This window comes from Trichlorobacter sp. (genome assembly GCF_030247655.1).
In the GTDB taxonomy this organism is placed as follows: Bacteria; Desulfobacterota; Desulfuromonadia; order Geobacterales; family Pseudopelobacteraceae; genus Trichlorobacter.
Genome location: NZ_JAOTRZ010000002.1, coordinates 1 through 52,720, shown reverse-complemented (window position 1 = coordinate 52,720; position 52,720 = coordinate 1). Strand labels below are relative to the sequence as shown.

At 53.4% G+C, this 52,720-nt stretch carries 50 protein-coding genes; 22 read left to right on the top strand and 28 right to left on the bottom strand.

Annotated features, from left to right (window positions below; all coding sequences use genetic code 11):
• The 3 genes from OEL57_RS00255 to OEL57_RS00245 all read left to right on the top strand — a co-directional run.
• Positions 1-812, top strand: an 812-nt coding sequence (locus tag OEL57_RS00255; protein WP_300735712.1) for a PP2C family protein-serine/threonine phosphatase, incomplete at its 5' end; no start/stop codon positions are given.
• A 95-nt stretch (positions 813-907) separates the two neighbouring features.
• Positions 908-1,792, top strand: a complete 885-nt coding sequence (locus tag OEL57_RS00250; RefSeq protein WP_300735711.1) for a DUF362 domain-containing protein — start codon at positions 908-910, stop codon at positions 1,790-1,792.
• Positions 1,793-3,328 (top strand): 4Fe-4S dicluster domain-containing protein, encoded by a 1,536-nt coding sequence (locus OEL57_RS00245; protein WP_300735710.1) that lies wholly within the window; start codon positions 1,793-1,795, stop codon positions 3,326-3,328. It begins immediately after the preceding gene.
• On the opposite strand, the gene OEL57_RS00240 is transcribed toward OEL57_RS00245, so the two are convergent.
• Together OEL57_RS00240 and OEL57_RS00235 are read right to left on the bottom strand one after the other, a co-directional pair.
• The gene (locus OEL57_RS00240) at positions 3,308-4,216 is read right to left on the bottom strand and encodes a tRNA dihydrouridine synthase (protein WP_300735709.1); all 909 of its coding nucleotides are present in this window, start codon (positions 4,214-4,216) and stop codon (positions 3,308-3,310) included. The genes OEL57_RS00245 and OEL57_RS00240 overlap by 21 nt on opposite strands.
• Before the next feature lie 227 nt (positions 4,217-4,443).
• Entirely contained in the window at positions 4,444-4,935 is a 492-nt protein-coding gene (locus OEL57_RS00235; RefSeq protein WP_300735708.1) for an FKBP-type peptidyl-prolyl cis-trans isomerase, read from the bottom strand.
• A 156-nt stretch (positions 4,936-5,091) separates the two neighbouring features.
• On the opposite strand from OEL57_RS00235, the gene ovoA reads away from it, so the two are divergent.
• Together ovoA and OEL57_RS00225 are read left to right on the top strand one after the other, a co-directional pair.
• Positions 5,092-7,200, top strand: a complete 2,109-nt coding sequence (ovoA, locus tag OEL57_RS00230; RefSeq protein ID WP_300735707.1) for a 5-histidylcysteine sulfoxide synthase — start codon at positions 5,092-5,094, stop codon at positions 7,198-7,200.
• Positions 7,200-8,357 (top strand): MalY/PatB family protein, encoded by a 1,158-nt coding sequence (locus tag OEL57_RS00225; protein WP_300735706.1) that lies wholly within the window; start codon positions 7,200-7,202, stop codon positions 8,355-8,357. Before ovoA ends, OEL57_RS00225 begins: the two co-directional genes overlap by 1 nt.
• Here the strand turns inward: OEL57_RS00225 and OEL57_RS00220 are convergent.
• The 6 genes from OEL57_RS00220 to OEL57_RS00195 all read right to left on the bottom strand — a co-directional run bounded on the left by OEL57_RS00220 (position 8,329) and on the right by OEL57_RS00195 (position 19,600).
• Entirely contained in the window at positions 8,329-10,485 is a 2,157-nt protein-coding gene (locus tag OEL57_RS00220) for a PAS domain-containing sensor histidine kinase (RefSeq protein WP_300735705.1), read from the bottom strand. The genes OEL57_RS00225 and OEL57_RS00220 overlap by 29 nt on opposite strands.
• Positions 10,482-13,454, bottom strand: a complete 2,973-nt coding sequence (locus OEL57_RS00215) for a chemotaxis protein CheB (protein ID WP_300735704.1) — start codon at positions 13,452-13,454, stop codon at positions 10,482-10,484. The genes OEL57_RS00220 and OEL57_RS00215 overlap by 4 nt, the downstream gene beginning before the upstream one ends.
• A 39-nt stretch (positions 13,455-13,493) precedes the next feature.
• Entirely contained in the window at positions 13,494-15,950 is a 2,457-nt protein-coding gene (locus OEL57_RS00210) for a bifunctional diguanylate cyclase/phosphodiesterase (RefSeq protein ID WP_300735703.1), read from the bottom strand.
• A 632-nt stretch (positions 15,951-16,582) separates the two neighbouring features.
• A complete protein-coding gene (locus OEL57_RS00205; RefSeq protein WP_300735702.1) occupies positions 16,583-17,275 on the bottom strand; it encodes a hypothetical protein in 693 nt (230 codons plus the stop codon).
• 26 nt (positions 17,276-17,301) lie between these two features.
• Positions 17,302-18,375: a type IV pilus twitching motility protein PilT gene (locus tag OEL57_RS00200; RefSeq protein WP_300735701.1), complete on the bottom strand. Its 1,074-nt coding sequence runs from the start codon at positions 18,373-18,375 to the stop codon at positions 17,302-17,304.
• 13 nt (positions 18,376-18,388) lie between these two features.
• Positions 18,389-19,600, bottom strand: coding sequence for a DUF4388 domain-containing protein (locus tag OEL57_RS00195; protein WP_300735700.1), 1,212 nt, complete (start codon positions 19,598-19,600; stop codon positions 18,389-18,391).
• Between the two features lie 102 nt (positions 19,601-19,702).
• On the opposite strand from OEL57_RS00195, the gene OEL57_RS00190 reads away from it, so the two are divergent.
• The 3 genes from OEL57_RS00190 (at position 19,703) to OEL57_RS00180 (ending at position 21,336) form a co-directional block, all read left to right on the top strand.
• On the top strand, positions 19,703-20,029 hold the full coding sequence (locus OEL57_RS00190) for a DUF2288 domain-containing protein (protein ID WP_307726375.1): 327 nt from the start codon (positions 19,703-19,705) through the stop codon (positions 20,027-20,029).
• 100 nt (positions 20,030-20,129) lie between these two features.
• Positions 20,130-20,699: a hydrolase gene (locus OEL57_RS00185; protein ID WP_300735699.1), complete on the top strand. Its 570-nt coding sequence runs from the start codon at positions 20,130-20,132 to the stop codon at positions 20,697-20,699.
• Positions 20,700-20,730: 31 nt separating this feature from the next.
• Complete coding sequence (locus OEL57_RS00180) at positions 20,731-21,336, top strand: carbonic anhydrase (RefSeq protein ID WP_300735698.1); 606 nt, start codon at positions 20,731-20,733, stop codon at positions 21,334-21,336.
• A 46-nt stretch (positions 21,337-21,382) separates the two neighbouring features.
• On the opposite strand, the gene OEL57_RS00175 is transcribed toward OEL57_RS00180, so the two are convergent.
• The gene (locus OEL57_RS00175) at positions 21,383-21,664 is read right to left on the bottom strand and encodes a hypothetical protein (RefSeq protein ID WP_300735697.1); all 282 of its coding nucleotides are present in this window, start codon (positions 21,662-21,664) and stop codon (positions 21,383-21,385) included.
• 78 nt (positions 21,665-21,742) lie between these two features.
• A complete protein-coding gene (locus OEL57_RS00170) occupies positions 21,743-22,072 on the bottom strand; it encodes a cupin domain-containing protein (protein ID WP_300735696.1) in 330 nt (109 codons plus the stop codon).
• Positions 22,073-22,246: 174 nt separating this feature from the next.
• Between OEL57_RS00170 and tpx the strand changes: the two genes are divergently transcribed.
• From tpx to OEL57_RS00155, 3 genes are read left to right on the top strand one after another with little or no spacing between them, the layout of a single operon-like run.
• Positions 22,247-22,762, top strand: coding sequence for a thiol peroxidase (tpx, locus tag OEL57_RS00165; protein ID WP_300735695.1), 516 nt, complete (start codon positions 22,247-22,249; stop codon positions 22,760-22,762).
• 52 nt (positions 22,763-22,814) lie between these two features.
• Complete coding sequence (locus OEL57_RS00160) at positions 22,815-23,630, top strand: YihY/virulence factor BrkB family protein (protein WP_300735694.1); 816 nt, start codon at positions 22,815-22,817, stop codon at positions 23,628-23,630.
• Positions 23,631-23,635: 5 nt separating this feature from the next.
• Positions 23,636-25,381 (top strand): PAS domain-containing hybrid sensor histidine kinase/response regulator, encoded by a 1,746-nt coding sequence (locus tag OEL57_RS00155; RefSeq protein WP_300735693.1) that lies wholly within the window; start codon positions 23,636-23,638, stop codon positions 25,379-25,381.
• On the opposite strand, the gene OEL57_RS00150 is transcribed toward OEL57_RS00155, so the two are convergent.
• Genes OEL57_RS00150 through OEL57_RS00140 form a run of 3 tightly spaced genes read right to left on the bottom strand, consistent with a single transcriptional unit; the run spans position 25,317 to position 30,541 of the window.
• Positions 25,317-26,222 carry a zinc dependent phospholipase C family protein gene (locus OEL57_RS00150; RefSeq protein WP_300735692.1) on the bottom strand — a complete coding sequence of 302 codons (906 nt, stop codon included), beginning with the start codon at positions 26,220-26,222 and terminating at the stop codon, positions 25,317-25,319. The two genes, OEL57_RS00155 and OEL57_RS00150, sit on opposite strands and share 65 nt — an antisense overlap.
• A 3-nt stretch (positions 26,223-26,225) precedes the next feature.
• Entirely contained in the window at positions 26,226-27,152 is a 927-nt protein-coding gene (locus OEL57_RS00145) for a diguanylate cyclase (RefSeq protein WP_300735691.1), read from the bottom strand.
• Entirely contained in the window at positions 27,149-30,541 is a 3,393-nt protein-coding gene (locus tag OEL57_RS00140) for an ATP-binding protein (protein WP_300735690.1), read from the bottom strand. The genes OEL57_RS00145 and OEL57_RS00140 overlap by 4 nt, the downstream gene beginning before the upstream one ends.
• A gap of 116 nt (positions 30,542-30,657) precedes the next feature.
• Here OEL57_RS00140 and OEL57_RS00135 point away from each other — a divergent pair, with 116 nt between their 5' ends.
• Complete coding sequence (locus OEL57_RS00135) at positions 30,658-31,275, top strand: NUDIX hydrolase (RefSeq protein WP_300735689.1); 618 nt, start codon at positions 30,658-30,660, stop codon at positions 31,273-31,275.
• Positions 31,276-31,280: 5 nt separating this feature from the next.
• On the opposite strand, the gene plsY is transcribed toward OEL57_RS00135, so the two are convergent.
• From plsY to OEL57_RS00120, 3 genes are read right to left on the bottom strand one after another with little or no spacing between them, the layout of a single operon-like run.
• Positions 31,281-31,865: a glycerol-3-phosphate 1-O-acyltransferase PlsY gene (plsY, locus tag OEL57_RS00130; protein WP_300735688.1), complete on the bottom strand. Its 585-nt coding sequence runs from the start codon at positions 31,863-31,865 to the stop codon at positions 31,281-31,283.
• Positions 31,862-32,605, bottom strand: a complete 744-nt coding sequence (locus OEL57_RS00125; RefSeq protein WP_300735687.1) for an outer membrane protein assembly factor BamD — start codon at positions 32,603-32,605, stop codon at positions 31,862-31,864. Before OEL57_RS00125 ends, plsY begins: the two co-directional genes overlap by 4 nt.
• A 25-nt stretch (positions 32,606-32,630) precedes the next feature.
• A complete protein-coding gene (locus OEL57_RS00120; protein ID WP_300735686.1) occupies positions 32,631-33,959 on the bottom strand; it encodes an enoyl ACP reductase FabMG family protein in 1,329 nt (442 codons plus the stop codon).
• 139 nt (positions 33,960-34,098) lie between these two features.
• Between OEL57_RS00120 and hypE the strand changes: the two genes are divergently transcribed.
• From hypE to OEL57_RS00100, 4 genes are all read left to right on the top strand, one after another.
• A complete protein-coding gene (gene hypE, locus OEL57_RS00115) occupies positions 34,099-35,109 on the top strand; it encodes a hydrogenase expression/formation protein HypE (protein ID WP_300735685.1) in 1,011 nt (336 codons plus the stop codon).
• Between the two features lie 146 nt (positions 35,110-35,255).
• Positions 35,256-35,744, top strand: coding sequence for a Cys-tRNA(Pro) deacylase (ybaK, locus tag OEL57_RS00110; protein ID WP_300735684.1), 489 nt, complete (start codon positions 35,256-35,258; stop codon positions 35,742-35,744).
• A 16-nt stretch (positions 35,745-35,760) separates the two neighbouring features.
• Entirely contained in the window at positions 35,761-36,660 is a 900-nt protein-coding gene (locus OEL57_RS00105) for an ATP-binding protein (RefSeq protein ID WP_300735683.1), read from the top strand.
• Between the two features lie 21 nt (positions 36,661-36,681).
• The gene (locus OEL57_RS00100; RefSeq protein WP_300735682.1) at positions 36,682-37,134 is read left to right on the top strand and encodes an N-acetyltransferase; all 453 of its coding nucleotides are present in this window, start codon (positions 36,682-36,684) and stop codon (positions 37,132-37,134) included.
• On the opposite strand, the gene OEL57_RS00095 is transcribed toward OEL57_RS00100, so the two are convergent.
• Positions 37,129-38,673, bottom strand: a complete 1,545-nt coding sequence (locus tag OEL57_RS00095; protein WP_300735681.1) for a sensor histidine kinase — start codon at positions 38,671-38,673, stop codon at positions 37,129-37,131. The two genes, OEL57_RS00100 and OEL57_RS00095, sit on opposite strands and share 6 nt — an antisense overlap.
• The gene (locus OEL57_RS00090) at positions 38,670-39,410 is read right to left on the bottom strand and encodes a substrate-binding periplasmic protein (RefSeq protein ID WP_300735680.1); all 741 of its coding nucleotides are present in this window, start codon (positions 39,408-39,410) and stop codon (positions 38,670-38,672) included. The genes OEL57_RS00095 and OEL57_RS00090 overlap by 4 nt, the downstream gene beginning before the upstream one ends.
• Before the next feature lie 153 nt (positions 39,411-39,563).
• Between OEL57_RS00090 and OEL57_RS00085 the strand changes: the two genes are divergently transcribed.
• The 6 genes from OEL57_RS00085 to OEL57_RS00060 are packed head-to-tail and all read left to right on the top strand — an operon-like array spanning position 39,564 to position 44,107.
• Positions 39,564-40,808 (top strand): two-component system sensor histidine kinase NtrB, encoded by a 1,245-nt coding sequence (locus tag OEL57_RS00085; RefSeq protein WP_300735679.1) that lies wholly within the window; start codon positions 39,564-39,566, stop codon positions 40,806-40,808.
• Entirely contained in the window at positions 40,805-42,160 is a 1,356-nt protein-coding gene (locus tag OEL57_RS00080) for a sigma-54-dependent transcriptional regulator (protein WP_300735678.1), read from the top strand. The genes OEL57_RS00085 and OEL57_RS00080 overlap by 4 nt, the downstream gene beginning before the upstream one ends.
• Entirely contained in the window at positions 42,157-42,345 is a 189-nt protein-coding gene (locus OEL57_RS00075; protein ID WP_300735677.1) for a hypothetical protein, read from the top strand. Before OEL57_RS00080 ends, OEL57_RS00075 begins: the two co-directional genes overlap by 4 nt.
• A gap of 2 nt (positions 42,346-42,347) precedes the next feature.
• A complete protein-coding gene (locus tag OEL57_RS00070) occupies positions 42,348-42,692 on the top strand; it encodes a hypothetical protein (protein WP_300735676.1) in 345 nt (114 codons plus the stop codon).
• A 15-nt stretch (positions 42,693-42,707) separates the two neighbouring features.
• Complete coding sequence (locus tag OEL57_RS00065) at positions 42,708-43,220, top strand: DNA-binding protein (RefSeq protein ID WP_300735675.1); 513 nt, start codon at positions 42,708-42,710, stop codon at positions 43,218-43,220.
• A gap of 11 nt (positions 43,221-43,231) precedes the next feature.
• A complete protein-coding gene (locus tag OEL57_RS00060; protein ID WP_300735674.1) occupies positions 43,232-44,107 on the top strand; it encodes a transporter in 876 nt (291 codons plus the stop codon).
• Here the strand turns inward: OEL57_RS00060 and larE are convergent.
• From larE to OEL57_RS00010, 10 genes are all read right to left on the bottom strand, one after another.
• The gene (gene larE, locus OEL57_RS00055) at positions 44,098-44,907 is read right to left on the bottom strand and encodes an ATP-dependent sacrificial sulfur transferase LarE (RefSeq protein ID WP_300735673.1); all 810 of its coding nucleotides are present in this window, start codon (positions 44,905-44,907) and stop codon (positions 44,098-44,100) included. The two genes, OEL57_RS00060 and larE, sit on opposite strands and share 10 nt — an antisense overlap.
• A gap of 37 nt (positions 44,908-44,944) precedes the next feature.
• Positions 44,945-45,421: an RrF2 family transcriptional regulator gene (locus OEL57_RS00050; RefSeq protein WP_300735672.1), complete on the bottom strand. Its 477-nt coding sequence runs from the start codon at positions 45,419-45,421 to the stop codon at positions 44,945-44,947.
• Positions 45,422-45,523: 102 nt separating this feature from the next.
• The gene (locus tag OEL57_RS00045; protein ID WP_300735671.1) at positions 45,524-46,252 is read right to left on the bottom strand and encodes a ComF family protein; all 729 of its coding nucleotides are present in this window, start codon (positions 46,250-46,252) and stop codon (positions 45,524-45,526) included.
• Positions 46,253-46,258: 6 nt separating this feature from the next.
• Positions 46,259-46,912, bottom strand: coding sequence for a lactate utilization protein (locus OEL57_RS00040; RefSeq protein ID WP_300735670.1), 654 nt, complete (start codon positions 46,910-46,912; stop codon positions 46,259-46,261).
• Positions 46,909-48,276 (bottom strand): sensor histidine kinase, encoded by a 1,368-nt coding sequence (locus OEL57_RS00035; protein ID WP_300735669.1) that lies wholly within the window; start codon positions 48,274-48,276, stop codon positions 46,909-46,911. The genes OEL57_RS00040 and OEL57_RS00035 overlap by 4 nt, the downstream gene beginning before the upstream one ends.
• Positions 48,266-48,967, bottom strand: a complete 702-nt coding sequence (locus OEL57_RS00030) for a response regulator transcription factor (protein WP_300735668.1) — start codon at positions 48,965-48,967, stop codon at positions 48,266-48,268. The genes OEL57_RS00035 and OEL57_RS00030 overlap by 11 nt, the downstream gene beginning before the upstream one ends.
• A 10-nt stretch (positions 48,968-48,977) precedes the next feature.
• Positions 48,978-49,355, bottom strand: coding sequence for a hypothetical protein (locus OEL57_RS00025; protein ID WP_300735667.1), 378 nt, complete (start codon positions 49,353-49,355; stop codon positions 48,978-48,980).
• Positions 49,356-49,491: 136 nt separating this feature from the next.
• Positions 49,492-49,926 (bottom strand): hypothetical protein, encoded by a 435-nt coding sequence (locus OEL57_RS00020; protein ID WP_300735666.1) that lies wholly within the window; start codon positions 49,924-49,926, stop codon positions 49,492-49,494.
• Between the two features lie 228 nt (positions 49,927-50,154).
• Positions 50,155-51,105, bottom strand: coding sequence for a ferrochelatase (hemH, locus tag OEL57_RS00015; RefSeq protein ID WP_300735665.1), 951 nt, complete (start codon positions 51,103-51,105; stop codon positions 50,155-50,157).
• Positions 51,106-51,125: 20 nt separating this feature from the next.
• On the bottom strand, positions 51,126-52,720 hold a 1,595-nt coding region (locus OEL57_RS00010), incomplete at its 5' end, for a LamG domain-containing protein (protein ID WP_300735664.1).

Below are 52,720 nucleotides of genomic sequence, written 5' to 3'. Positions count from 1 at the left end.
GCTTTTCTGGACGTTATGTATCAGCATCACTGCATGCAGAAACCATAGATACCGCCATGCACTCCAGCCATGCCACGCATCCCGGACTTGTCCGCCAGAATAATGAAGACTGTGTCAAGGCAGACGATACCTTGGGCATTTATCTGCTTGCTGACGGCATTGGCGGGCACAATGCCGGTGAAGTGGCAAGCGCCCTTGCTGTTGATACGGTCTATCGGGTGATCCGCTCGAACATTATGCACACGGCTGTTGATGATTATTTTGAGTTGATGGTGCATGCACTGCATGCCGCACACTGGGAGATTTTTACCAAAGCGCAGTCTGATCCTGCTATGGCGAAGATGGGCACAACACTGGTCGTTGCGGTGGTGCAGAACGGCAAAGCCTATATTGTTAATGCCGGTGATAGTCGCTGTTATCTGTTTCAGCGTGATTATTATCCCCAACCCGAACCGCTACTCGGCCATGGATGCCATAAATTTACTCGATTAACCCATGACCATACCGTTGGTGATCAGCTACTTACAAAGGGTGTTCCTTTGGGCGAAATCCCCCAAAGACAGTTTCATGCACTTACACGATCTCTTGGGTGTAGCAACCCTCCTGATCCGGATTTCAGTGTTATTGAAATCAGCCAGAAGGATATGCTCTTGATCTGCTCTGATGGACTGACTGATATGCTGACAGATGCGGAAATTGAAATGCTTCTTGCTGACAATACAGTCAGTTTGGATGTGGTGGCTGACAATCTTATCAATGCAGCCAATGCAAAAGGAGGCAGGGATAATATTTCGGTAATACTGATCAGCTGATTCCACTTCCTGGTATGATTTTCTCTGACGTGTAGTACACTCAACCAACAGTAACCAACAGTACACTGGAAATATTCCAACATATGGAGGTGCTTATGGATCGCCGTACTTTTATCAAGAGCGCAGGGGCGGCAACGCTACTTGCTCCGGTTTTGGTTCAAGAACTGCTGGCATCCTCCGACAATGCATTGGTGGCGGTGGCTGAAGGGACAGACTACCCGGCCATAACCCGCAAGGCGATTAATGCCGTGGGGGGGATGAAGCGGTATGTCAAAGCGGGCGATGTGGTTGTGGTCAAGCCGAACATGGGCTGGGACCGCTCGCCGGAGTTCGCCGCCAACAGCCACCCGCTGGTGGTGCGGGCCGTGGTGGAGGAATGTCTGGCAGCCGGCGCCAAAAAGGTCAAGGTCTTTGATCATACCTGCAATGATCCGCGGCGTTGCTATGTCAACAGCGGTATTGAAAAGGCGCTGAAGGGGCTTAAAGGGGTGGAGTGCAAACAGATTGAGCCGGAGCGGTTCAGGATGACCGTCTTGAAGGGGCAGTTCCTGAAGGAGTGGGAGCTGTACGATGAGGCGCTGGCTGCCAATGTCTTTATCAACCTGCCGGTGGCCAAGCACCACGGCCTGTCCAGGTTGACCCTGGGGCTGAAAAACATCATGGGGGTGATGGGGGGCAACCGCGGCTTTACCCATCGCAATCTGGCGGTGGCCCTGGCCGATGTGAACAGTCATCTGCGCAGCCACCTGACCATCATTGATGCCACCAGAATCCTGACCGCCCATGGTCCTCAGGGGGGCAACCTTGCTGACGTCAAGGTGCTGAACAAGGTGATTGCCTCAGCCGATATCGTGGCTGCCGATGCCTATGCCACCACCCTGTTCGGTCTGAAACCGGCTGATATTGCGGTGACGGTTGCAGCCCATAAGCGCGGTTTGGGGCAGATGAACCTGGACAGAATAAAGGTGGTTAAGGCCTGAGTGGTGAAATTGACCAGGGCCCGCATAAGCCAGCTACTGTTCCTGGCGCTGTTTCTGCTGCTGTTTCTGCAGACCGAGTATCGTGGCCATGACCAGATCAATGCCGCCGTTAACTCCTTCTTCCGGGCTGACCCGTTGGTGCTGTTCAGCTATCTGCTGGCAGCCAAGTCCTGGAGCTGGCTGTTGCTGCCGGCGGTTCTGATGACACTGGCCACCCTGCTGCTGGGGCGATTCTTTTGCGGCTGGATCTGCCCGCTGGGTACCCTGCTGGATCTGCTCAGCCCAAAACAACGCTCCACCAGGCAGATCCCCTGGCTGGCTGGCAACCTGAAATACTGGTTGTTGCTGCCGTTGTTGTCTGCTTCGCTGTTTAACCTGAATCTGGCCGGGCTGCTTGATCCGATCGCCATCCTGCTGCGGGGGCTGACCTTCTTTTTCTACCCCCTGCTGGGGCTGACCGCCCGTGAAGGCTGGGTACGCCTGTATGGGCTGATCGGTGAACAACGTGATACGCTGGCCCCTGCCTATGGCCTGCTGAAAAGCTACCTGCTGCCGTTCCGTGAGACCCTCTATCCCCTGGCCTTTGTCTCTGCCCTGCTGTTGATTCTAATCATCCTGCTGGAACGGCTGGAGACCCGGGCCTGGTGCCGTCATCTCTGCCCGCTGGGCACCCTGCTGGGCTGGCTGGGACGTTTTTCCCCCTTCAAACGGATTCCTCCGGGGCTGTGCGCCGATTGCGGCCAGTGCCGTGAACTCTGTCCCACCAGCTTTGATCAGGGAAGCTTGAACCGGGAGGAGTGTATCCTCTGTATGGAGTGCGAACAGGGTTGTCCCAACCAGCGGATCAGCTTCCGGCCGTCGTGGCCGCTGCAGCTGTCTGAACCGGTTCTGCCGCAGCGCAGGCTGCTGCTGGGGGGGCTGGCAGGGGGACTGCTGCTGGCGGTGCCGACCCGTTTCCGGGCGCCTGAAAAGGAGGCCGGTCTTTTGCGTCCGCCCGGGGTACGGAATGAAGACGATTTTCTGAAAAAATGTGTCCGCTGCGGCGAGTGTATGAAGGTCTGCCTTAAGAACGCCCTCTACCCGGCGGCCTGGCAAGCCGGGTTGAATGGGATCTATACCCCGCTGGTGATCCCCCGGCTGGGCTACTGTGAGTACAACTGCACCCTCTGCGGACAGGTCTGCCCAACCGGTGCCATTCCAAATCTGGCAGTTGAGGAGAAGAAACGGCAGGTGATCGGCAAGGCGGTCTTTGACAAGAACCACTGCCTGCCCTTTGCCCGCAGGATCGACTGTATTGTTTGTGAGGAGCATTGCCCGATACCGGACAAGGCGATCCGTTCTCGCGAGGTGCAGGTGTTGGGGCTTGATGGGGTGATGAAGACGGTCAAGGAACCGTATGTTGTGGAAGAGATCTGCAATGGCTGCGGCATCTGCGAAAACGTCTGCCCAGTGGAGACCCAGGCAGGAATCAAGGTGCATGTTGTCAAGAACCGGGCGCCGATTACGGAGCCAACATCAGGGCAACTGGGCTACTAAGCTTGAAAACAGCTGGATCGTGCGGGCTTTTTTAAGCCCCTTGATCTGTTTTGTAAAATCAGGATCATCCATGGTTGCAAACACCGTCTTTACCTTGCCCAGAATCTGCTGTTCACCGCAAAATATCCCTTGATAACGTTCCAGCAATCCGGTCAGGTAGTGGCGCAGCATGGCCGCCCGTTCAACCTGGCTAGGCTGATGCGTAACTCCAGATCGAATCCGCTGAAACAATAGCGGGTCAGCAATGGCTCCCCGCCCCAACATCAGGCCTGCTGCCTTTGTCTGTTCCAACAGCCGCAATCCGCCTTCTGCTGTACGCACATCACCGTTGGCAATTATCGGCAGGCTTGTTTCCTGTACTACCCGGGTTGTGATACTGTGGTCGGCCAGGCCTTCATACTCCTGCAGCACGGTGCGGGGATGCAGCACCAGAAAATCCACCCTGGCAGATTCAAAAAGTGGCAAGAGAGAGAATATCTGCTGCAGATTGTCGTAACCGGCTCGTAGTTTGACGGAGAAACTGCCTTGAATCACTGTGCGCAGAGCCGGGATCAGTTCCTGCAACAATTCCGGCTGTTGCAGCATGCCGCCACCGGTCAGTCCGGTGGTCATGCGACCAAAGGGACAGCCCAGATTCAGGTTGATATGGGCAGCGCCGTTCGTTTGGGCAATTTGCGCCGCAGCAACCAGAGCATCGGTGCCGTGGCCGATCAACTGCACCACCAGCGGGATAGTCTCTTCTGTCGGTGCAATTTCCCCCAGATCTGAGGCAGACAATCGCTTGCTGGTTTCACCAGGGGCCACCCGCATGAACTCGGTAAAGAGGGTGTCCGGTTTAACCCATTGGGCAAACAGGTGACGCAGACCGCGGTTGGTCAAACCCTGCATCGGGGCCAGCATTAAGGGCGTTGTATCAGGAAACCAGGGAAGTTTGTGTTGAGTTGACGGGAAGGACATAGTTGATGTTATAAAATGAGAATGTAAGTCTTAAAACTTTAACGCAGAGAAAGAAGAAAGTTGCAGAGACGCAGAGAAAACAAAGCAACTGGATACCAACAGAATCCATGTTTTTTGCTGCTCTCTGCGCCTCTGCTTCTCTGCGTTAAGATTTTGAATTACAGGATCTCTACCAGCTCAACCTCATAGGTCAGGTCTTCGCCAGCCAGGGGGTGGTTGGCATCAAAGGTGACGGAGGTATCGCCAATCTCCACTACGGTTACTTCCAGCTCTTCGCCGTCTTCACCGGTCAGTACCAGGTCATCGCCTACTTCCGGGGTCAGATCTTCCGGCAACAGCTCTTTTTCAATGGTGAATACTGCTTCCGTGTCATACTCGCCAAACGCCTCTGCAGCAGGGATCTGAACGGTCTTGGTTTCGCCGGGAGCCATGCCGATCAGGGCTTCCTCTACCATCGGGAAGAAATCTTCTTCGCCAATGGTCAACTCCATCGGGCCATGCTCGCAGCCGCAGTCATCACCGCATTCAGATCCGCAATCATCATCAGTACAGCAGTCTTCAGCCTCAAGGGTTGTCTCTATGATGCTGCCGTCTTCCAGTTTGCCGGTAAAGTTAATCCGTACCTTGTCGCCTTTTTTTGCCTGTGCCATTGTTGTAGCCTTTCATCTGTTGTTGGTGCTTAAGTAGGGCGTATGGTACGGGGAACCGTTGCCAGCGTCCAGTAAAATTATTGTAACAGTACGGTGTAGTCGGCAAAGTTGCGCTATACTGGCTTGCATGAGCACCGCAAATGGAAAGGGGATATCATGGGACTGAAAGATAGACGTACCGTTATATTGGATAGTGGTGACCCTGAACAGAAACGGCAGGAGATCCGTGATTACTTTCACGCTACCTTTACTGTTGATGAAAAGCTGTATGAAACCCTTCGTTGTGATGAAACCTATTATCTGCGGCCTGATCGGCTGCGCCATCCCCTGATCTTTTACTACGGCCATACCGCTACCTTCTTTATCAACAAGTTGATTATTGCCAAGGTGATTGAACAGCGGATCAACCCGGCTTTTGAGTCGATGTTTGCGGTGGGGGTGGACGAGATGTCCTGGGATGATTTGAATCAGGCCCACTATGATTGGCCAACGGTGCAGGAGGTCAAGGCATACCGGGATCAGGTCCGTGCGCTGCTGGATCAGTTGATTTGTACCATGCCGTTGACGCTGCCCATTACCTGGGAATCACCCTGGTGGGCCATCATGATGGGGATCGAGCATGAGCGGATCCACCTGGAAACGTCGTCGGTTCTGATCCGGCAACTGGCGCTTGATCAGGTACAGCAACTGCCTTTCTGGGATATCTGCCCAGAGACGGGTGAACCTCCGCAGAATCAATTGTTGCCGGTTTCCGGTGGCATGGTGCAACTGGGTAAATCTAAAGATCATCCGCTCTACGGCTGGGATAATGAGTATGGCACCCACAAGGGGGAAGTGGTTGACTTCAAAGCGGCACAGTATCTGGTTTCAAACCGTGAATTTCTGGCCTTTGTTGAGGCTGGCTGCTATGGGGATCACCAGTGGTGGAGCGAAGAAGGCTGGAACTGGCGCCAGTTTAAGCAGGCAGACTATCCCCTGTTCTGGATCAAGGTGGAGGGTGGCTGGAAGCTGCGTACCATGGGCAGTCAGATCCCGATGCCATGGAACTGGCCGGTGGAGGTGAACTATCTGGAGGCCAAGGCGTTCTGTAACTGGAAGGCCGCACAGACCGGGAAGCCGGTCCGGCTACCCACTGAGGACGAATGGCACCGCTTGCATGATCTCTGCAAGCTGCCTGATCAACCTGATTGGGATCAGGCGCCGGGCAATATCAATCTGGCCTGCTGGGCTTCCTCCTGCCCGGTGGATCGTTTTCAGGCCGGAGATTTTTTTGATCTGATCGGTAATGTCTGGCAATGGACCGAAACGCCGATCTACCCATTTCACGGTTTTGCAATACATCCCTGGTACGATGATTTCTCTACCCCCACCTTTGATACCCGTCACAACCTGATCAAAGGCGGCTCCTGGATTTCAACCGGCAACGAGGCTACCCGCGATGCACGCTATGCCTTCCGGCGGCATTTTTTCCAGCATGCCGGGTTCCGCTATGTTGAAAGCAGTGCCCCGGTGGTGATCCACGATGATCAGTATGAACGTGATTCTCTGGCTGTCCAATATTGCAATGCCCACTATGGGCCGGAACAGTTTGGGGTGCCTAATTTTCAGCAACAGTGTGCCAGAATCTGTCTTGAGCTGATGCAGGGGCGCAGGCTGGGCCATGCCCTTGATCTGGGCTGTGCCGTGGGGCGGGCCAGCTTTGAACTGGCCAGGGGCGGTTTTCAGCAGGTAACCGGTCTGGATTTTTCCACCCGTTTTTTCAGACTGGCTGCCAGGATGCAGGAAGAAGGGAATCTACGTTATGCCTTTCCTGAAGAAGGTGAGATCGTATCATTCCATGAGGTGACCCTGGCTGAGTTTGGGCTTGAGCAGACCAGGCAGCGGGTACAGTTTTACCAGGCCGATGCCTGTAATCTACCAGAGAAATTTAGCGGTTATGATCTGGTGCTGGCAGCTAACCTGATTGACCGGCTCTACTCGCCACGCCGCTTTTTGTCGACGATCCATGAGCGGATTAATCCAGGCGGTCTACTGGTGATTACATCTCCCTACAGCTGGTCGGAAGAGTTTGCCAAAAAGGAGGAGTGGCTGGGGGGCTATCGCGATGCTGGTGAGCCGGTCCGGGGTATTGACGGTTTGAAGGCGGTTCTGTCTCCTCGTTTCAGGCAGGTGGGGGAGCCACAGAATCTGCCGTTTGTGATCCGTGAGACCCAACGCAAGTTTCAACATACCATTACTGAACTAACCATCTGGGAGCTGTTGTGATGTTTGATTTTGATACCATTATTGATCGCCATGCTACCAACAGTGAAAAGTGGGATCGCTATGCCGGGCAGGATATTATTCCGCTTTGGGTGGCGGATATGGATTTTCGTTCACCACCGGCAGTGTTGGAGGCGTTGCACCAGCGGGTTGAGCATGGCGTTTTTGGCTATAGTAGCCCACCTCAAGAGCTGCTTGATGTCGTACTGGCAATGCTCCAGCGGGAGTACCGCTGGGAGGTGCAACCGGAGTGGCTGGTCTGGTTGCCGGGGCTGGTCTGCGGCCTGAATGTTGCCTGCAGGGCCGTGGGGACTCCAGGTGATGCCGTTGCTACGTTTACACCGGTATATCCTCCTTTTCTGACGGCACCAGGACTTGCCGGACGAGAGCTGATCAGTGTGCCGCTGGTTGAACAACAGGGCCGCTGGGAAATGGATCTGGAGGCGCTGGAACAGGCTATTACGCCCCGCACCAGGCTGCTGATGCTCTGCAGCCCCCATAATCCGGTTGGCAGAGTTTGGAGCCGGGATGAACAGCTGGCGCTGGCTGCTCTGGCTGAACGCCATAATCTGATAGTCTGTTCAGACGAGATCCATGCCGGGCTGGTGCTGGAGAGTGCTACGCCGCATGTTCCCTTTGCCATCCTTGCGCCGGAACTGGCCCAGCGTACCATAACCTTGCTGGCACCCAGCAAGACCTGGAATATCCCCGGTCTGGGCTGCTCCTTTGCTGTTATTCCTGACAAGCAGCTGCGGCAGTCTTTCCGGGGTGTCATGGCCGGGATTGTGCCCCATGTGAATCTGCTGGGCTACACAGCTACCCTGGCTGCCTATCGTGATGGAGACCCGTGGCGCCAGGCCCTGCTTGGGTATCTGCGGCAGAATCGGGATCTGGTGCTGGAAGCAATTCAGGTAATGCCCGGCCTGAAAACCTGGCCGGTGGAGGCGACCTATCTGTCCTGGATTGATGCACGTGGGCTGGGTGTGGCTGATCCGGCCAGATTTTTTGAACAGGCCGGGGTCGGGTTGTCGGATGGTGTGCCGTTTGGGGCACCGGGGTTTGTCAGGCTTAATTTCGGTTGTCCCCGGAGCCTGCTGCAACAGGCTCTGGAACGGATGAAAACCGTTTGCGTCAGGAAGCGCGGCTTAGCCAAAGATTGATTTTATCGGCAAGTTCGGTGCAGTTGATCGGTTTAGCCAGATAGTCATTCATACCAGCCTGGATACACTTTTCCTTGTCTCCGTACATGGCCCGTGCGGTTATGGCGATAATGGGAATGTCAGGTTTTTTTGTGCCGGTCCCCGATGCTCTGATTTTTGTCGTGGTCAGGTAACCGTCAAGTACCGGCATACTGCAGTCCATCAGTACCAGATCAATATCGTCTGTTTTCAATAACTCCAGGGCTTTTAGTCCATCTACTGCAGTTTTTGTCCGGTAGCCAAGCTTGTCCAGCATAAGCTCCAGTACTTTAAGGTTTACCTCGTTGTCTTCAACCACAAGAATAGAGTAGTCAGCTGGATTATGTCCGTTGTCGGGCGTTATCAGGGGTGATGGGAGCGGGAAACAGTCTGTGTTTACAGCCAGTTCCAGCGGAAGTCTGACAAAAAAGGTGGAGCCGCTGTCTTCAACACTTTCAACGCTGATAGTCCCGCCCATCAGTTCTACGAGTTGTTTCGAGATGGCTAATCCTAAACCAGTGCCGCCGAATCTGCGGGTAGTTGAGCTGTCTACCTGACTGAAAGGAATAAAGAGTTTGTGCAGGCTGGTATGGGGGATGCCGACGCCGGTATCGTTAACGCTGAAGCAGAGAGTCAGGCGATTGTCAGTAGCCGGTCCTGGCAACACCGTTATGCTGATACTGCCCTGTTGGGTAAACTTGACGGCATTACTCAGCAGGTTAAGTAAAATCTGGTTCAACCTGCCAGCATCACCCCGGAATAAATCAGGTAGTTCTGGTTCAACACGATTGAAAACAATCAAACCTTTGGCCTGTGCCTGGGGGCGTACCAGGCGCAGTACCTGATCAATTGTTGCGCGAAGTGAGAAGGGTTCATGTTCCAGTTCTATCTTGTCAGCTTCTATTTTTGCCAAGTCAAGAATGTCGCCAATGATCTTGACTAAATTTTGTCCACTTTGTTTAATTGCTGCTACAAAATCCTGTTGTTCTTCAGAAAGTTCAGACATCGAAAGCAGTTCTGCCATGCCGATGACGCCGTTCATGGGCGTGCGTAGTTCGTGGCTCATATTTGCTAAAAATTCGCTTTTTGCTCGATTGGCCTGTTCTGCCACATCCTTTGCCTGTTTCAACGTCAACTGCAGATCCTTCAGATCCGTAATATCCTGCACAGCACCCACGATACCGGCTAATTGACCGTCAACATCATTGAACGTAGCCTTGTTAAAAACAACGGTTCTAAATGTTCCATCAGCAGCCTTGACTTTCCATTCATAGGATTGGCTGCCTGGATGATCAAGCAACTCTTTATCCTGCTCATCGTACTGAATCGCAATCTCAGGTGGAGAAATATCAAAGACGGTCTTGCCGATCAGTTGCGACTCCGTAAGACCGGTAAACGCTTTAAAAGAATCATTGCACCCCAGGTAACGACACTGGGTGTCTTTATAAAAAAGCGGAATTGGTATGGTTTCAAGTAGTGTAGAGACAAAAAGATCGTGGTTTTTCAACGTTTGTTCAGTCTTGATCCGGATCAGTGCTTCTATTCTCTGCTCGGAGATATCCTGAACAATCACTAGCAGACTGGCTTCCCTGTCGTCAGTCTGTTCTGCTGAATTGGCTTCAAGGCTGGCAGTAATCCGTCCATGGAAGCCATTTGACTCTGCCCGTGCAGGGAAATGCAGGTCAATAAATTTGTCTGCCGGATGATTGAAAAAAGAACGGAATCTTCCCAGGAAGATATCGCGATCAGTCCTTTCCAGCAGGTCTGCCAAAGGCTTACCAGCCAATTTCTCGCATGTTTTGCCCACCATATGGCCAAAGGTCTGATTGCAACGTTCAATAATGCCAATCCGGTTGAGGGTCAAATAGCCAACCGGGGCCTGATGGTAGAGCCGGGCAAGCTCATCCCTTGATTTTTCTATTAACTGCTGGGCGCGCAGGAGTTCATCATTCTGCAGCTCAAGCTCTATCTGGTGTACTGAGAGGTCGTGTACCAATGTTTTGACCTCGTCCGGTGTCAGGTTGCAAACTGCCTGAGGAGTTGCGCTGATGAGCGCCTCTGCCCGTTTTCGTAACTGCATAAAATCAAAGGATTCGTTTCGGGAGGTCATGTTGGGGCTCCAGAGCGTGCTGCGTGCATCATACAGTTGGGTTGGTCAAACGGGCAGGTCTTGTCGGAAATATCCAGACAGGCGCCGATGTAGCCGGCAAAGCTACCGTCCTGTTTGAAGCGGGGGCGTCCTTCGTCAAGCAGCAAACGGTAGACACCGTCATGGCGCCGCAGACGGTATTCCATTGAAAACGGTTTCATCTGATCAAAGGACTCCGTATAGATTTTCAGGCAACGATCAAAATCATCAGGGTGGACTCCGGCAGCCCAGCCGTTACCCAGTTCCTGTTCCATGGATCGTCCGGTGAAGGCCAGCCAGGGGTCGTTAAACCATATACAGCCTTTGCTGGTGTCTGCCAGCCAGACCAGGGCCGGGGATGAATGGACCACGTCGGAAAAAAGCTGCTGCATTTCGCAGGCGCTTTCCTGAGCCAGTTTGAGCTGGTTAATGTCAACAAAAGAGACCACCGTACCGGAAAAGGTTTTGGGGCCGATGGCGTAGGGAACTATCCGCATCAGGCGCCAGCGGCCATCCTGGGTCTGCACTTCAAGTTCCTGGGGCCTTGAGGTGATCTGAACATCTCTGATCAAGGTAATCGGATCGCAATTAAGAAGGTGGTGGGTAATATGGGTGATCGGACGACCAATATCGCTATCAAGCAGCTTGAAGATATCACAAACCCGCTTTGAGAAGCGGCGTACCTCCATATTTTCGTCAAGCAGAAGGTTGCCAATCTGGGTTGCCGAGAGCAGGTTGTCAAGATCGTTGTGCAGTTCAGTCAGTTCAATGATTTTGCTCTGATATTCTGCATTGACCGTAAAAAGTTCTTCATTGGTGGATTGCAGCTCTTCGTTGGTGGATTGCAGCTCTTCATTGCTGGCCAACAGCTCTTCATTGGTGGCCTGCAGTTCTTCATTGGATGTTTCCAGTTCTTCAATGGTAGCCTGCAGGTTTTCACGGGTAAACTGCAGCTCGTGCTCCAGATCCCGCATTCTATCTTCTGCCTCTTTTGAGAGGTCATAGGTCTGTACCGGCTGACCGGCGTCACTGGTATCACTTTTTCTGGTCTCGGTAATAAATACTGCAACCAGCTGGTCTTGCTCCTTTTTAGCCGGCAGCAACTTAATTCGCATGTCAATCAGACGACTTCCATCAGGTTGGCTAACCCGGATATTGGAAAAGCGCAGCTCCTGATGCTGACGGAACACCTTCTGAATGCCGGTTGCCAGAGGGATTGCCAGCTCCTTGACCGCCATTTTCGAAATGTCGTTGACCACCTTACCAGAAGGGAGCTTGAGATACCCGACCGCATCACCAAAGATGTGTTGCACCTCAAGCTGTTCGTTAACCACCAGGGCCAGGGGGATGTAATCAGTGCTGGCAGCCTCTATGAAACGCTCCATGACCCGCTCTTCTTCCGTTGCCCGCACAGACCGGCGTGCAATGGCAAACTGGCCCTTCATCTCATGGAAGCGGGTGTCGGAGACACTGGGTAGATGGGTGTCGGAAAGCGGCTTCATCCTGCCCTTGGAACGGAATATCTTCAGCTTCTGGTCAACTACATCAAAATAGGAGGACATTTCGCCGGTTGACTCGCTACTGCCCAGGAAGAGCGCACCGTTAGCGGCCAGTGAAAAGTTAAAGAACTCGAACACCTTGCGTTGCAGGATGGGCTGAAAATAGATCAGCACGTTACGACAACTGATCAGATCAATATTGGTAAAGGGGGGGTCCTTGATCAGGTTGTGCTGGGCAAAGACCACCATTTCGCGGATGGTGCGGGCGATCTGGAAGTTGTCGTCCCGTTTGTGGAAATACTTCGACAAAATGCGGGGAGAAAGATCAGCGGCAATGCTCTCTGGATAACTGCCTGCAGCGGCAAAATGGATCGCATCCCGATCAATATCGGTGGCGAAAATCTTGATATCATGGGAACTCCCCAGCTTTTCAAGGCATTCGCGGGCCAGAATGGCTAACGAATAGGCCTCTTCACCGGTTGAACAGGCAGCAACCCAGAAACGAATCTCGCGGCTGGTGGCGGTACGGAACAGATCCGGTAAAATATTGGTGGCCAGAAAGTCAAACGCTTCCTGATCGCGGAAAAAGCTGGTAACCCCGATTAAAAGTTCACGGTACAGCGTTGTCAATTCCGAGGGGTTGCTCAGGATGTAGTTGACGTAGTCCTTGATATCTTCAACCTGGTTGATGGACATCCGTCGCTCAATCCGGCGAACCACGGTGCTGGGTTTGTAGTAGGTAAAATCAACCTTGCAGCGCTCCCGCAACAGTGCAAAAATCCTTATCATCCCGTCTTCGTTGCTAAGCAGGCTTTCAGAACGTTCTGACTTGGTTACATAGGGATGTTTGATAAACGCCTGCAGTTGCCGGGGCATCTGGTCCGGTGGCAACACAAAGTCGGCCAGGCCGGTGGAAATGGCTGAACGGGGCATGCCGTCAAACTTGGCTGATTCTTCGGACTGCACCATGACCATGCCGCCGTTTTCCTTGACGGCCCGAACTCCGCGCATGCCGTCGCTGCCGGTACCGGACAGGATGATCGCCACAGCCCGCTCTGCCTGGTCATCGGCCAGAGATCGCAAGAACAGGTCAATCGGCAGGTTGATCCCACGGCTATGGTCCTGGTCGGACAACAACAACTTGCCGTGAAAGATGGTCAGATTCTTTTTTGGGGGGATCAGGTAGACATGGTTGGGAAGTACCTCCATGGCATCTTCAGCACGGTGTACCGACATGGCGGTCTTTTTAGAGAGCAGTTCCACCATCAGACTTTTGTAGTCAGGGGAAAGGTGTTGCACCACAATAAAAGCCATGCCGCTATCCGGCGGCATGTTGGTAAAGAAACTCTCGATCGCTTCCAGGCCACCGGCAGAGGCACCGATACCAACATAGTGAATTGTGGAGGAAGCAGAAACAGGTGCAAGCGGCGGTGCAGGAGTCTTCTTTTTCATTGGTTTCCTCGTGTTCAATGCATAGCAAGTAATCAGTTTTTAACAATTACTCATTTTTTCCTGCAAAACCAAGCATAATTCTTCAGCCGGCATCGGTCTGCCGGAGAGAAAACCTTGATACAGGTCACAGGGCAGCTGGCGCAACAGCTCAAGTTGTTCCTTGATTTCAACGCCTTCAGCCAGCACCTTGAAACCCAGGGTATGGCCCATGGCTACGATGGTAGCAGCAACTTCCTGATCGGTCCGGTTATCCAGAATACCGGTAATAAAGCTGCGATCTATCTTCAAAAGTTGCACAGGAAACTGTTTGATTCGAGAAAGTGATGAGTAACCGGTGCCAAAATCATCCACTGCAAGTCTGACGCCCAGGCTACTGATCCGATTCAGGATCAACTCTGCTATTTTTTCGTGCTGCATCAGAGTTGATTCAGTGACCTCAATCTCAAGCAGTTCGGCGGGAAATCCGGTCTCCAGCAGAGTGTCAGCAACAAACCGCTCCATACCAGGCTGACGTAACTGCTGGGGTGATATATTCACTGCCAGCCGTAGTGGCGGCAACCCCTGAGAGAGCCAAAGACTCCCCAGCTGACAGGTTTCACGCAGCACCCATTCCCCAAGTCCGGCAATCAAACCGGTCTCCTCAGCCAACGGAATAAACTGCTCTGGCTGCATCATGCCATACTCGGGGTGGAGCCAACGAACCAGTGCCTCGGCCCCCACAATCCTGCCGGTTTGCAGATCAAACTGGGGCTGAAAATGGATCAACAGCTCTTTCTGCTCCAGCGCCTTACGCAGAGATGCCTCCAGCTTGATCCGTTCCCGTGCTTCACGGGTCAACTCTTCGTTGAAAAACCGGAAACGGCTGCGGCCATCAGCCTTGGCACGATACAGGGCTGCATCAGCCTGCTGCAGCAGTTCTTGTTCTGTGCTGCCGTGCTCAGGGTAAAGGGCGATACCGATACTGATACCCACCGAGACTTCACCAGCAGTGGCAAGCTGAAACGGTTCATGTACCAGCGCAAGCAGATCATTTGCCACCCATGCAGCATCCTGCGGTTCATGAAGATCCTCAAGAACCACCGTAAACTCATCTCCACCAAGCCGACTGGTGCTATCAGCCCCCCGCAGCCGTCCGGTGATCCGTTTTGACACCTGTACCAGCAGTTCATCTCCGGCAGCATGGCCATAACTATCGTTTACATCCTTGAATCGGTCAAGGTCCAGAAGTAACAGGGCCACCAGCGTACCCTGCCGGGCAGCTCTTTCCAATGCTTTTGACAGATGGCTGGAAAACATCGATCGGTTGTTTAGGCCGGTCAACGGGTCATGACGGGCGAGATAGCTTAGTTGTTCTCTGGCCAGCTCCTGTTCACGGTCCATTTCAGCTACATCAAGGGAGTGACCAATGTTGCGGCTTATCTCTTCCAATAGCCTGATTTCTGCTTCATCAAAGAAATTCCGTTCCTTTGCATAGAGCACAAAACAGCCTGTATGACCTTTTCTGGCCCTGATCGGCAAGACTGCAACCGACTGAAATCCACAGGCCACCACAGAACTTTGCCAGGGGATGATGTCCGGTTCTGTAAGCAGATTATTGTTGATAAAGGTTTTATCATCCTGAAACAAGGTGCCGTAGTTGTTGATTCCCAAACAGTCCAGTTGTTCAAGTACCATCCCACAGCTTGCCAACGGAGTTATTTCTCCTGTTTTCTCTACGGATCCTATCCATGCAGTGCCAATTCCACCTTCCAGCACGGCTATATCACAGACCTCCCTGAACAGTTCCTGTTGTTGCGGGCGCTGTACAATCAGCTGATTTATCCGGGAAAGCAGCAGATAAAGGCGACTGAGTTTTCGTGTCTCAATCAAGAGTTGAGTCTGTCGATTACAGGTACCTTCCGCCTCCAGTCGTGCCTGTTCCAGTGCATGACGGGTGCGGCAAATCTCGCTGATGTCTGAGACTATGACTAAAAGTGTTGGCTGAACTGCGTCGGTGGTTACGCAATGCAGGTCGCGACGGGCAGTCAGGCTGGTAACCAGGGACTTTCCGTGAGGCAGGATGAAATGAAGTTCGATATTTTTACCTGTTGGATTTTTAAACAGAGCATTGAAGCGGGCATAGAAAATGTCCCGGTCTTCAGCTGTTAATAGTGTTGCCAGTGGTTTGTTAACCAGCATATTCTGATCCGAGTGGATCATTTCGATGAAGGTCTGATTATGATGCAGGATAATTCCCTGCTCGTTCAATCTAAGATATCCAACCGGTGCCTGCTCATACAAGCGTGCGTACTGCTGTCTGACCTCCTCAAGCTGCTGATTAGCAAGTAGTAAATCTTCATTCTGCATCTCAAGCTCAGCCTGAAAGACCGCCAGTTCATGCAACAGCCCAACAAGATCGGCCTGTTCCGGCGTCCTGAATCGCCCCGGGTCGGTTGCCAAAAGCTGTTCGGCCCGCTGGCGCAGCAGCTGATATTTTCCAGTACGGATATTATTCATGGGGGAGCCTTGTTTGTCAGGTACGTGGCTATTTGCATACAATAAAGACCTTATTTGTGTCTAGCTGAATATTGATAAACAAAACTATCAAATGTGTTCACGTTGCTGGCCGTAGCACCAACACCTTGGTAATGGACGGCAGGGCCAGGAGGCGGTCATATACGAGGAGCGTTCCATTGAGTGGCAGTCAAAGTTTAGCAGAAAATAAGTCCTCTGCAATATGCCTGATATGTTTCTGTTGCGTTTTGTGTATAGCATCATCTTGAGGAGTGAAAACGTGAAAGGCCCGCGATGGTTCGCGGGCCTCTAATGCTTTTGCATTCCCTGTTTCACGGGAGTTCCGATAGGTTATGTCCCACCGGACAGATGTTGTGGATCAGTATGTCTGTTGGTTACATCTTGGATGCAGATCACCTTTCCTGCTCGTCGTTCTGGTGCCTTCTGCTCTTCCGGTTAGCGCTACCGTTAAGTACAGTATCGACATAAACAGAATAATTTTCCAGTCTGTTTTTTTATTTTTTATGGGCGTATAGTTTAAAAATTGCCTTGATTTAGCGCTGCACAAAAAACACAGGGGGTGTCCAATCGGACGCCCCCTGTTCTGTGGTTTCTGCTCTGCCAGTTAAATAGTGTCAGCGGACTGGTACACGCATGTTACGCAGGCTGACCTTGTAGTTGCCAGAGACGGTGACATAGCCTTTGTACATGTCTGACATGTCGGTGATGCGAGCCATAAACCAGCTGCTACCGCGTGCACGGTCTTTCCGTTCCGGTGCGTCATAAATGCTGTTGCGATGGTTGCCTTCAAAGATTATGACGTTAAGTCCCAGGCGGAGTTCGCTCTGGTGGGCAATTCTGGTCTGCCAATAGTGGCTGGTCCAGTAATTTTTGCCATCTTTAACCTTCATAAACTCTGCTTCACCCTTGGTATTGCCACCTGGAGCATTAACCATCTTGGCCAGCTCTACATAAATCCAGGTACGTCCTTCCAGCCCGTGGCGTTGGATGAAGTAGTCGTCACCCTGGATAAAGTGGCTGTCATCTCCCATGACAGGTGGCGGTGTTGGTTGTGGCGGTGGTGCCTCATAGCGCGGAGGTGGTGGTGGGGGCGGTGGTGTCACCACAAACTTTTCCACGTCTGGGCGAGGCGCTGGCTTGGGGGGCGGTATCTGTTTTTTGATTTTTACTGGTGGCGGCTTCGGTGTTTCGCCCAGATCATAGACCTGGGGCTGCAGTAGCTCTTCTACATCACCATCGGCGCTACAGACAGGAACCGTGGCCAAGCTGGCACAGAGTGCCAAGGCGAGCAGTTTGACAAATTTCATAGCGAATCCTCCTTGTAATGGCGTTACTATTCTCCGGTAAAGGTCAGTTTGCGCTCCAGGTCCATGGAACGGGTGATCCGCTTGGCCTGATCAAAGGTGATCAGCTCCTGTTGACAAAGCTGGACCAGATGCTGATCAAGGGACTGCATATGATATTGGGTGCGGCCGTTTTCAATATGTTTCTCGATTTCATCAAAACGTCCCTCACGGATACAGGCCTGAATGGTGGTGGTAGTGCGCATGATTTCCACCACAGGCAGCACCTTTTCACCGGTCTTGTCGTTGATCAGTCGCAGGGAGATGGTGGCAACCAGAATATCAGCCAGGCGTTGGCGAATTACCTCCTGTGAGTCGGGGGGGAAGTGTCCCACCAGACGGTTGACAGTTGAAGCGGCACTCTGGGTGTGCAGGGTTGAAAAAACCAGATGGCCGGTTTCTGCTGCCTTGATACAGGAATCAATGGTTTCCAGATCTCTCATTTCGCCAACCATGATCACATCCGGGTCCATCCGCAGGGCGGCCTTCAGGGCTGCACTGAAGCTGCCGGTATCAATCCCTACCTCCCGCTGGATGATACAGCTTTTGTCTGAGGCGAACAGGAACTCGATCGGATCTTCAATAGTTATAATGTTGAAATTGTCAGTCTGGTTGATATGTTGGAGCATGGATGCAAGGGTGGTGGATTTCCCGTTGCCGGTAGGACCGGTAACCAGAACCAGTCCGTTGGGGGCCTGACAAATTTCCCCCAGAATAGGCGGCAGGTTTAATTCATTGAACGCAGCAATGTAGGGTGGGATTACGCGCATCACGATGCCAACACTGCAGCGTTGGCGGAAGATGCTGACCCGAAAGCGGCCACCATTGGGCAGCGCGTAGGCTGCATCAAGCTCTCGCAGATCTGCCGGCAGCTTGCGGTTACTCTGGGCAAGTACTGTCTGGGCGATAAATTCAGTGTCTTGTGAAGTGAGTGAGGGTAGTTTTGAGCGGATCAGCTGGCCGTGCGCCCTGAAGAAGGGTGGATTATCCACCTCAAAGTGCAGGTCAGAAACCCGTTTTTCAAAAGCGATTCCCAGAATCTGGTTGAGCAAGTTCATATCCATTTTTGATTCCTTATCAGCCGGTTTTTGTGGCTCGATGTTTGCGCAGTAGAGCACTTTCAATGGCCATTCCGGCATGTTCGGCGCAACCCTCCAGTTGTACCGTGTTGATTTCGGCTACAGGTTGAGCCCCGAAATCCGCATAAATAAGAGCAATTACCTTTTTCCCCATTTTTAGAGGTAGCAGTAGTAATGTAGGGTCGGCTGGAGCACCGATCACCGGGTACAGCTGTTCTTTCAAAGCCTGATCTTCAGATTTACCGTAAAACAAGAGCCCTTTGTCAAGAATAAAACGGAACAGTGTGCCGATGTTGAGTGGGATTTTAAATCCCATGACCGGTCCCGGCCCCTCTTCACGGGGGGTGGTCATACCGATTCCCCGCTCGGCCACAAGTTCTGTGTCCCATACCACCAGGGTAAGTGCCCGTGGGAAAAGGGCCGCAACGGTCTCCAGGAGTATCCGGGCGGTTTCGGGCAGAGTGGTTACCTGTTTCAGGCTTGCGCTGGTGTCTTTCAGAACAGCATTGAATTTTGATTGTAGTAAATCTGAGGTGGGTTGGTCTTTTAATGCCTCGTGAAAGGCAGGTGGCTTGCGTTTTACTGCGTCAAGGTCACCAAGCCCAAGATCATCTGCAGACAAGAGGGTGCTACTGTCTAACTGTTCATGACTAGAAATGGTATTCGGCTCTTCTTCCATCTGCAGCAGCCCGTCACGCATCTTTTCATCAAAGATCCGCAGTGCATCCATCAGGACATGCTCAGTTGGCAGAGTGAATTCCTGATCAAGGTTGTCGGGGAAGTAGCGAAACTCATCGCAGACCAGTATTTCATCAACCTGCAGGGCAAAATTTCCTTTTTTCCAGGTCAATATCTCAACAATTGCCAGTTCGATCAGTGTTTCGAGGCCGCGGTAGGCTGCATCACGGTCAGCAAGCCCGTTTTCCAGCAGTGTGGCCACCAGCGGTTTTCGATTATCACCGGTCTGTGTCTGGATATCCAGGGCCTTTTGCAGGGTTTCGCTATCAATTACCCCTGCTTCTAGCAAAATGGTGCCGATCAGGGCACCCTTTGAATAGTGGCTTGCCCCTACAATGTAGCCATCATTAAAGGCAATCGTGATATCGCCCTTGCGCCCTTCCACCTTTAAGGTTCCGGTTTTACGGGTAGAATGCAGTAACTGGATCACATCAACTATGGAGAGGTGTTCCAGATCACCTGAAAAGGCCATGGGTGGCTCCTTGAAAAAAGGTTTGTCTTTACATTTAAGCAGAAAACAGCGATGATTCAAGTGTCAATCGCGTTTTAGCCGCAATTTTAACAAAAGGGGGAGATGAATATGCCGGATGATGCCATGCAGGGGTTGGCAGAACAGGTTGATACAGCCCAGTGGCAGTGGTTGCGGGCTCATAATGAACGGGGGGCGCTGATACTTGTTGAGGGGATGCTGGAGCTGGTTGAGGTGGGCGAGCGGCTTGTTGCTGATGATAGCACTGCAGTGCAATCCTGGCTGGCCTCGCAACTGCTATCAAAACCAACAGCCGAACAGATTGCCATCTGGAATGCCGAGCCAGATAAGCTGTTCTCTATGCTGGTGGTGAGTCCATTTGTATTGATTCAGGAGCAGCTGGCTGCGGAGAATGGTGCTGCAGCATCGTAATAGAACAATAGTTCCTGCCTTTGATTGTTGACTGATAGCTATCTCTTGCGCTGTATGTTGAATGCCTCTATAATCTGGTTATAAAAAGTGGGGGGTAATTATGGCAACTATTCGGCAAGGTTATTTTTTAAGTGCAGAAGACTCTGTACTTGTGGTGATTGATGTACAGGGACGACTCTGTAAGGCTATGGATGAGCACGTGCTGGCAGGGTTGGTTGCAAATGCGGGGATACTGCTTGATTCTGCAGCAGAACTACAGGTGCCGGTTGTAATTACAGAGCAATATGTCAAAGGATTGGGCGAGACTCTGGCTGAGTTGCAGGAAAAAGCTGCTGCTGCACCTCGTCTGGAAAAGATGACCTTCAGCTGTTGCGGTAGTAGTGAATTTGTTGAAGCGATTAGAGCGACAGGGAAAAGGCAGATAGTTATTACCGGCATGGAGACCCATGTCTGTGTACTCCAGACCGTAATTGAGCTGCTTGATGCCGGTTATGTGGTGCATCTGGTGCAGGACGCTGTCATGAGTCGTTCCGAACAGAACAAGCAGGCAGCCATAGGGATGATGCAGCAGGCCGGGGCGGTGATTACCTGTACCGAATCGGTGCTGTTCCAGTGGTTGAAGGCTGCCGGTACCGATTCGTTTAAAAAACTATCCAAGCTTGTGAAGTGATCTCCATGCCCGTCCCACGGGAGGGATAACCATGATTACCACGCTGCTGGAAGGCAATAAACGCTTTGTTTCCGATGTCTTTGACCGGGAAAAGGATTATTTTGCCGAGCTGTCCAAGCACCAGCGGCCAACGGTCCTCTGGATCGGATGCTCCGATTCCCGCGTGCCGGTCAATACCATTACCCAGACCAGGCCGGGAGAGGTCTTTGTCCATCGTAATGTGGGTAATATTGTTGCTACTAACGACTGGAATCTTTCCGCAGTGCTGGAGTTTACCATCAATCATCTGAAAATTCCTGATGTGGTGGTCTGCGGACATTATAACTGCGGGGGCATCAATGCCCTGGTCAATGAAAGCCCGGATGACCGCTATATCCCGATCTGGTTGAACAATGCCTACAAAGCGCTGGAACGGGTGGATGAGAAGCTGCGAACACTGCGGCTGCAGGTCTCCGATGACCAGCGACGCCGCCTGATTGAAGAGGAAAACGTCCGGCTGCAGTTGGAGCATCTGCTGGAGTATCCCTTTGTGCGTCGGGCCATGCTGGATGGCAAGCTTTCAGTGCACGGCTGGATGTATGACATGGATACCGGTGAGATAAAGGTGATGCAGAAGAACGATATGATCTGTCGCTAATGGCGCTGCGGCCCGGTCTGATGACCGGGCCGCTTCAGAAATAGAGCTATTGCTTGTTTTTCCAGACATACCAGTTTGGCGCTACCCAGACCCAGTAGCCGGCCTTGCCCTGCTGACCGCACCAGGCGCCGCCACCCCAGTAGCCGTAGTCTTTGAAGTTGCCGTAACTGTTGCCATCCTTGGGGCAGTTCATTACCTGCACAAGTTCGGAGTACTTGCCGCTTGCCGAGGCAGCATCCGGAATTTCATCGGCAAAGACCGGATTGCTGCAGAGCAGGAGCGCAACACTGAAAAAAGCTGCAATGAGGGGAAAACGGAACGATACCATAGGATACCTCCTTGAAGTACGATGCCAGCCTGATAAACGTAGTAGCAGGTGATTGGCGTTTGTCAAGGGGCCTCCACATCAGGCCCTGATCATCACCAGCAACATCTTGAATGGAACTTCTGCCTTGAGTGAGTGAGGTAGATTGGCCGGCATGATGATCATTTCTCCTGCCTGCACCTGCTGCACAGTGCCGTCTATGGTAACGGCAGCGGTGCCGTCAATGATCTGCACCACTGCATCAAATGGTGCAGTGTGCTCAGATAGTCCTTGTCCGGCATCAAAGGCAAAGAGGGTAAGCGTCCCTATTTTTTTGTCAATCAGGGTCTTGCTTACCACTGATCCGCTCTGATAGCTTATCTGCTCATTCATGTTGAAGGCGGTGCCTGATATGGCGGTACTTGTGGCCATGGTCGTTTCCTTTCCCGTGTGCAGTTATTGCTTGTTGCTACCTTACGGCTGTTTGTTGTAAAAAACATTGATGCCGGTCAAAAAGATCGTAGTAATCTGATTGTCACTTGACAATCAGGTAGCCAATCGTATGCTTGACAGCATCAAAAGTACTACTAAAAAAGGGAGAATGACATGAACGAGCGCAGCGGCAAAATTACCTTTAAAGGCAATCCGATGACCTTGCTGGGGCCGGAACTGAAGGTTGGTGACAAGGCACCGGACTTTTTAGTGGTTGATACCACCCTTGCCCCGATCAGTCTGCACAGCCATGATGGTAAGATCAGAGTGATCAGTGCTGTTCCTTCGCTTGATACCCCGGTCTGCGATACCGAGACCCGCCGTTTTAACCAGGAAGCAGCAGCTCTACCTGAAAACGTCGTGGTGTTGACCATCAGCCTTGATCTGCCCTTTGCCCAGAAACGCTGGTGCGGCGCAGCCGGCATTGATCGGGTGATTACCCTGTCCGACTACCGTGAGCGTTCTTTCGGGCTCAATTACGGGGTGTTGATCAAGGAGTTACTGCTGCTTTCCCGCTGTATTTTTGTTGTGGATGCCCAGGGGATCATTCGCTATATCCAGCAGGTACCGGAAGTAACCAGTGAACCTGATTATGCAGCTGTGCTGGATGCGGTAAAGCAGATACTTTAGGGTGACGGTGTTTCCTGTTTTTATGCAGAGGGGTTTCAGGATAGTCCATACAATGTGGCAGCGCTTTGGCAGCCATCGGGGAATGTTGCGGGCCTCTGCCCTTTCATTTGACACGACCCTGGCGTTTGTGCCGGTACTGGCACTGATCTTTGTGCTGTTGCAGAAGATTGGCGTGCAGGAGTTACTTGAACCGTTCATACTGCAGCAGCTGACCGGTAATTCAAGTGCCATCGCAACGAAAGTCCATGAGTATGTCTGCAATACAAGGGTCGCAGGCCTTGGCTCGTTCAGCATCCTGCTGCTGGTTTTTACCCTGCTGTTTTTGCTGGAGAGCATTCGGGAGGCGTTTAACGCAATCTGGGGCGTTACTGAACATCGTAGTCTGCTGAGCCGTTGTCTGGACTATCTGCTTATCCTTGCGGCAGTACCGCTGTTGCTAACCACGGCAATTGGTATCACCTCCCTGCTCCAGAGCCAATGGCTGGTACAGTGGCTGATTAACAATACCAGTGTCGGCGAAGGAGTGCTGTTTTTCTTCAGGCTAACCCCTTTTTTCTGCAGTTCTCTGATGTTGGTTCTGGTGTACCTGCTGCTGCCTGCCGTAAAGGTCAGATTTGCCTCGGCGATGATGGGAGGGGTTGTCGCCGGGGCCTGTTGGCAGCTTGCCCACTGGCTTTACTTCCGTTTTCAATTTGGCGTTACACGTTACAATGCCATTTACGGAGCCCTTTCCCTGATGCCGTTTCTGCTGATTTGGATCTACACCAGCTGGCTGGTTGTGCTGCTGGGGTTCGAGCTGGTTCGTTACCATCAGCAGGGTTGTTTGGGGGGGGATGAAGCTATTCCTGCAGGGATGGGAGACCCATGAATGGTATGCGTCGTATAGAACTCTGTGTATTGGTGTTGCTGATACTCCCCTGTCTTTGCTGGGCACAGCAGCAAGCCTTGTACGGGACTGCTGTTGGGGCAGGTACTGGCTATGCCTGGCTGTGGTGGGTGCTTGGTGCTGCTGTGCTGGTGACTCTGTTCTTGCTGGTCTGGAACCGGGGGCTGCGCGGAGTCGTTGCCCGTAGAACTTCAGAACTGCGGGCGAATGAAGAGCGGTTTCGTACCCTGATAGATCTGGCTGCCGATGCTATTCTGCAAGCGGACCTGGCGGGTAGGCTCATCGGTGCCAACCGTCAGGCGGAAACGTTGACCGGGTACCTGCAGACAGAGCTGCTTGGTATGAATATAGCGCAGCTGTTCAGCGAAGAGGTTCGTAAGCAGGTCCCCTTTCGCTACGACCTGCTTAAACAGGGGCAGACTGTTATGTATGAACGGCTGCTGCTACGCAAGGATGGCACTCAGGTCCCGGTTGAGATGAACAGTAAGATGATGCCGGATAGTACGTATCAGGCATTCATACGGGATTTTTCTGAACGCAAAAGGATAGAGCAGGAGTTGGTACAGGCCCGTCACGCCGCAGAAAGTGCCAACGAGGCTAAAAGCCTTTTTCTGGCGAATATGAGCCATGAAATCAGGACACCGCTCAATGCCATTATCGGCATTAACTCACTGCTGGTGGAGCGGCTGGAGGCTGGAGAACTGAAGGAGCTGGCAAAAGATTCCATGGCTGCGGCCAACAATTTGCTGGATATTATCAGCGATGTGCTTGATATCTCCAGGATAGAGTCCGGCAAGCTTGAAATTGTTTCGGTTCCCTTTGAACCACGCATGCTGGTTAATCAGCTTGATCGGATGTTCGGGGCGATCATACGGGAAAAAGGGCTGCGTTTTGAGGTTTCATTGGCTACAAGCCTGTCCGGATTGCTGGTTTCTGACCCGGCCCGTATTCAGCAAATCGGAGTCAATCTGCTCTCAAATGCCCTTAAGTTTACGGAGCAGGGGATAATCAGGTTACGGCTGTCCGGTACAGCTATAGATGACAGCACGGTGCAGCTGGAATTGATGGTCAGTGATTCTGGAAAGGGTATCCAGTCAGAGAATCTGGAACGGGTGTTTACTCCTTTTGTGCAGGAGGACCTTTCCACCACACGCAAATTTGGCGGAACCGGACTGGGGTTGTCCATCTCCCGCCACCTGGCAGAGATGTTGGGTGGCACTATCTCGGTTGAAAGCCGACTTGGTGAAGGGAGCAGTTTTAGCTGTCTGATTCCCTGTCAGATCAGCAAAAGAGAAACTGTAGAGCATGCTGATACAGTGGAGGACGAAGCAAAGTCAATTTGTCGCCGTATGCGGATTCTGGTGGCGGAAGACTCCGTGGTGAACTGTAAAATGATGGAGGCTATCCTGCGGATGGAGGGGCATCGGGTCCGTTTTGCCGATACCGGCCTCAAGGCGGTTAAAGCGTGGCGACAGGAATCCTTTGATCTGATTTTGATGGATATCCAGATGCCGGAAATGGACGGTATGCAGGCTACGTCAATCATCAGGGCTGATGAGGCGGAAAAAGGTGGGCATATCCCGATCATTGCCCTGACCGCCTATGCCATGAGTGGCGATAAACAGCGCTTCCTGGATGCTGGTATGGATGCTTACCTGCCCAAACCGATCACGACGGAGCAGTTGCGGCGGCTATTGTGGGAGTATGGGCGGGAAGAGCTGCCAGCCCGGTAATAAGATTCTCTCCGGGATGGGTTCTGAAACTCCGAATGAGGCCCTGCTCATCAACCCTGCGGAGTAATTCGGTGATCCTGTTACATGCGTCAACCAGCAGTCCGTCTAGCGTATCGCCACGTTCCTGGCCGGTTACTGCGTGCCGCCATTGATCAGGCCAGGCTTTTGAACGTCCCCGTTGCCAGTTGAAGGGGTAGAACAGCTTCTGAAACGAGCGCAGCCAGTAGTTTGGCACAAGTCCCAGTACCCATGCCAGCAGTTGCCAGGGTGGTGTGCCGTACATCCCCTGAATCTGTCCATGCAGTTGCAGTGCATGCTGCAGTACCTCATCGGGTAGCCTTCCTTCCGGATCAAAAACCCCGCGCAGCACCATGAACGCCTGCTCACTGACTTCTCCGGCCAGTACTTCATTAAGCCGCAAAACCGGTGGTCGCTTGCCTTCAGAGAGCAGGTACAGATCAAGTTCTGTCTCAAGCTGGTAATGTCGGCCGATATGATCACCAGCCAATGCACAGATGTAGGGGTGGAAGACAATATCTGCCTCGATGTGACTGGCCACCCCCAGAAGGCAGGCAATAACGCCCGGGGTAAGGGAGGTTTTTTCTGCAAATGTCAGCAAGGGGATGAAGCTGTTGCCTGGTGGTTGATGGAACTCTTGGGATAGCTGCAGGGCAGTAGCACTCCAGCGGCCCACAACCAGATGGAGCAGGGTGTCGGGAAGGATTGCCCCCACCAGATACGCTGCCTGCTGGTCTTCCAGCAACAGCCGGGTGCTATGGTCAAGGGGAAGCTGTCGCACTGCTTCTGCTGCCAGCCACCAGTGGGTCAGTTCCTTCGGCATGGGTCAGTTGGAAAGTAACGGAGCGGTTACGATTCTGTTGCGCCCCTCCAGCTTAGCCTGATACAGGGCGCTGTCCGCTCCCTGCAACAGCCAGGAATGCTCGTGCTCCCGGTCGGCAATTGTGGTGGCAACGCCGATGCTTGCGGTAACGGTCTTTCCCAGGGGGGAGGCCGGATGGGGAATGGCAAGCCGCGCTATCTCTTCAAGTATTTCGCTGGCAACAATCTGTGCGCCGATCTGATCTGTTTCCGGTAAAACAGCTAAAAATTCTTCGCCACCATAGCGACCAACAAAATCTGCAGCTCTGCCAAGCGGTACCTTGAGTGATTGGGCGACTGCCCTCAGGCAATCGTCACCGGCAAGGTGACCGCAACTGTCATTGTAGGCCTTGAAATGATCAATATCCATCATCAACAGTGAAAGCGGCCTTAGCGAGCGGGTTCCGCGCCGCCATTCACGCTCCAGTGCTTCATCTAAAGCCCTCCGGTTGGGGATTCCGGTAAGTCCGTCAAGATGGGAAAGCCGGGCCAGCATATCACGTTGGCGTTTCAGCTCAATCTGGTTGCGAATCCGCAACCTGACAATGGTTGGGTTGAACGGTTTGGTAATGTAATCAACAGCACCCAGTTCCAGGCCGATCGCCTCGTCTTCCTGCTGATTCATGGCGGTAATGAAGATAATCGGTACATTTCGCAGGATAGGGTCGGTCTTTAGGGTGCGGCAGACTTCGTACCCATCCATGTCCGGCATGATCACATCCAGCAGGATCAGGTCTGGTACAGACTCTGAAGCAATCCGCAGTGCATCACGACCATTGGTGGCAAAGAAGAGGTGGTAGCCGTCTTTTAAGGTCTCATTCAACATCTGAATGTTGGTCGGGGCATCATCAACCAGCAGGATCATCAACTTGCCGTCATGTTCCGGTGTCACAGGCTCTCCTCGTTGCTGCCGTTTTTTCCGGCCAGGGTGTGCAGTAACATCAATGCTTGCTGATAGTCAAGCCGTTGTACAGCGTCACTCAGTGCTGTCAGCAGGGGACGATCTTCCTCCGTAGGGAGCAGTTCCTGCAGCTGGCTTAAGGGGGTGGCTACATCCAGAGAATGAAGCTCAAACAGATGTTGCAGTTCGCCGAGCAGTGCGGCAATTTCAGCTGGAGAGCCGTTGCCTGAACCTGATGATGATTTTGAAGGTTCGGCAAGTAGTGCTGCTGTAGCACAGATTTCAGCAAGGGCCGCTTCAAACAGGGGGAGCAACGCTTCTGCGGCTTTATGGTCCTGCTTTTTCAGAGCAGACTCAAGGTTGCCAGCGGCGATATGGAGACGGTCAGCTGCCAGATTGCCAGCAACTCCTTTCAGTCCATGCACTAACCGGGCAGCAGAGGCCGGATCATTGTCTGCCATCAGGTGACGGACTTCGCCAGGTATCTGATGGTGTTCCTGAGCAAACAGCCGGATCAGCTGCCCCAGTAGTCGTTTGTTGCCGTTTACCCGTGTCAGTGCTGTTTCCTGGTTGATGCCCGGTAGTTGCTCCGGTAGCTGATCGGACAAGCCGTCAGCTGCTTCATGTGTCAACTCATCCGCCGACGTTGTTTCTGGCGTCCGATCAGTCAGGCGGGCCAGTAGTTCATACAACTTTTCAACAACTATCGGCTTGGGCAGGTGCTCATTCATGCCTGAGGAAAGGCAGCGTTCCCGCTCTTCGTTCAAGGCGTGGGCTGTCATGGCAACAATCGGCAGACGGTTGCGGCTGTAGCGTTGGCGAATCTCGCGCGTGGCCTCATAGCCGTCCATGATCGGCATCTGGATATCCATCAAAATCAGGTCAATACTGTCACCGTGGTCCTGCATGAAGGCTACGGCCTCACGACCGTTATCAACGGTTTCAACAGTAACTCCGACAGCTTCAAGGATTTCACGGGCGATCTGACGGTTGATCGGGTGGTCTTCCACCACCAGCAGGTGTAAGCCATTCAGCGTCAGGTAGCGTTGTATAAGGGCATTCCGGCCTGCCTTGATGCCTCTACGGGTTGCTACCGACGTGCTGATGCCAAACAGTGCGTTGAAGCTGAAGCAACTGCCTTCCCCGGGAGTGCTGGTAACCTGCATTTCTCCGCCCATCATTTCCACCAGATGACGACAGATGGTCAGACCCAGTCCGGTGCCACCATGGGTACGGGTGGTGGAGGTGTCTCCCTGGGAAAACGGCTTGAACAGGCGGGCCAGAGTCTGCTCATCCATGCCGGAGCCGGTATCTGTAATACGGAAATTAAGCGCCAGTTGCTCTGGATCAGTCTGTGCTGTCCCCCGGCTGATCTGCAGGGTTATGGTCCCACTCTCAGTAAACTTAACGGCATTGCCCAGCAGATTGACCAACACCTGTTCCAGGCGTAACGGGTCTCCAATCAGAGAGTCGGGGATGTCAGAAGCCACCTGTTGCTCAAGTGCGACCCCTTTCTCTCTGGCCTTGAGTGCAAGCAGGCCGATGGAGCGGGCCACAACACCTTCCAGAGAGAATCCGGTTTTTTCCATTTGTAGTTTGCCGGACTCAATCCGTGAAACGTCAAGGATGTCGTTGATGATTCCCAACAGCGATTGGGCTGAGTTGCTAACGGTATCAAGGTATTCCCGCTGCTTGTGACTCAGGTCAGTCTGCAAAGCCAGATGTATCAGCCCCAGAATGGCGTTCATGGGGGTGCGGATTTCGTGGCTCATATTTGCCAGAAATTCGCTTTTGGAACGACTTGCACCTTCTGCTGCATCACGGGCCTGGGTCAGTTGATCATTCAGACGAGCCAGCTCTGCAGTCCGTTCGGTAACCCGTTGTTCAAGCTTTTCGTTGTTACTTTGCAACAGCTGGTTGGCCTTTTGAAGATCTCCTGCAATGCGCCGCTGTTCAGTCACGTCCAGGGTAAGGATTGAGACTGATGCAACGCTACCATCCAGTCTGCTGACCGGGTTCAGGTGATGTTCAAACTGCCAGAGGTCGCGGGTATCGCTAAACACCAGCGGCATGCCGGTTGTGAATACCTCCTCTATTTTACTGCGCCGCTCCTGTGCCACCTCTGGGCTGAACAGTTCACCCAGGGTGCTATCAATGATCTGATGGAGCTCTTTGCCGATACGGCGGGCAAAGGTGGTGTTGGCAATCAGTATGGTTCCGGTACGGTCCACCAGATAGAGTGATTCCGGGTTGCCGTCCACCAACGAACGGAGCGTGCGTTGGCTTTGTTCCAGGGCCTGCTCAGCCGTGTGCTGTTTCGTAATATCACTGCCAATGCTGGTAACGCCGGAAATACCGCCCAGGCTGTCATGGGTCAGGGTGTTGTTCCAGGCCACCATCCGTAGCGCACCGGATTTGGTCAGGATTGTATTCTGGAAGTGGTGGACAATCTCACCCTTGGTGACCATCTGGTTAAAGATCTGTTTGACCGGCTCCGGTTCCGGTATAAAGAGATCAAACCAGTTTTTGCCGATCAGTTCGTGACGTCTGTAGCCGGTGACCCGCAGCAGGTAGTCATTGCAGTAACTGATGGTGCCGTTTGTCTCAAGGCAGACGGTGATCATATGCAGGTTGTCAAAGACATCCTTCAGACGCGATTCACTTTCCCTGGCTGTGGTTTCCGCCCGTTGGCGTGATTCAGCCATTTTGTTAAAGGCTGTTGCCAGACGCCCCAGCTCACTTGATGATTGACAGGTGAGGCGATGGGACAGCTCGCCACGGGTAAGCGCTGCTACAGCATCTTTCAGCTGTGCCAATGGACGTGCCAGGGTTCGATACAGTAGTAGTGATAGCAGTAACGGCCAAGCCGCTGCTACCAGTAGCGCTATCTGATTCAGCGTGCTGATCTGTCTGGTGCGGATTTGCAGGTTGTTGGTGTAGTGGCTGTGTAGCTGTGCAATACGAGGGATAAATAGCTTGATTTCCTGGGCCAGCAATGCAGCGCCACGGCTGGACAAGCTGCTGTTGCCCCGTGTGATCTGATCAAGCTGTTTTGATAATTTTAGTGGTCCTTCATTTAACTGTTCAATCAATTGCAGCTCATCAGTAGTGAAGAAAAAAGGTCTCAGGCCAACGGTCAGGCTGCTGATTCGATTACGGGCGGCCTGCAGGTGATACTTGGCTGTATTTCCCGAGCCAGGGAGTGGTTCCTGGAGAAAATGCATAAAATCATTAAGTTCAGTGGCAAGAGGGGTGGTCTGTGCTGAGGCTTGTGCCGTGAGTGCGGTGACGCGCTGCAGATATATGATTCCCCCCACTGCGGTCAGGCCGCACAACAGAGGTACCAGCACCAACATAATGAGCTGTGTGCGGATGGTCATGACCGCTCACTTTCAGTGGAGTTGACAGATGATGCAGTATACCGTGTTTATTTGGAATATCAAGGGAGTGTCAGTGAATCTTGCACAGGATGTGTGAAGCGTTGTACAGTGTCAGTATGTCCGGTATTACACTATTTGAACTTATTGCCCAGCGGCTTACCTGTGTTGTTGCCACCTCTTGCCCTGCTGATGATCGTAAGCCTGCTGCTGTTGCCCTGATTGTCAGGCAGACAGGTGATCTCAATGAGCTGCTTTTTATTGAGCGGGCTCACCATCCTGATGATCCCTGGTCCGGTAATATCGGCTTTCCAGGAGGTCGTCGGGATCCGGTTGATAAGACTCTGCGGCATACTGCCGAGCGGGAAACCATGGAAGAGGTGGGGATAGATCTCTCTGGAGCCTGCTACCTTGGCAGGTTGTCAGATATTGTGGGAGCGAATCTTCCGGTGCGGGTTTCCTGCTTTGTCTATGGCCTGACAGAGCAGGTTGAGCCACAATTGTCCCACGAAGTACATGATCTCTTCTGGTTTGCTCTGCATGAACTGGCCGCTCCGCAACGCCAGCTTACGGCACAGGTCCGTTTTGGTGGTACGTTGCTGGAAGCACCGGCGATTGATCTGGGGCTGCCGGGCAAGGCAGTGCTGTGGGGGATTACCTACCGGCTGGTGAACCAGTTCAGGGAGGTTATTGAATCAGGCGAAGAACGGAAGCTGCCCTATGAACTGCCTCTGTAGAGCTATCAGGCCTTGAATTTACTTTCCGTTCCCGCAAACAGACGGCTGATATTGGTGTGATGTTTGATGATCACAACGGCTGAGATCAGGGTGGTTGCAATCAGAAGTTCTGTGCTGTGGGGGCGGAAGAAGATGATCAGCGGCATAACCGCAGCAGCTGCGATGGAGCCCAGTGAGATATAGCGCCAGATTGCCACCAGCAGGATAAATACCCCAAGGGCGCCCAACACAGCGAGCGGGGCCAGGGCCAGATAGACCCCCAGAGCGGTGGCAACTCCTTTGCCGCCCTTGAATAAAAGAAAAACTGAGAAAACATGTCCGCAAAATGCGGCAAGACCAATCCAGGCCTGCATCGGTTCAAGCAGTCCCAACTTCCACGCCAAAAGTACTGGCAGCAGCCCCTTCAGGCAGTCACCCACCAGGGTCATGATCCCAACCTTGCGTCCAACGGTACGATAGAGGTTGGTGGCACCGATGTTACCGCTACCTTCGTTGCGGACATCTATCCCGTACAGCTTGCCCAGCAGCAGGCCGGTGGGGATTGATCCCAGCAGGTAGGCGCCGACTATCCAGAGCAGACTGTTGATCACAGTTTGCTGAGCAGAGAACGGGCATCCCCCAGGTATTTACTGGAAGGATATTCACGGATCAGACGGCTGAAAGTGGTCTGCATCTTGTCCAATTGTTTTGTCTCGATGTAGGCCTTACCCAGGTAAAAGAGCGTTTCGTCATTACCGGTATAGTCAGGGAAGTTGGTCAGGGCCCCTTCCAGACGTCCAATGGCTGCCTGATAGTAATCAGTGCGGTAGTAGAATCGTCCGACATAGATCTCATACTGGGCCAGTTTACCACGGCAATCGGTAATTTTTTCCTGCACCTTTGTGACATATTGTGACTTGGGATACTGGCGGACAAAGCTTTCAAACAGGGCCAGCGCGTTCTTGGTGGGGGTCTGATCCGTGTCGATACCGGTGATCAGGTTGTAGCTGGAAAGCCCCTGGCGGTAGAGTGAAAACTGGGCTAGATCATGGGTTGGATGGAGTTTGCGAAAATCTTCGTATGCGGCACCCGCCTCAATAAAGTCATTGTTCAGGAAGTAGGCGTTGGCAATGCCGATTTCTGCCTTGGCAGCCAGTTCCGGCTCAGGAAAGGTTTCCCTTACCTTCTTCCAGCTCTCTACAGCCTGCTCATAGCGGCTTTTTTGGAACGCGGTCTCCCCCTGTTTGTATAGCTCTTCAGGGCTCGGATCTGCCTTGGGGGTGCTGGCGCAGCCCTGTAGCATAAGAATGGTTGCGGCTGCTAACAATAATCCATATTTGAGTCGTTTCATTACCGGTCCTTTAGGCTGCATAAGATTAGTCCAACAGGTCAGCGCCACGCGGGTCGGTAACCAACGAGGCAATGGTGTCATGGTTCAGCCAGACTGCCGCTTCAGTGCCGCTCCAGGAGGTCTGCACCATCAGGCGGCCGGTACAGCGGAATACCAGGCGGGACAGCTCGGCGCAGATCAGCTGTTTCTGGTCGCGGTGCATCTCCATCAGTTTGGCAGAGGTGGCCAGCATCAGCTCCATCTGCTCGCGGGTTGAGTGCTGGGGCCAGCCCTTAAACTCCAGTGCATCATTGATCAGCGGTGCCCCCAGGTAGTCGGCGGCAACGGTCATCAGGCTGTCCAGGCTGCAGTTGTCGGCTAACAGCGCCTTGCAGCGCTCGGTCAGCGGCACTGCTCGCTCTGGAGCCACTTGTTGCAGTGCTGTCAACAGGGGGTAGAGTGATAGTTCAACCCCCAGGAAGAGGGCGCTGGAGTTGGTCAGGATTTCAGGGCAGTTAAATACGGTTGCGTTAATGCCCTGCTTACGGGCTGCAACCGCGTGGTCTTCCAGTCGCATCTTGGCAAAGCCCTGCAGATAGGGGGTATAGGATTGCCACTGGAATTGGCCGTTTACCAGAATACCGGTGCCATGATAGCCGTAAGCGGTACAGGCCACCCGGCTGCCTGCCTGTTCTGCCCGCTTGCGGAGCCCGGCAGATGCGTCGATCAGATATTTGAAGGTATCGGCAGTTACTTCATTGAAGCTGGCATCACAGAGTTGACCGATGGCACTGTTCCAGAACGGCTCAGAGGGCAGATATTTGTCGCCGCTCCCTTTGAAGACCCGGTTTAAGAGTGGCATAAAAAAGCGGGCGCGGGGGATGCCGCCAGCCATGGTGTGGGCCAGGACGATGTTGGCTGAAGCAGGGATCTGCTTCTCCAGCTCTGCCATTACCAGCTGCAGATTGCCACAGAAACGGGCCTTGCCAGCGTCGCAGGCCTGCTCAATAAAGCCTGGTTCAAAGCTGATGCTCTCCCACTCATCCGGTTTGGCTTTTTTTAATCGCTCTGCAATTGATGGAGCGCCGCCCGGAGTCTCCATATCAAAACCGGCTTCAAGCGGAATGTTAATGATTCTGCTGCCCAGCAGTGTTTCCGCCTCTGCAAGCTCTTCAGCGGTCAGCGGGCGCAGGGTGCCGTCACTGTCACGACGACCCACGGTGGTGCCCAGTACGGTCATACCCAGGCGTTTGGCCTCTTCCAGCAGGCCATTGGCATAGCCCCGTCCAAACAGTTCTCCCACCAGTACCAGCACATCGCCCGCTTTATATCCTGCAGCTGCAGGCAAGGTTGTCATAGGACAGTAATCAACCATCATCCATCTCCTTGATACGAATTGAATTTGTCTATTTACCACGAAGCCGGAACTCTTGAAAACAGAAAACGTTCCATCGTGACAAGCAGTGGGATTGGTGCTACCTTTTGGACCTGCTGATATCGGGAGGAGTGGACAGATGGATGATGACCTGATTCTGTTGGGACACGGCAGTGGCGGTACGCTTTCCCATCGCCTGCTGGATGATCTGATTGTTGCTACCCTGTCCGGCCACGGGCCGGGGGAACAGAACGATGCTGCCCTGCTGGTTGCCGGTGATACCCGGCTGGCCTTTACCACGGATGGCTACGTGGTTGATCCGCCGGTCTTTCCCGGTGGCACGATCGGTTCTCTGGCTGTCCATGGCACCGTCAATGATCTGGCCATGATGGGTGCACGCCCGTTGTGGCTTTCCTGCGCCCTGATTATTGAAGAGGGGTTTAGTCGCAGTCAGCTGGCGATTATTCTGAACGATATGCGTCAGGCCGCAGATGGCGCAGGTGTGCGGATCGTGACCGGCGATACCAAGGTGGTGCCCAGAGGTAAGGCAGACCGGATCTTTATCACCACCTCCGGCGTGGGGGTGCTTGAGCATGATCTGGCTATCCATGGAGCTGCTGCCCGTCCCGGTGATGTTATTATCCTTTCCGGCAGCATGGGGGACCATGGCATAGCCGTGATGGCGGCCCGGGAGGGACTGCCGGTTGAAGGTCTTGCCAGCGATTCAGCCCCGCTCTGGGATCTGGTGGAACAGATGCTGGAAGAGGCAGGGGAGGGGATCAGGGTGCTGCGCGACCCAACCCGCGGCGGTGTGGCTACTACCCTGAAGGAAATTGCAGGCCAGTCTGCTGTAACGATACAGCTGGAAGAGGATCAGCTGCCGGTTAGTCCTCAGGTGCGAGGTGTCTGCGGGATTATGGGCTTTGATCCGCTCTATGTTGCCAACGAAGGCAAGCTGCTGGCGATTGTGGCACCGGAATGCGCAGAATCGCTACTGCTGCGGATGCAGCAACATCCTCTGGGGCAGCAGGCTGCCATTATCGGCACGGTTGAGGCGGGAGAGTCGGGGCGGGTACGGATGCGGACAACGGTTGGCGGTATGCGGGTAGTTGAGATGCTGGCGGGTGAGCAACTGCCGCGTATCTGTTGAGCGGGAAAGGCTTTTAACGCAGAGTCGCAGAGCAGCAGGGACGCAGAGAAAGGCAAGCCAATACAGGAAAAAATACATGTGGTTTCCTCTGTATCTCTGCTCCTCATGCCCCTCTGCGTTAAGTTTTTATATGGAGAGTCCAGTTTATGGCCAAGGACAAGACACCAGTTACTCCGGCAGTACGGGCATTGCGGGCGGCCGGAATCAGTTTTAGTGATCACCCGTACAGCTATGAAGAAAAAGGTGGCACCGCGGTTTCGTCCCGGGAATTGGGGGTCGAAGAACATTGTGTGATCAAGACCCTGGTGATGGAGGATGATCGCAAGCAGCCGTTGATTGTGCTGATGCATGGCGATCTGCAGGTGTCCACCAAAGAGCTGGCCCGCTTGATTGGGGCCAGAAGTGTGGAACCGTGCAGACCTGAGGTGGCGCAGAAACATACCGGTTACCTGACCGGCGGTACCTCCCCCTTTGGTACGAAAAAACAGCTGCCGGTCTATGTAGAGGAAACCATTCTGGAGCTGCCACGTATTTACATCAACGGCGGTAAGCGTGGCTTTCTGGTCGGGCTTGCACCGGATGAACTGATGGCACTATTGAAGGCTGTTCCGGTACGGGTTGGCTATGCAAAATAACTGAAGAGGTAAGCCGATGCCTTCATTAACCCTTGATAAAGAGATGGTTGAGCAGCTACGGCGGGTGTTGACTGCAGTGGAGCAGGTGCTGCCCAAGCCGGTACCGACGGTTGACTGGTCTGAGACCCATGCTGCCAACTGGCGTCGTCGTGGCACCGGTGGCTATCTGGACCCGGTGCCGGAGATTGAGGCCTTTCATCTGGATGACCTGCTTGGGATTGATAAACAGAAACAGACGGTTGAGGAAAATACCTGTCAATTTCTGGCTGGCCTGCCAGCCAATAATGCCCTGTTGTGGGGTACCCGTGGAACCGGTAAATCAACACTGGTAAGGGCCTTGCTGCACAGCTATGCCTCCCGGGGGCTGCGGGTGATCCAGGTGGACAAGGATGATCTGGTGCATCTGCCAGCCATTGTGGATGAGATCAAGCGCCAGCCGTACCGTTTTATCCTGTTCTCCGATGATGTCTCTTTTGAAACCGGCGAGTCCAGCTACAAGATGCTGAAAAGCGCACTGGATGGCTCAGTCTATGCCCCGCCTGAAAACGTCTTGATCTATGTTACCTCCAACCGGAGACATCTGCTGCCTGAGTACGAAAGTGACAACCGTGGTGCCATGCTGGTCAATAACGAAATCCACCACGGCGAGACCGTGGAGGAAAAAATATCATTGTCCGGCCGCTTTGGTCTCTGGATCGGCTTTCATCCCTTTAGTCAGGAGCAGTTTCTGGAGGTGGCCCACCAGTGGGTAGAACGGCTCTGCGAGCGAAGCGGCACCAGCCTGCGTTGGAACGAAGAGGCGCGTCAGGCTGCCATCCTCTGGTCCCGCCAGAAGGGGGACAACAGCGGCAGGATTGCCCTGCAGTTTGCTAACCAGTGGGTGGGGAGTACCTTGTTTAAGCAGGGCAAAAAGTAATCAAAACGTAAGGGGGATACCATGCTCCGTAAGGCACAAATAGGCGATGTGAAAGAGATTCAGAAGCTGTTGACCACATACGCAAGCAAGGGGGATATGCTCTCCCGCTCGTTGTCTGAACTGTATGAGTCACTACGCGACTTTTATGTTGAAGTGGCTGATGATGGCAGGATTCTGGGGGCCGCTGCCCTGCATATTGTCTGGGATGATCTGGCTGAAGTCCGTTCAGTGGCGGTGGTGGAGGATGCTGGTCGCAAAGGGGTAGGGACTGCCCTGGTAACTGCTTGTATTGATGAAGCCCGGGAACTGGGGTTGAAGCGGATCTTCTGCTTGACCTACAAACCGGAATTTTTCGGTAAGCTGGGCTTTGTGCTGGTTGACAAGGCAACACTGCCACACAAGGTCTGGGGCGATTGTATCAAGTGTCCTAAATTTCCTGACTGCGATGAGAACGCCATGATTCTGGATCTATAGTACAATCCTGAACTCTGCCCCTTCAGCTGTATTACGCGCCGTCAGGCTGCCGCCCATATTGCGTTCAATCATGGTCTTGGCCATATACAGCCCAATGCCGGTGCCTTGGCTTGGTCCTTTGGTCGTAACATAGGGCTCGAAGATCTGTGGCAGGATCTGCTGCGGAATGCCACCGGCATTATCAGCTACAGTCAGAACAGATCTTCCAGCTTTTTGTGTGATTGCAATGACTATACGAGGTTCCTGCACCTGTTGCTCAAGCAGGGCATCACGGGCATTGTAAAGGATATTCATCAGGCTCTGGGCGTATTCATTGGGGTAGCCTATGGCCTGGACATCAGGCTCTGCGGTCAGGCTGACTATGACCCGTTTATCATCAAGAGCCGACCTGACCAGATTTAACGTCTTTTCTACAACCCCTTGCACGCCAAACGGTTTCTTTTCCCGATCCTTGATGAAGAAGTTTCTGAAGTCATCAATAGTGCCGGACATGTAGAAAAGGATGTCCATCACCGCCTTGATGTCCCGGTCCATCTCTTCTTGCGACAGCTCCCCGGCCTTGTTCAGGTATTGCATGGTCTGAATTGAGACCGCAATGTTATTTAGCGGTTGACGCCACTGATGGGCGATGTTGTTGAGTAGTTCACCCATTGCAGCCAGTTTGCTTTGCTGTAGCAGCAGAGTGTCTTTCCTGCGTAATTCGTCGATGGCGTCGGTAATCCGCTCTTCAAGTGAGCAGTTGATGACATTGAGCTCTTCTTCGGCCTGTTGTCGCTGTGCAATCTCATCTTCCAGCAGTGCTGCCTGTTCATGCAGGGTGTCCTCAATCTGTCTGCGTTCCTTAAGGTGGTCACTGATCTGGGCCTGCATGCTGTTGAGTGAATCCACCAACAGGTCAAGTTCATCTTTGGAACCCTGCATGTTTTTTGGGCTGCGTTCAAGGTTGAGCGGTTCGTGGAGGGTGCTGATGGTGAGAGCAGCCGCATGGCGGGCCATAACAGCCAGGTGGCGCCCGATCAGTTGATAAAACAGAATGAAGATAAAGGCAGAGATACAAAAGATCATCACGAACTGGGTAAAAAGGATGATCAGGACCCGTTCCTTCATTCGCTGGATGATATGGTCGCTACTGGCGGTAATATGCAGGGTGCCGAGCGGTACGGTTTTGTCAAGATGCTGATAGGAAAGCGGTATTTTGTGCGTAATCAGGTGTTTGCTCGTTACCTGTCCAACGGCAAGCTCCGGACCATCCTTGCGCTCAAGACGTAAGGCCTCAATCATCGGCAACGCCAGAATCCCCTTTAGTTGCGCTTCAAGGCCGCGTTCATTAAACAACCAGATGTCGTTGATAAGGCTATGCAGGTGGCTGGTCTCAATGTAGGTCAGTTGTCGGCTGATGCTACGCAGGTCTTTACTATAGTCGATATATAGCTGCAGACAGGTTCCTACCAGTGTCAAGATCGTGCTGAAGATGGCAATGGCGATGATGAACCTGCGTGCAATCCCAAATGATTTTGGTATGATCCTATCAGCAGTCAACGTTTTCTCTGGTGCTTTGCCGGTAGATACGGGGCTAGAGTCTGATTGAAGATGGCATCATAGCTGCCATCCCGCTTCATATCCCGCAGTGCCTTGGCCAGTTCGGGCACCAGTTTTTCATGCTTTTTATTGAGATAGAGGAACATATCTTTAGTGGCCAAAGGTGGTTGGGCAATGGAGAGCTGCGGAAGGTTCAGGGTGTGCATCAGATAGTATCCGCCGTACAGCTCGGCAAAGGCCAGCTCAATTCGGTCAGCTTCCAATACCTTAAACAGGCTGGTCCTGTTTTCCACCACCGTGATCTGACGCACGTCCTTGATTTTGTCTTCGGCGATCAGCCAGCCTCGCACATAGCCCACATGGTACGGTTTGAGGCTTGCCCAGTTTGGCGTCTTCAGATTCTTGTTTTTCGAGAAGATGACGAACTGTACCTCAATGATCGGCTCCGGCACCCGGATCAGGTGAGGAAACTTCTTTTCTGCCCCGGCAATCCGCAGAAAGTTACCATCGTCAAGGCCTTGTTCAACATTACTCAGGGTTCGAGCAGATGCCAGCGGGACTATCTGGACCTCTATCCCCAGCCGTTTACAAGCCTCACGGATCACCTGGTCTGAAAACCCCTTTTGATCTTCAGTTGAAAGCGGAGGCCGGTCTGCGGTTCCCAGAACCAGCGTCTGTCCAGCGTAAAGAGGAGCTGCAAGCAGAAGCATACATACCAGTTGGAGGAGTGTCTTCATTGAGCTATCCTTACATTCTGCATAGCTGGAATTTGCTTGAAGTTTAGCGGCTACCGGCTGTTTGTCAATTGCTATTGTCTGTTTCGTGAATCCGTTGCGCATACAATCTGATATCTGCTTGACGTCAGGAAAACGGTCGTTAGTATAGAGGGCATGCACCGCTCACAATTCACGTACAGTATACTCCTGGGTGGTCTGCTCTTGACCGCCCTGCTACTCTGGTTTGCGGTTGCCAACTACCGTAATGCCGAGCCGGTTGCCCATTCCATCCTGCGCGGCATCTCCCTCTCGCTGGGGCAGGCGATAGAGGCGTTGGCGGTGCGTGATCCCTCCCTGAAGACCCTGGTCGATTTCAGCTCCAGTGATAGCGCCTATTTTTCCATACTCGACCAACGTGGCACGATTCGATTCCACCGAAATCCTGAGCTGATCGGTAGCCAGATTGATGATCAGCGCTTTCAGGCGGTTGTTGCCGCCCCGGTGATAACTGAAGAACGGATCAGGCTGGGCACCGGCGAGGTGGTGTTTGAGACACAACAACAGCTGCATCTGCCGGGCGAGACGTTGGTGCTGCGTCTGGCGCTGCACACCTGGCAGGCTGATCAGATTATCCGCAGGGCCCGTACCGGTGTGGTGGTGATTGTGGTGCTGCTGGCTGTTGCCTGGGGCTTTGGTGTCTGGGTGCTGCGCCTGCAACAACGGGATCTGCGGCGGCGTGAGGCGATGGCCCGCCATGAACAGCTTGCGCGGCTGGGGGAGCTGGGGGCGGTGCTGGCCCACGAGGTGCGGACGCCGTTAGCAGGTATCAAAGGGTTTGCCCAGCTGTTACGGGAGCGGGCGCAGGAGCCTAAACAGCAGGAGTATGCCGGGAAGATCGTGGCAGAGTCGGAACGTCTTGAGGGGCTGGTGACCGATCTGCTGACCTATACCCGTCAGGAAACGCTGCAGGAAGGTTCTGCAACGGTGCAGGAACAGGTGCAGGAAGCCTGTGACCACCTTGCTGAGGAGGCAGGGCGTGCCAGGGTGGCATTGCAGGTAACCGGTGATATTGGCAGGCCGGTGGCCTGTCCGGCAGATCGTTTGCGGCAACTGCTGCTCAATCTGTTTGCCAATGCCATGCAGGCCATGCCAGAGGGGGGAATCATACGGGTTGTTCTCTCAGATAACGGTGAGCAGGCAACCATTCTGATCAGTGATAGCGGCCCCGGTTTTGCAGAGGAAAGCCTGAAACGGGCCTTTGATCCGTTTTATACCACCCGGGCCAGTGGCAGCGGACTGGGGCTGGCGGTCTGTCGTAAGCTGGCTGAGGGGTATGGCGGCGTGATAGTTGCAGCCAATGCCCCTGAAGGCGGAGCCGAAATAACCCTGCAACTGCCGTTGATAAAGGAGTTGGCATGAGTAAAACTGCGCGAATCCTGCTGGTGGAGGATGACGCCACGTTTCGTTCGCTGTTGGCGGCAATCCTTGATGATGAGGGATATGAGCTGGTGGAGCGGGAGGATGGCAAGGCGGCACTCAAGACATTGCAGGGGCAGTCCTTTGATCTGGTGCTGTCAGACCTGCGCCTGCCCGGCCTGAACGGGCTTGATCTGTTTCGTAGGGCCCAAACGGAGGGGATTGCGCCACCGTTTGTCCTGTTGACCGCCTTTGGTACTGTGGAAGAGGCGGTTGCTGCCATGAAGGAAGGGGTGGCTGACTTTCTGACCAAACCGTTGAAAGATCCCGATACCCTGCGTGCCCTGGTGCGTCGTATTCTGGCCGGCAGTATGCAGGAACGCAATCTGAAGGTATTGAAAGAACGGGATTCAGCCGGATTACCGCCGGATGAGATCCTGTTTGCCGGACAGGCGATGCAGCAGGTGAAGCGTCTGATTGTGGATGTTGCCCCGACATTAGCTACGGTGTTGGTCACAGGAGAGTCCGGTACCGGCAAGGAGCTGGCTGCCCGGATGATCCATCAGGCCAGCCCGCGTCAGGATGCTCCCTTTGTGGCGCTCAACTGTGCCGCCATACCGGAAAGCCTGCTGGAGAGCGAACTGTTTGGCCATGAAAAAGGGGCCTTTACCGGCGCCACCCAGGCCCGTCAGGGTAAGTTTGAGCTGGCATCAGGCGGCACCATTTTTCTGGATGAGATCGGTGAGCTGCCGTTGGCGCTACAGTCGAAATTCTTGCGGGTTCTACAGGAGCGCGTCTTTGAACGGGTGGGTGGGAGCCGTGAGTTGCGGGCTGATGTGCGGGTGATTGCCGCCACCAACCGTGATCTGAGGGAAGAAGTCAGGCAGCGGCGTTTTCGCGAAGACCTCTATTACCGTCTGAATGTCTTTCCGATTCACCTGCCGGCGCTGCGTGAACGGCGGGACGGGTTAGCGGCTCTGGTGCGGTACCTGCTGCAGCGTGCGGCCTTCCAGACCGGTCGTGAGGTGCAGGGTATCGAACCACAGGCCCTGGAAGCAGTTGCAGAGTATGGCTGGCCCGGTAACATCCGTGAACTGCAAAACGTGATTGAGCGAGCGGTTATCCTCTGTAAGGGCCAGATAACGCGTGCAGACCTGCCTGATACGTTACGCCAATCTCCTGTGGCAAGTGATGGTCTAAGGGGCAGTGGCAGTCTGAGGGAGCGGGAGCGAACCGGTATTCTGGAGGCGCTGGCAGTCTGTGATAATAACCGTCGGCTGGCAGCAGAAAAACTGGGCATCTCAAAGCGGACCCTGCAGTACCGTCTTAAGGAGTATGGGTTGATCGAACCATGAAGCCTGGTGCAAGAGCTGCAGCAGCTGGTGCAAAGTCTGCACCCTGGCGTTTACACCATATAACGGAAAGCTTTTTGAAATTAATGTTATATCAATCTGTTGCGGTATTTGTTGGTGTTGGCATGGTTGCTGTAAAGGTATCTGTATCGAGTGCTGGTCTCGAAACTACCTGTAAGGAGAAATAACCATGAAAACACGTAATCTTCTGATCACAACAGCAGTCCTGGCAGCCGTTCTGGCCTTTGGTGGCGAATCCTTTGCCCGCGGTGGTGGAGGTGGTGGTGGAAGCATGGGTGGCGGTGCCCGGAATGGTGCCGGTATGGGGCGCGGGACTATGACACAGACCCGTAGCCAGTCACAAACCGCTACCCAGACCCAGGTCCGTCCGGAAGGTTCACAGCGTCGGGACGGTACCTTTTTGCAGACCGGTACCACTGCCAATGGTTCTACAACCCGTCCGGCTAATGGACGTGGTGTGATGGATGGCACAGGTATTCACGCAACAACACCGACGACAACGACTACTCCGTAGAAAGGCGTTTTTACCATGGGCAGATTCAGTTCTCTTTTCTTTCTGATTGCAGCAGCGATTGTGGTGGTCATGCTGCAAAGGCCAGCCGAAGCGTTTTGGGGCTTTGGTTCTGGTGGTGAAGGGGGAGCAAGTGGCCTGGATCTGGTGCAGGGGTATGATCGTAACACGGTGGTGACACAGACTGGTCGTGTTGCGGCAACCCCTGACTCGTCGGCTGATCCGGTAACCATTGAGGTGGTTACTGGATCAGAACGGTTTGTTGTGGTGCTGGGGCCGCGTTGGTACCTGCAGGATGATCATCTGGACTGGAAGGCCGGGGATGCCGTGACGGTACGGGGCTCCAAGGCTCAGGGCAAAGATGGTCGTAGTTACCTGCTGGCCCAATGGATCAGTGCTCCATCCGGTGGTCAACTGGTGTTGCGTAATGAAACCGGCCGTCCTGCCTGGGCAGGTGGTTTCAAGGGCGGACAGCAAGGGGCTGGCCAGCAGCAACGTGGCGGAACAGGAAGCGGGCGTAGAGGCCGCTGATGGAGGGTTTTGTGAATAGTACCCATGAAATGAATCAGATCCATAAGATTATCTATAGTTTAATTGTCTGTCTGGTTGTCTTGTTGGCAGCTGTAGCCGCACGGGCTGAAACCAGTGAACACCGTCTGGGACAGGGGGTGTCATTTGCTGCCGGTATTGGCGCTGAAGTTTCCCACGGTGATTATGGCAATAATGCCGATGCAACGGTGGTTACCCTGCCGGTCCTGCTGGCGGTGAACCCGACTGAGGCCATTGATATGACCCTGGAGCTGCCAATGGTCTTTCTTACCAGCAAGAGCGGCAGTGGTGTGGTGGTGACTCAATCGGGCGGTGGCGGACGGGGGCGTCGGCCAAGTAGCGCAACCACGACGACAAGCACCACAGCAGTTGCCACGACAACCAGTGAAGCAGGTCTGGGTGATATCAGTCTTTCTGCTGGCTGGACCGTGCTGCCGGATGGGGAACAGACCCCGAAGATCCGTCCCACACTGTATCTGAAGGCGCCGACCGGCGATAGAAATCGTGGGTTGGGTACCGGTACCTTTGAAGGTGGTCCTGGTGTTTCTGTCTCAAAATGGTTGGGGGATATTCAGTTGTTTGCTGAAGGGGCGTATATCTTTCAGGATAGTAGCAGTGATTATCAGGGTAAAAACTATGTCAGCTACAGTGCTGGCGGTGGGGTTCAGGCAACAGATCGCTTGTTTGTCTCACTGTACGCAAAAGGCTCGTCTACCAGGATTGATGGCGGTACTGCGCCGGTAGAGGGACGGGTGAAACTTAATTTTTTGCAGTCACGCAGGATGTCGTGGGAGCTGTATGCTCTGGCAGGCTTTACTGATGCAAGTCCGGCAGCCGGTGGCGGGATGTTGTTGATGTATCAGTTCTGATCCATGCTGCCACTACGGTAACCTGCAGGATCGATGACCATTTCTGAAAATCCTGCTTTTGTACAGATTGTCTCAAGTTGAACCAGCATCGTGGGGAGTATGGCTTGTGCCAGCTCCCCTTTTTCAAACTCCAGCATTGCCATCGTTCCCACACTTCTTACCCGCACCACACGGAAGCCCAACTTTTTGATCTCAGCTTCAGCCCATTCAACCTGCTGCAGACGCTCTGCGGTGATCAGGGTGGCATGGGGAAAACGGGTCAACAGACAGCTCTGGGCCGGTTTATCCCAGCTTGCCAACCCCAACTCCTTGCTGAGGGTGCGAATATCCTGCTTGGTGAAACCGGCCTCGGCCAGCGGACTGCGTACCCTCAGCTCTGTAACTGCCCTGCTGCCGGGGCGGTACGCTGTCTGATCATCAAGGGTACTACCGTCAGCAAGGGTCCAGTGGCGGTTATCCTGAAACAGGTGGTGTGTGGTCAGGGCCTTCTGACAAAGTTGTAATAAGGCTCGTTTGCAGAGATAACAGCGATCTGGCGGGTTGTTCAGGAGGTTTGGCACCGTGGCGGGATCAAAAGGGATAATCAGCCGCTGTAGTGTCTGCTGCTGAGTGAAGCTGCGGGCTTCTTCCTGTTCTTGTCTGAAGTGGTAGGGGGCGTCAATCGTAATGGCAGCGCAGTTGTTGCCCAGCGTGTCATGGGCAACTTTGAGCAGTAACGTAGAATCAACCCCTCCTGAAAATGCAATTGCAAGAGGGGCTGCGTGGTGGAGAATAGCTTGCAGGCGTTGGTAATGATTCAAAACGGTTGGCAGTCTGTTCGTTTTTGCGGTGCAGCGCTTAGATGTAATACATCATCTTACCATCCTGATCCTTTTCGACCCCCATATCCTGGCCACGCTGGCAGAGGGTTTCCAGGGTCATCTTGCCAAACAGATCAGCCAGCAGATCATTGGCATCTTTCCAGACGGTCTGAGTCACGCAGTTGCCTTCAAAGGGACACTCGTTTTTGCGACGGCGTGTTTTTTTGCTCTGGCCACCACAGTCCACCACCAGCGCATCCTGCTCTGTTGCCTGAATGATCTCTAACACGGTAATCAACTCAGGTTTGCGTGCCAGGGTGTAGCCCCCCTGCGGTCCACGCTTACTTTTCAGGATGCCAGCTTTTTTCAGGTTCTGGAAGATCTGCTCAAGATAACGGGGCGATATCTGCTGGCGGCGTGAGATATCCTGTATCTGTGCCGGTACAGTAATGTTGTTGTAAGCAATATCAAACAGTGCCCGCAGGCCATACCGACTCTTGGTTGATAACCGCATAAACATTCCTCCTGAAGAGCTGTATACAGGTTATCGGTATATGATACTGCAGTGTCACTGTCAAGAACTTTGCCTGGTATTGTCTAATGGTTACGTATGAATTTAAGGGGCGTGAGCAACGGTAACGGCAGACACGGTATGACAGCCTGCCTGGTGCAGGACCAGAGCGCATTCGGCCAGGGTACTGCCGGTGGTAAAGACATCATCCACCAGCATGATATGGTGACCTTTGAGGGCACTGCTGTCGGTAATGCTAAAGGCGTTGCGTAGATTTTTTATACGCTGTTCGCGGGTAAGCTCTACCTGGGGGACCGTTGGATGTACCCGTTTCATCGCCTGTCTCAGCAGGGGGATCTGCCACTGGCGGGAAAGGACTTCCCCCAGCAATACGGCCTGATTAAAGCCCCGACGACGCAAGCGGCTGGTATGCAACGGAACCGGCATCAGCAGATCAGGCTGCTGCCGGGCTACAAAGTCAGCCAACAGTTCTGCGGTCAGCAGGCCAAGGGGGCGGCGCAGGTGTGACTTGTAATCGTATTTGAAACGGTGGATCAGATCACGGCAGGAACCTTCATAACGCAGTGCTGCCCTGGCTGCAGCATAGGGAGGCGGATTCTGCAGGCAGCGGCTGCAGGGGTGGTCAGAACCTGCACCATCAAAGGGAATACCGCAGATGCTGCAGACGGGAGATCCCATGAGCGGTAGATTGGCCCGGCAGTCATGACAGATATGCAGAGGGCCGGTTTCTGGTAGTACCTCGCGGCAGATGTGGCAGCGGGGTGGCAGCAGCAGGTTTAGAAAAGCTGTGCCTAAATGGCGAATACATGCCATCGGAACTTACAGACCTAAATCAGCGTTGACCACCACTACCCGCAGGTCGGTAAAGCGGGGCTTGCGATCAATAATGGTGGTGACCCGGCAGAGTCGGTCCGGTGAGTTGCAGTTGCTGCAAAATCCGGTCTTGGCGCAGGGGGTATTAAAGCTGAGGCGCTTGGCATTGGGAGGCGTTGCCCACTGTTTCACCCGCTGGATCGCCTCCTGCGGCGTGCCGTCCACCAGCTTGTTACGCCCCACCACCACAATCACCATTTTAGGGCCAAAGAACATGGCTGCAACTCGATTCCCGGTGGCATCAATATTGATCAATTCGCCACGCATGGTTAAGGCGTTACTGCCGGAGAGAAACAGGTCGCAGGTCAGCTGACGGCGCATGACCTCCATCTTTTGATCCCGTGACAGGCCGGGATTACTGTGGTTCAGAATCTCTTTGTCCTGATCGGCAAGAGTTTGCTGAACCTCCAGGTCGGTAATGGTCATGGAACCGCCAAAACCTACTGTTGTCGCGTCTGCTGCAGCATCAAGGATATACTGACGGGCAGTAGCCGGGCTCTGGCAGTAGACAGCGGTAAAACCGTTGGTCCCCAGCGCCTCAACCGCTTTTTGGCATTTCTGTTCCCAGCTCCAGCTGGTTAGTTCTTCGGTCATACTCATACTGGTCCTCCATTGTTTTCAGGCAGTTCAATACGGAAACAGGTGCCGCTATCTGGTGTGCTGCTGACTGAAATGCTGCCGCCATGGGCAGTAACCAGTTCTTTGACAATGGCCAGCCCCAGTCCCAGGCCACCTGTCTTTCCCTTGGCAAATCGTTCAAAAATATGGGGAAGCAGCGCTTCCGGGATGCCTGTTCCGGTGTCAGAGATCTCAATATAGCGTGCTTGAGCTGTTGCCGAAAGATGAATTTCCAGTCTGCCGCCGTTGGGCATCGCCTTCAGTGCATTGGTGATCAGGTTGGTGATGATCTGAGTAAAACGGTCCGGGTCGATCCATGCCGTGCAGTCATGATTGCCAATGACAGTCATGGTGACCTTTTGTTCTTCTGCGGTATGGCTAAAACGGGAAACAAGCCCCTGAAGGAACGGTAGTAGTGCTACCGTCTGTTGATGAAGCTGCAGCGCAGCGGTTTGTGCCCTGGTCAGTTCATCAACACCGTCAAGGATGGTGGTCAGGCGGCTGGCCTCATCATGCAGTGACTGCAGCGCCTCCGGCGTGACCGGCAGCAGGCCGTCCATCATCCCTTCCAGTTCACCGCGAATGATCATGAGTGGTGTGCGCAGCTCATGGGCAGCATTTGAAACCAGCTGTTTGCGTAACTGTTCCTGGGCCTCAAGACGATCAGCCATCCGGTTGAAAGCCGTTGCCAAACGGCCGATCTCATCACTGCTTTCAGCCTGTACCCTTTGGGCGGGATCGCCACTGGCCAGCCCTTCTGCTGCAGCTGTCAGTTCCTGCAGAGGACGTGAAATACGCCGGGCTGCCAGCACACTGAGTATGACTGCGGTTAAGCCAAGTCCCAGCAGTGAGTAGATCAGGAACAGATTTGAAGAACGGATAAAGAAGGCTTCGTGAACCGGCTTGGGGAGCTGCAGATCAAGGTGACCGATCTCTTCACCTTTTAGAAAGAGAGGATAGCTTTGAAATTCTGTAGCGCCAGGGGGTAGCGGGCGTCTACCTGTTGAAGCGGCAATTCGCTGCTGCATCACCGGGGGCAGGCTTGCCAGCGCCTGCCTGGTGTCCAGCACCAGCTGGCTGTCTGTATTGTAGAGCCGCAGTTCAATGCCGGAAAGCCAGGCCCAGACCAGATCATCTGCAACCCGCTCCCGCTTCCAGCCACCTGCCTGTTCATAACGCCCTTCAAGCACCGCTTGTATTTGATACAGACGATCAAACATCCGTCCTTCGCCAAAGGCCTTGAAGTCGCGGATCACAAAATTTCTGAGCAGGACAGAGGAGGAGAGGGCGATCAGAATCACCAGCCCAAGCAGTACCAGCAGTTTGCGTTGCAGGTTAAACCGCATCTCGCTCCCCACAGAACAGGTAGCCGATGCCGTAGACGGTCTTGATGAACTCAGGTTTGCGGCTATCCAGTTCAATCTTCTGGCGCAGATTTTTGATATGGGCGTCAATGCTGCGCTCATAACCGTCAAACTGGTAGCCCAGTGCCTTTGAAACCAGTTCATCACGGCTGTAGGTCCGACCAGGTGCGTTGGCAAGAGTTTGCAACAGTTTGAATTCAGTAGGGGTGACGCTGCAGGGTTCGTTACGGCAGGTGACACTGTGACGGCGGCTGTCCAGGATCAGGGCGCCGTTGTTAAAGCTGATGGGGTGCTCGCCGGAGTTGGCGCCGTTATACCGCTTCAGTACCGCCTTGACCCGGTAGACCAGCTCACGGGGGGAGGCCGGTTTGACCACATAGTCATCTGCCCCCAGGGCAAAGCCGGTGATCCGCTCTTCTTCCGATGATTTGGCGGTCAGCATAATCACCGGAAATGATCCCAGTTCTTTCAGGTCCTGGCACAGCTCTTCACCGCTTCTGTCCGGTAGCCCCAGATCAAGAATGACTGCCAGCGGCAGTTCCGCCTCTGCCTTCTCCAGTGCAGCACGGGCGGTGTCGGCATGCACGACCCGAAAATCAGCCCCTTCAAGGTAGGCCTTGATAATGCGGGCAATCTTCTGGTCATCTTCAACAATCAGAATCGGTGGCTGCATAGCGGTTCCGTTAGCGGATAGAACGTATTCTGCCTGAGCGTTTATCAATAATTACCCGATCAAAGAGTGATCCATCGGCATTGGTAATATCGGCAATATACCCCATCCGAACCTCTTTGCGCAGGGTTATTTGTGTCGGGGGGACGCTAAAGAAGAGCCGCAGCCGCTCCTTTGCCTCCTCTGGCGTCTGTAGCGGTTGGCGTGCTCCGTAGTGGTCGGCATGGCGGCGTGGGCAGTAATCACCAAAGGGAGGGGGGCCTATCTCGCCAGGCGTGCGCCCACCACGCCAGCCCCTGCCGTGGCCTGGTTCTGGCTCTTCTGCTGCTGCCGGTAGTGCGGTCAGCAGCAGAAGGGATAGGAGAAAATATGTGGAGAAAAGATACTTCATCAGAAACCCCTACAAAATCTCAACGCAAAGGTGCAGAGAAACAGAGACACAGAGAAAAATCAGAAAGCAGGGGAAATTCAAAATAGGGCCTGTTAGCTGGTTCTCTGTGACTCTGCAGTTAATCTCTTCGGCCCTGTTACTTGGCCGGCGCTGGAGGTGTTGGCATCATCGGGCAATCCATCTGCATCATACCCATGCCGCCGCCGCGCATCCCTTTATGGCCACGCTTACCCATCTTGCCCATCGGCAGACCTGCCTTGGCGCGGGCATCCATCATCTTTTTACGCAGTTCAACCATCTCACCCTGCAGCTTCTTGATGGCTGCCTGATCAGGCGCGTCCTTGATCATCTCCTTCTGTAGCTGCATATGCTTGGCATGCATCTCTTCACGGATCGGCATGGTGTCGGCGATAAATTTTTTCATTTCCGGTGTCATGGTGCCTGGTTGACCCATTTGAGCCTTCATGCCAGGCCCCATGCCTTGACCTGCGCCCATACCGGGCATGGCAATGGCTGAACCGGCGATGGCAAGGGCTGCTGCTGCGGTGAGTGCTAAAAGTGATTTTTTCATGATGTTCTTCCTCCGTGTCTTGGTAGTGGTTGATAACCAACCTCGTTTTGATGATTCCACCTTACCAATCCTTTAAGAAGGGGGTGTGAAAAGATTATGAACAATTATGAAGATTTCAAAAACTTGTTGCGGAGGCCGTCTGCTGCGTTGCGCGGTGCTCGTTCCTTCGCCTAGCTGGCATGGTATGTCTCAGTCACTGCGCTCCGAGCGCCTTGCATCCAGCCTTCCTCACGGCGTTTTTAGTGCATGCCGTACCAGCTCTGCCAAACAACGGATAAAGGTTGGTGAGCTGTTCAGTGATTCAACGCGCTGGAAGTTACTGATCCCCAGTTTACGGGCTTCTTCAGCATATTCCAGATCAATTTCATGCAGGGTCTCAATATGGTCTGAAACGAATGATAGCGGTACTACCAGCAGGTTTGAGCAACCACTTGCTGCCAATTCCTTCAACTTGTCATCGGTGGATGGTTCCAGCCATTTAACCGGTCCGGCCCGGGATTGAAAGGCCAAATGATGGCTGACATCGCTAAACTTTTCCATCACCAACCGGACAGTGGTCTGGATATGCTCAAGGTACGGATCGCCTTCATCAATGAACGATTGTGGCAGAGAGTGGGCTGAAAACAATAGTTGCACGGTACTACGATCAGAAAAACCGGCCAGACCGGCTTCAATCTTCTCTGCCAAGGCCTGTATATAGAGCGGATGATTGTAAAAGTGGGGAATCCGTACAACCTCCAGGTCACTATCCAGATCAGCCAGACAGCGGGTCAGATCATTAAAACTGGAGCCGCTGGTGGCGCGGGAATAGTGGGGGTAGAGTGACAGCGCAACCAGTTTTTTGATGCCGGTTTTACGCAATTGGGTCAGCGTCTCTGCAGTAAAGGGGTGCCAGTAGCGCATGCCGACATGGCAGGGAATATCCAGCTCTTTTGCAAGCGCATCTGCCTGGGCCTGTGTCAGTTCACGGATGGGGGATTTACCACCGATCTCGCGGTACTTCTCAGCCACCTTGGGGGCACGTCGTCTAACGATCATCCGGGCGATAAACGGCTGCAGCCAGGCCGGTCCGATCTTGATGATCTCCCGGTCGGAGAAAAGGTTCAGGAGGAAGGGGCGTACAGCCTGAAGGGAATCAGGGCCGCCCATTTGAAGTAGCATGACGACGGTATCGGGCATGGTGACATCCCTTTGCTGTTTCAGGGGGTGAGTCCTGTCGTATAAAGTGTGCTGATCTGCGCATCAGTCAAGGCAACCTTGTAAAGCTGGACGTCGTCAATATAACCCCAATAGGGGAATCCATAGCCTGAACCACCATCATGCCGTGCACCGATCGTAAATTTGAAGGTGTTGTCGAAGTTGAGTGCCGTCGGGCTGGTATACTGGTAGTCGTTTGATGCATCGGTTTGTTTAATGCCGTTAATATACAGTTTAATTTGATCTGTAGCAGGAGACGCGCCTCTATCCAGTACCGCTACCAGATGAGCCCAACTGCCACCTGCAATGGCCACATCAGAATAGACACTATGAATATCAGTATTGGCGGGGTTACGAAGCTGAAACGCTACCTTGTAGTTGCTCCAGGCCCCACAGCCCGATGTGCATGAGGTACATTGCCGGGTTTGGGTGACATACATGCCATAACCAATGGCCGGGTAGAGGAACCCCTTGCCTGCAATGGCGCCAATGGCCATATCTGTTCCCGTAGTAGAATCACACCAGTGTTGCGCTGGCATTCCGCTGAAATTGACCCAGGCAGAGAGGGTCATATTCCCGGTGCCGATGTTGAAATAATTGATGTCGTTGAAATAGATATAGTTATTGGTGCCGTTAAGAAGCAGGGCATAGCCGCCACCGCGCGCTACCCAGTTTGCCGTGCCTGAGATTGTACCCAGGGTGGAACCTGAACCGATGGTATTACCGGTGCCTTCGTTCATAGCCCAAGCGGCAGCGGGTGTCGGAAGGGAGGCACCGCACGAGTTGACGGTTAAAGTCAGGTTTTTTTGAGCAACAGTAGCTGTCGGTGTTTGGCTATCAGTGATTTGAATGGTAACAGGAAAGCTTCCTGTCGTTGATGGTGATCCAGAGATATTAGGGCCTGTTGATGAAAGTCCGGCCGGAAGCCCAGTGATGGTGTAGGGCTGATAAGGTGCTACACCACCACCACCAAAAACAGTTGCTAAATAAGGCGTTCCGCTACAGCCCTTGGGCAGTTCATTGTTTAGTATCTTCAGTCGGCCTCCGGTAGAACCATAACAGCCGGCACGGCTTTTTAGTTCTGCCAGGGTAACGACCTTGTTTAAATCATCATACGGTTCAATGCGAAGTATATCTGTGACGTAGTTGTCTGTGGGTGTTGTTACTGTGTAGAAGCGAACTGTTGTAGGGGCTGTTATCGGTCCTGTAGCTCTGGTTTGATTGTTTAAATTTGAGCCTCCGCTTAACAAAACAAAGGCTACATCCGGAGTGATATTTGTTGGAACCGCGCAAATAGCGTCAGGGCAGGTTTGTACGGTAAGGTTGGTGTGTGTTTTGCCACAGAGCCCACCATATCCTGCTGCTAGTGTATTCGCCAGGGTATCATCATACATATAATAAAATGATTTTCCCCAGGAGTCGTTTTGATTCGGAAGTGCAGATGTAAACTCAGTGTCTTTCGGTAACCGTCCATTCGCCACCGACCAACTGACAATGGCGTCAACCGACTTTTCCTGTCCTGCCTTTGTTTCAACCGTCTTGCCCAGCAATATTTTTTGTCCCAGCATCATATAGCCTGCGCTGATCAAGCCTATAC

Coding starts and splice junctions, on each gene's coding strand:
- OEL57_RS00250 (WP_300735711.1), top strand. CDS start 908: ATGGATCGCCGTACTTTTATCAAGAGCGCAGGGGCGGCAACGCTACTT.
- OEL57_RS00240 (WP_300735709.1), bottom strand. CDS start 4,216: ATGCAGGGTTTGACCAACCGCGGTCTGCGTCACCTGTTTGCCCAATGG.
- OEL57_RS00235 (WP_300735708.1), bottom strand. CDS start 4,935: ATGGCACAGGCAAAAAAAGGCGACAAGGTACGGATTAACTTTACCGGC.
- ovoA (WP_300735707.1), top strand. CDS start 5,092: ATGGGACTGAAAGATAGACGTACCGTTATATTGGATAGTGGTGACCCT.
- OEL57_RS00225 (WP_300735706.1), top strand. CDS start 7,200: ATGTTTGATTTTGATACCATTATTGATCGCCATGCTACCAACAGTGAA.
- OEL57_RS00220 (WP_300735705.1), bottom strand. CDS start 10,485: ATGACCTCCCGAAACGAATCCTTTGATTTTATGCAGTTACGAAAACGG.
- OEL57_RS00215 (WP_300735704.1), bottom strand. CDS start 13,454: ATGAAAAAGAAGACTCCTGCACCGCCGCTTGCACCTGTTTCTGCTTCC.
- OEL57_RS00210 (WP_300735703.1), bottom strand. CDS start 15,950: ATGAATAATATCCGTACTGGAAAATATCAGCTGCTGCGCCAGCGGGCC.
- OEL57_RS00205 (WP_300735702.1), bottom strand. CDS start 17,275: ATGAAATTTGTCAAACTGCTCGCCTTGGCACTCTGTGCCAGCTTGGCC.
- OEL57_RS00200 (WP_300735701.1), bottom strand. CDS start 18,375: ATGGATATGAACTTGCTCAACCAGATTCTGGGAATCGCTTTTGAAAAA.
- OEL57_RS00195 (WP_300735700.1), bottom strand. CDS start 19,600: ATGGCCTTTTCAGGTGATCTGGAACACCTCTCCATAGTTGATGTGATC.
- OEL57_RS00190 (WP_307726375.1), top strand. CDS start 19,703: ATGAATATGCCGGATGATGCCATGCAGGGGTTGGCAGAACAGGTTGAT.
- OEL57_RS00185 (WP_300735699.1), top strand. CDS start 20,130: ATGGCAACTATTCGGCAAGGTTATTTTTTAAGTGCAGAAGACTCTGTA.
- OEL57_RS00180 (WP_300735698.1), top strand. CDS start 20,731: ATGATTACCACGCTGCTGGAAGGCAATAAACGCTTTGTTTCCGATGTC.
- OEL57_RS00175 (WP_300735697.1), bottom strand. CDS start 21,664: ATGGTATCGTTCCGTTTTCCCCTCATTGCAGCTTTTTTCAGTGTTGCG.
- OEL57_RS00170 (WP_300735696.1), bottom strand. CDS start 22,072: ATGGCCACAAGTACCGCCATATCAGGCACCGCCTTCAACATGAATGAG.
- tpx (WP_300735695.1), top strand. CDS start 22,247: ATGAACGAGCGCAGCGGCAAAATTACCTTTAAAGGCAATCCGATGACC.
- OEL57_RS00160 (WP_300735694.1), top strand. CDS start 22,815: ATGTGGCAGCGCTTTGGCAGCCATCGGGGAATGTTGCGGGCCTCTGCC.
- OEL57_RS00155 (WP_300735693.1), top strand. CDS start 23,636: ATGCGTCGTATAGAACTCTGTGTATTGGTGTTGCTGATACTCCCCTGT.
- OEL57_RS00150 (WP_300735692.1), bottom strand. CDS start 26,222: ATGCCGAAGGAACTGACCCACTGGTGGCTGGCAGCAGAAGCAGTGCGA.
- OEL57_RS00140 (WP_300735690.1), bottom strand. CDS start 30,541: ATGACCATCCGCACACAGCTCATTATGTTGGTGCTGGTACCTCTGTTG.
- OEL57_RS00135 (WP_300735689.1), top strand. CDS start 30,658: ATGTCCGGTATTACACTATTTGAACTTATTGCCCAGCGGCTTACCTGT.
- OEL57_RS00125 (WP_300735687.1), bottom strand. CDS start 32,605: ATGAAACGACTCAAATATGGATTATTGTTAGCAGCCGCAACCATTCTT.
- OEL57_RS00120 (WP_300735686.1), bottom strand. CDS start 33,959: ATGGTTGATTACTGTCCTATGACAACCTTGCCTGCAGCTGCAGGATAT.
- hypE (WP_300735685.1), top strand. CDS start 34,099: ATGGATGATGACCTGATTCTGTTGGGACACGGCAGTGGCGGTACGCTT.
- ybaK (WP_300735684.1), top strand. CDS start 35,256: ATGGCCAAGGACAAGACACCAGTTACTCCGGCAGTACGGGCATTGCGG.
- OEL57_RS00105 (WP_300735683.1), top strand. CDS start 35,761: ATGCCTTCATTAACCCTTGATAAAGAGATGGTTGAGCAGCTACGGCGG.
- OEL57_RS00100 (WP_300735682.1), top strand. CDS start 36,682: ATGCTCCGTAAGGCACAAATAGGCGATGTGAAAGAGATTCAGAAGCTG.
- OEL57_RS00090 (WP_300735680.1), bottom strand. CDS start 39,410: ATGAAGACACTCCTCCAACTGGTATGTATGCTTCTGCTTGCAGCTCCT.
- OEL57_RS00085 (WP_300735679.1), top strand. CDS start 39,564: ATGCACCGCTCACAATTCACGTACAGTATACTCCTGGGTGGTCTGCTC.
- OEL57_RS00080 (WP_300735678.1), top strand. CDS start 40,805: ATGAGTAAAACTGCGCGAATCCTGCTGGTGGAGGATGACGCCACGTTT.
- OEL57_RS00075 (WP_300735677.1), top strand. CDS start 42,157: ATGAAGCCTGGTGCAAGAGCTGCAGCAGCTGGTGCAAAGTCTGCACCC.
- OEL57_RS00070 (WP_300735676.1), top strand. CDS start 42,348: ATGAAAACACGTAATCTTCTGATCACAACAGCAGTCCTGGCAGCCGTT.
- OEL57_RS00065 (WP_300735675.1), top strand. CDS start 42,708: ATGGGCAGATTCAGTTCTCTTTTCTTTCTGATTGCAGCAGCGATTGTG.
- OEL57_RS00050 (WP_300735672.1), bottom strand. CDS start 45,421: ATGCGGTTATCAACCAAGAGTCGGTATGGCCTGCGGGCACTGTTTGAT.
- OEL57_RS00045 (WP_300735671.1), bottom strand. CDS start 46,252: ATGGCATGTATTCGCCATTTAGGCACAGCTTTTCTAAACCTGCTGCTG.
- OEL57_RS00040 (WP_300735670.1), bottom strand. CDS start 46,912: ATGAGTATGACCGAAGAACTAACCAGCTGGAGCTGGGAACAGAAATGC.
- OEL57_RS00035 (WP_300735669.1), bottom strand. CDS start 48,276: ATGCGGTTTAACCTGCAACGCAAACTGCTGGTACTGCTTGGGCTGGTG.
- OEL57_RS00030 (WP_300735668.1), bottom strand. CDS start 48,967: ATGCAGCCACCGATTCTGATTGTTGAAGATGACCAGAAGATTGCCCGC.
- OEL57_RS00025 (WP_300735667.1), bottom strand. CDS start 49,355: ATGAAGTATCTTTTCTCCACATATTTTCTCCTATCCCTTCTGCTGCTG.
- OEL57_RS00020 (WP_300735666.1), bottom strand. CDS start 49,926: ATGAAAAAATCACTTTTAGCACTCACCGCAGCAGCAGCCCTTGCCATC.
- hemH (WP_300735665.1), bottom strand. CDS start 51,105: ATGCCCGATACCGTCGTCATGCTACTTCAAATGGGCGGCCCTGATTCC.